Here is a 57,671-nt window from a genome sequence, read left to right as displayed (position 1 = left end):
CCAGCAGCAAGAGCCGGTTCTCGGCGATATCGGTGGTGAATTCGTCGTATTCGACCGCCAGCGGCAACGCCATTCCATGGTGGCGACCCATCTGAGTGCCTGCGAGGAGTCGGCCACGTAGTACCGGCAGGGTGTCGTTGACCGTTCGGTACCCCATGATCAGGCCCTGCTCGGCGGCGGCCAGCGTGATGCGCGAGAATGCTTCGGCGAGTGCGGGAAACAGTTCGTCGGCGGAACTGAGCGTCACCGGATCGTCACGCCAGATGTCGGGTTTCGCCGCATAGCCGATCAGGAAGACAAGCCGATCGATATCGTGCACCTTTGGCCGGACGAGAATTTGTCGATCGCCGAGGGAGACGGCGCCCACCTTTCTCCCCGCCGAGATCTCATACACACCCGGTGTGGTGGTGGGAACGGCATCGGCGATCGCGAGCCGCTGCAGCGCCGTGTACTCGGCGCTGCTGAGCGACACCCGCTGCGCGGCGCCGCCTTCAGTCAGCGTCAGCCGTTGCGTCATCGTCCAACTCCGCATGCTCGGCTGACGTGACCTCGTCGAGCGTGCTACGGATCGCGTCCAGGCCGTATGTTTCGGCCACGTCGACAATGCGATCGCCGTAATGGTGCTCCTCTAGCAGCGGGAGAATCGCTGTGCGCCAGACTCTTTCGATCCCGCCGGGGGCGAATACCGCATCCCGCATGAAGTACGACGGCCCGATCTTGAAATCAGGGTCCTCGATGCGACGGTTGAGTGCGTCGAGAAGATCGGCGACCTCTCCATCCCGGCCTTCAGCTGCCAGCCAGCCACGCAGCACCTCGTTGACCGGAGATTCTTCGGGATGCAGGGGCACGAAGGCAAAACGTCGGCGGATGGCGGCGTCCACGAGGGCGATCGAACGGTCGGCGGTGTTCATCGTGCCGAGCAACACCAGGTTCTTCGGCAGTGAGAACGGTGCGTCCTTCTCCGACCGGTACATCAGGTCTATTGCCGCGTTGCGGTATTCGAGCAGGAAGTACAGCTCACCGAAGATCTTTGCCAAGTTGCCGCGATTGATCTCATCGATGATGAGGACATAGACCGCGGTCGGGTTCTCCGCCGCCTTCTCCACGATCCGGCGCAGGGGGCCCGGCTTCAGATCGAAACCGATCTGCCCATTGCCGAGGGGGACAGGGCGGTAGCCCTCGAAGAAGTCCTCGTAGGAGTAGGCGGGATGGAACTGGACGACGGTCACGTTGCCGTCAGGGGCAATGTGCCGGGCGATCTTCTGTGCGAGATAAGTCTTTCCGGTGCCGGGCGGGCCGTAGAAGATCAACTGCGGGCGGTCGCGGAGCAGGTCGATGCATTCTTGCAGCCAGGCCTGCGGAACATGCAGATGGTCGGCCAGTTCCGGTGTGGCGTCCGGCAGGTTGGCGGCCTTCGTCGCCGGGGTCGGCGGATGCTGCCCCGCCAGGGTGCGCAGAGTTTCGATGTGCGCGCTCAGATCGGTGACGTCGCGCGGATTGTTGAGCAAGGGTGTCAGCTCATCGGGGACGGAGTCGAGCGGTATCGTCCGGGCTTCCCATTTGACGGTGCGGCGCAGATTGGACCGGCCGTCTTCCGTGGGGGTGTGCTCGGCGTCACCCGTGACGGTGCCGAAGTGCAAACGCTGGCGGCTGAATGTGACGACGAGATCGCCCGGATGGATGCGCTGCATGAAAGCATAGAATTCTTCGAACTTCTCTTGCCGCGCCGAATAGCCGGAGGTGCGATAGTCCTCCTCCACACAGCTTTTCAGGTCATCACGCGTCACATCGGGTTCGACCGGGCGCAGCAGCCGGGCGGACAGCGACACGATGCCTTTGGTGCGCCACACGGGCACCATGTCCAGGCCGAGCACATCGGAGCCGCGCACGCGCCAGGCATGCTGGACCGCGTCTGTTGGTGTGACCGGATCACGGCTGCCCCGCCACTGGTCCACCCAAGGAGGGCTGTAGAAATGGACAGGAGCTCCGGTGTTCTCGGACATTAGGACACTGAGCCGGTGCAGGTCCTGGTCAACGTCGCCAGTGCTCTCGTCTAGCCGATCAATAAACGTGTCACGGATGGCACGGCGGTCGCTCGCGCTGACGATCGGGAGGAAGAACTCCGGGAAAGCCAAATACTGCAACGAATTTTGTTGCGTCGCCTGCCCCGTTGGCACCGCCCGTACCGTCTCCCGAAACGCCAGCGGATCCGCCAGTGATTCGGATTGCTGCTGTGCGGGAAGAGATTTGAAGTGCAAAGCGAACCGCACCAGAAAGACGAGTTGTGCCCACCGGTGGTTGGTGAATGCCTGCCCGCCTCGGAAAACGCCGCCAAGACGAAGCGTGTCCTTGATGTTTGGCGGGATTGTCACGTCGGTCGCTCCGAGCGCCAGCACTCGCTTGAGGTGATCGATCTTCGTATCCCCGGTGAAGTTCAACACCGGCAGAAGATTCAACAGCAGTAGCTCGGCGAACAGCTGTATTGCGTCGGGCGATACGGTTGCCAGTTGATTAGCGAGCTTTTCGAAGAAGCCACCGGATCCAGCATCAGGTTGATTGACGTAGCTGTCGACGAGCTCCTGAAGGTTGGTCGTGGTCCAGATCTCTCGACCAGGGGTCAGAATAGATCCGTCCTTGCCGAGGCATGCATCTATTATTCGTCTGCCCACCGTTTCAACGGATTCTACTCCTTCGGTTTGGGATACTGAACCTGGTGAATCTGTCATGCCGCCTTGGTCTCCAATACGCGATCGAACGGCGAGGCGTATGATTGTCCGGTGCGTTCCGCATCTGCCATTGCGTCGTAGATTTCTAGAATTATTCTCTTCGTCTGATACTCGCCGTACGCGGCCTCGTCCTTGCGTTTGACGATCGGGAAAGTATCCATTATGTAGTCGACGTCGTCGCGATCGATTCCGTATACGTGAAAGAGGGCGGCGTCCAGTTCAGCGCGAATTGATGCTCTTAGCGACAGATCATGCCATTCGATTTTGAGGTACATGGTTCGCTTTAGGAACCAGTCGGTGCCCAGTTTCAAGCGGTCAATTGTATGGGGGGTAGGAGCTGGCAACTGAGTGAGATATCCGTAGGTCATATGGGTTCCGCCAACCTTTTGACGCGCGACATAGTCGAGGGCAAAGCATGTCCAGAGCGCCTGAAGTAGTTCGGGTTGGCCTGTGGTTGATGCAATCGGCATCGTGTGCCCCACAGCTGTTCTCGGCAACTCACTCGCGATCATGGTCCGCTCATCAGTGCTTCGGCAGATGTCACGCCAACCCAACAGCCACTGCCTGTCCCAGCGTCCCTTGAGTGTCGCGTCAACGGCCACCTCGTTGACCCAGTAGCGTGGCATCACGACAAAATCGGGCTCCTGTTTTTCCTTGAGAGTGACGTCGCGCACCGTGCCATCTGGCTCGTAACTTGCCCAGCGATGGTCGTAGTGGTGGATCATCTTCGCCTCGTACAGCGGCAGCATTCTCTCGATGTCGCGCTCGAAGACGTTGCCCCGCAGGGTCCAACCGTTCTTCTCGAGTTCCTCGCGGGTGTGGAACAGGTCCGAGTCGTTCGACATGTGGAACATTGTCATGAACTTGATACCCCAGGGGTTACCGTCCGGGTCACCTTGGCGGATGAGGACGGGAACTCGGCGGTAGATGCCGAGGGTGATCTCCGCGTCGCGCCGAGTCCGGAAGACCGGGCAGGTGCCGGTGTTGGGGTTGAGGAGGGAAATTTCCTCCGGGGTGAGAGTGAATCGAGCGTCGGCACGCTGCAGGTCGGTCGGGTCGTGGGCAAAGAATGCGAAGTCCGCTCGCGGTTCACGGATGTCACGCCCTACCAGCGTGAGCAGGCAGAACTTGAAGCTTCGATGCACCCCGTCGAATAGAGGCTTGCTGTTCTCGAGGTCATAGAGGCTCGAGATGGAACCCCGTTCGACAAGATCCTTGAAGAAATGCTGGGTAGTCGCGTCTGTGGCGATGCCGGTAGGGAGGATAACGCCTAGTCGTCCGCGCGCTGCGAGCAGGCTCCGGTCGGTCTCAGCGAATACGGCGTAGGTGTTGATATCACCGCGGCCGGTCAGCGGAAATCGTCCGGAGACACGCAGGACGTGCGATACGCCTTCCGCTCTACGCTTCTCGGCGATGAATTCCTGATACAGGACGGGTGGTTCGGCGTGTGCCAGTGCGGCAATGAGCTTTTTGCGTGCAGCTGCGTTGGGGGCTTGGGCGATCTCCGGGTCGCGGGCGGCGAAGAACTCCTGCTCCTGCAGCTTCACCCGCTCCCACGGCGGATTTCCCAACACCACCGAGAAACCGCCTGCCCACCCGGTCGCCGGGTTGACGTCGGCGCCGGTGGCGGTAGGGAAGATGTGCGGGAACTCCAGGTGCCAGTGGAAGAAGCGGTATTCGGCTGCGAGACGGTGGAGCTCGGCGCGCATCGCTTCATCGAGCACCGCTTTGCCCGCTGTGAGTGCGGTGACCACTCGGTGCGTAATCGCAGTGGGTGCGTCTTCGTACTTCGGCCACACGAACGCCGCACACCACGCATCCGCCGCCAGCCGCTGCTGCCGGTACTCGTCCGAGTCGATGTAGGACCGCAGTCGCTGTTGCTGAATATGCACGTCGCTCAGCGAATTCGGGCGTGCTGCGATCACGTCCTCGATACGCGAGCGCAGCGGGTCGTTCGACACTCGTTCGGGAGCATCGAAGAGACTGGCTTGATTGCCGTGTTCACGCTCGGACTTGTTCTGCCTCTTCAGGGATGCCGTGATCTTCTTGTCGTCACCTTCGATCGGTTTGAACGCGTCATCGGGCAGCCCCTGTGCCAGCAGGCGCGGAGTGACGCCGACGAGCGCATTGCCGACCTTGATCTGCGCATCCAGGAAGGCCAGTGGCCGTCCGGGTTCCAGGGCCTCCATCCACAACGACACTTTCGCCAGCTCGGCGGCAAGCGGGTTGACATCGACGCCGTAGATGCAGTGCGACACCACATCCCGCATCGCCCCGCGCACGGCCTGTGGTGCCGGTTCCGGATCGCCGGTACGCAGTGCGGCAACCCGTTTCGCGATCCGGCGTGCGGCGCCGACCAGAAAATGGCCGCTGCCACAGGCGGGGTCACACACGGTGACCTGTAGAAGCGCCGCTTCGGGATCGTCGGATTTCTGGGCCTCGTCGAGCACCGGGTCGAGCGCGGTGTCCAGCAACGATTCGACCAGGCTGGTCGGCGTGTAGTAGGAGCCGGTGTCTTTGCGGTCGTTTCCCGCGGCGATATCGAGAACGTAGGTGTGGCGCGCGATGTCGATCTGCGGCACGTATTCGAGCAGTGCTTCGTAGATGCTGCCGAGTTCCTCCGCGCCCAGACTGCGGTAGTCGACCACACGCAGCACACTCGAGCCGGGTTCGCGCACGGTCGACAAGGCGCGCACCGCGCCGAGCAGTGCCTCGTTGCTGAGCGAGCAGTCGAGCAGCAGATCGAGTTCGCCGCGCTCGAAGAGGCCGCCGAGACCCGGCAGTCCGAGCTCGGGCAGACCCTGCTCGTCACCGAGACCACGCCAGACCAGCGTAAGGGCCTGCCATTTGTCGCTGTGCCGGTCGCCGATTCGGCGCAGTGCGGTGCGGCGCAGGCGTGCTGTGGCGAAGTAGTCGGTGAAACGTTGCCGCACCGCGGGTGTCGCCGCCGGGGCCAGCAGCACTCCGCGATCCTCGGCGACGAAGGTGAACAGCATCCGATACACCACCCGCAGTAGCGCGTGATGCAGGTCGTCCTTGTCGACCTCGCCTGTGGCCAGCCGGTCGCGCAGATCCGTGTTGGCGGGATGGGCAACGAATCCTGAGCCAAGCGTCCGCAACGCCTGCACCACCCCGTCGCGCAGCAGATTCAATGCGCGCGAACCAGAGTCGATGGCGTCCCGACGCCATTGTTCCAACCAGCAGGACGCGGGCCCCACCTCGGGGTCGCGGACCTCTACCCGGGAGACATGGCACAGCGTATACAGCAGCAGAAAATCGGCGAAAAGGTCGCCGTCGAAGATCGCCTCGAGATCGAACTCCACATAGGACGATCCGACCAACGACGTCGAGTCGCGTAGCAGTCGCAGCACTACGCCATTCGAGAGAATCGCCCACAGGTGTGCCTCGGACCGATTCAACGTTTCTTGCACCATCGACTGTGGCGACGCGCCCGCTGCCCCGGCCACGCCGCGGGTGCGGGTGTCCAGTGGTACTCGGGCGCCGAGCAGGTGTATCGGCACGTTCTGCCACACATGCGAAATAGGGAACGAGGTGTCGTCCGCGGCCAACCCGCCGCGCGGTGTGGCCGGCACCCGGCCGTAACCGAGCTGGTCCAGGAGCACCAGCAGGAACCGCCCTCGGGTCAGCGAGGTGGCGGTGTCGAATTTCGGCAGCTTCGCCAGCGCGTCCCGGTACCCTGCCCACACCCCACGCAGATAGGCCCACACACGGTTCGCCGCGTCACGGACGGACTCACCGGTGGCGAGGTGATAGTCGCGGGAACTCAGCCCGTCGAGACCGCCATGTCCGGGCTGCAACAGCCGAGGCAGCAGGTCGACCGGCACGAGTCCACCCTGAATCCGGACACCAACGAACGAATCGGCACTCACTGCGCCCCTCCCACCGGCGGAATGAACACGAAGACGCCGAGCACGTCCGCCGACGGCTCGACCGTTACCTTCAAACCACGCACGATCTCGGCCGACGCCTGCCGGACCCGACGATGTGACTGCAACAGCTGCTCGGCGAGCCGGCGGCCGTGGTCATCCAAGTGGGGGCGGACCCTGTCCAGGCCGTCCAGACTGCGCGCCATGAACTGGCGGGCCTGCGGCTCGGGAACGTTACCTGTCGGCCGCGCGGCGAGCAGAGCCCGCACGTCGGGATCCGGTAGCCAACGCGACTGCGCCGGTGCGCCTTCGAACGCGAGCATCGCGACATCCTCGGCGACGAGTTCGCGGTTGCCGGTGCGCGACGGCAGCAGCAGATGGAAGCGGTAGCGCACGAGGAGCAAGGTTGTTCGGGTACTCACCGCGTCGGTACGCATCACCGAACACCGTCGGGCCGGTCGATCCTCGGCCGGCAGGTTCGCGTCGAGCGCCGATTCGAGGACATACTTCGCAACTGCTTCGACGGCATCATCGGTGCGCGCCAGCACTGCCGTGCCACGCGGAACGGGCAGGTCGACGGCGAACGGCAGCGGATCGCGATGATCGCGCAGGACATCGCGAACTCCGACGGGCAGCGTCGCCAATGTGGCGGTGAAACCGTCCGCTGTCGCGGTCACGGTGGAACGCAGTGCCCGCAGGGAATGCTCGACGAACTGCGCGATTTCCGATCGCGTCCCCAGCGATTCCCGCACGGCGGCCACTTCGGTGGCCACGTCCTCCGGTTTGATCGTGTACTGCGCGTACTTGGTCTTGGCCTCGCGTTCCCGTGCGGCCGCCGAATCCCAGTCGGCGTACAAACGGCGCTGCTTGGTCTGCACATCCAGGTCGAGGCTGAGCTGCTCCTCGTTGTCGCCGCGCAGCAACAGCCCCTCCATCAGGGCCTCGACCACCGCCTCGCTGTTATCGGGCACAGGCACCGACACGCCGGTCGCCTTCCGGATCGCCTCATGCTTGCGCAGCAGGACCTCGAGCACAATGGCGTCGATCTGGTTGTCCCTGCCGTACAGAGTGACGGCACGCACCTGCTGCGCGGTTTGCCCGAAACGATCGACGCGGCCCTCACGCTGCTCGTGGCGCGTCGGATTCCAAGCCAGGTCATAATGCACGACCGCCTGAAAGGCTTCTTGCAGATTGACACCCTCTGACAGACAATCGGTCGCCACCAGCACATGCCTGCCGGGCACCGCGGTGAGCTCATCGATGCGGGCTACGCGTTCATTGGGTGGAAGCGTGCCGGTCACCGACCGGACGGTGACGTCCTTGCCGAGCCGCTTGGCGAGTTCCTCGGCCACGTAGTCCGCGGTGTCGATGAAGCGGCAGAAGACGATCGGGTCGCAGTCGTCGTGCAACAGCTCCTTGACGACATCGACCAGTGCGGCAATTTTGTTGTCGGCCTGACCTTCCAGCTTGCGCGCATCGGTGAGGAAGCCGCGAAGGCGGCGTTCGGTGGCAGTAGCCGCGGCGTCATCGGTGTCCGCGCCGGGCGTCGAGTCGGTTTCCATGGCTTCGTCATTGGCCAGGTCCAGCACGACCAACCGGCCGATCGCGTCTGCCTCGGTGACCGAGTCCGCCGCCGCGGCAGCAGCTCTTGTGCGCAGTGTCTGCACGGTTGCGCGCGGCGACGACGCCATCGCCCGCAGCAACGCCAGCGCAGACCACCAAGTGACGCGTTTGGCGACATCACCGCCATCGGCGCGCACGGTCCCTCTCGCATAATCGAGAACCTTCTCGAACAGCGCCCGGTATTCGGGGCTCAAGGAATAGGAGACCTCTTTGGAGAGGCGATCCTTCGGGAAGGGCGTGTCCTCGTCGAGGTAGCGGCGGATATCGGCGCGACGGCGCTGGACGAAATGCCTGGCAAGCCGCTCCCTGTCCTTCTGCTTCTCGAGATCGATGGACGACAGCTCGGGATCGAGCAGCCCGAGCAGGTTTCGAAATGCCTGTTCCTTACCGCTGTGCGGTGTCGCGCTGGCCAGAATCATGTGCCGGTGAGGGTCTTTGGCGAGGTCACGCATGAGTTCGTAGCGCTGGGTACGGCCGACTCCCGCGTGGCCGCCATCGGCGACACAGGTGTGCACCTCATCCACGATCACCAGATCCGGGCACGTGCGCACGAATTCGTGGCGCCGTCGCGAACTCTTGATGAAATCAGTCGAGACGACGGTGATCGGAAACCGATCGAAGACCGATTCGGCGCCGATGCACTGCCGCTCCAACCGCCGAACTGTGCTGGGAAGCACCAATTCGGCGGCCAGCCCGAACTTTTCGCGCAACTCTCGCTGCCACTGTTCGGCCAAGGCCGGGCTGCACAGCACGCTCACACCTTGCGCCGCTCCCACTTCGAGCAGTTCGGCCGCTACGAGGCCGGCCTCGACGGTCTTTCCGATTCCGACGTCGTCGGCGATGAGCAGCCGGACCACATCCATCCGCAGCGCCATCATCAGCGGCACCAGCTGATAGGCGCGGGGCTGCACCGCAATCGAGGCCAAACACCGGAACGGCCCAGCGGTGGAACGGAAGCCGATCCGCAGCGCGCTACGCAAAAGGCTGGCGCTGAAGTGATCGCCGAGATCGGCGGGATCGGGTGCGGGGAAGGCGGCAGGTGCGACGCCTTCGCTGACGAGTACGCCCGCGATGTCGTCGTCGGCACCGCCCAGCGGCCGCAACACCAGGAACTCGTCGGTGCTGCCAGGTAGCACGACCCATTCGCGTCCGCGCGCCGACACCAAATTACCTGCGGCGAAAGCCATTCGGTTAATTCCTTCCCTCACCCAACACATACGCATGGTCGCGGAGTTTCGCCAGCCAGTCGTCCTCGGGATGCAGCCAGAGGGTCGACCACCCAAGGTCCGTCAGACGTTCCTCGGCGTCGTCATCGGAGATGACGTTCGGGCCGACGAATACCGCCAGTGCGGCGTCTCGGGCGGTGAACACGAAGTCCGGTTCGATATTCGCCCCGTCGATCGGCTCGTGGATCCGGCTCGGCAATGCGAGTTCGTGTTCGACGAGCAGGTTGATGAGCCTCAATTCGAGCGGCGTTCGGCAGCGTCGCCGCATCATGTCGATCTGCTCGGTGCGATCGGTAACCGGCTTGTCTGGCACGGTTTCCGAAGTGGCGAGCTCTCGCAACAGATTCAGCACGTCGTGCCGATTGATCAGTTCGTGTTCGCCTTGGTTGCCGTAGGAGAGCAGGCAGTCGTAACAGGCCTTCTCGCAGCGCTCCCGGGCTCCCTCGGCCTTACCCAGATCGTTTCCGTCGGCGTCGAAGTGAGCGATTTCCAGCGCTCGGCGCGCCGCCCGCGCCAGAGCGCCGGGCTCGGCGTGTAACCGCCGTAGCACGCCGGCCCCGCCTTCCGCGGACTCGGTGAACAGCATGCGGGCGTGACCGTTCGGATCGGGCAGTGCTTCGCTGGACAGTTCGGAATCCTCCAGCTGGAACTCCGCCTCGATACCACGTTCGAGCGCATACCGCAGCGTGGTGGCCTGTGCATCGGTGACGCTGTGGGCCAGGCGGAACACCACGATGTTGCGGGTGTCCTCCACGTAAGGGATGACCTTTTTCGGGCTGGTCGACGAGGACACCGGATCGAGACCGTCATCGGGCGCCGATGCGTCGGCTGCGTCCTTCTCCGACAACCAGTTGCCCTTCACGGTATCCAGCCAGAAGCCGACGTCGTCCGGCTTCTGGCGACGGCGCAACCCGAGATTGGTGACCCGCACCGTCGCGGTGTCGCCGTAATCGAGCGCCGCCAGCAGCACGGCGTCATGCCTGCTGAAAACCTTCGCGCCCAGGCGGCCGGGCCGCGAACCGTGATCATGGAAGCGATAGGACGTATGCAGTTCGAAGCCCGCTCGCCGACGCTCCTCCTCGTCGCTGGAGATCCGCTCCCTGCGCCGGGTGAAGACGGTCTGCATCCGCATCATGTCGTACTGCGGTGTGCCCAATATCGCCTGGCAGTACTGGCAGGTATCCAGCCCCGGCTTTGCGACGTGATGGTATCCGCACTGCTCGCATCGGCGGGTGATCTGGACGTCCACGATGCCCTCGCCATGCGTGGTGATCGGCACCTGGATTCGTTTGACCTGGTAGCGCGCGCCCTCGTGGTAAATGATGGCGCCGGGCCCGAATTCGCGGATGGCGAGGAACCTCGGGCGTTGCAGATACTCGCCGTCGGCGTGGGTGCCACCCGCCCTGATGGCAGGGATGTAAGCGGCCAGCGGCAGGCGAGGGAAGCTGTAGCCGGGCAGGAACCCTTCCGAGGCGAAGTACCGGTAGGTGTAGAAGTCCGAGTGGCCGTAGTCGGAGTCCTCGTTGCGCAACAGCACCATCTGGCGCTCGGCATCCATACGCCGGGATTCGGCGGCCTTACGTTCGCGATGTGATGCCGATATGTTGCGGACGATCCGGTTCTGCTCTTCCTGATCATCAAGGGCGGACTGATAGAGCTGACGCCAGCGGTCGCAAGAACGATCGAAAGTCTCCGCTGCGGAGCCGATCACATCCTCCGCCCATGCGGAATGCCACCACGATGTGGTCTGCAATTCCGATGTCAAGGGTGAAATAATTTGTGCGACATGCACTTTCGCACGCACGATGGCAGACTCGTCGGACAGGTCTCTACGCAGCGCTGGGAGTAGCGGCATTCCCGGTAGATCCAGGTCGAGTAGCTGTGGCATCCGGGAACGTAGATCGGCTCGCGTTTCCGACAGCCAGATCGCGTGCAGATGCGAGGCGAGCAGATCCTCGTTCGTCAGGTCCAGCCGCGGGGCCGCGACGGATCCGGCAACCATCTCCGCCGAGCGCCGGAAGTAGTACTGATCATGAGAATTGCCTGTCGCGCAGTACGTTACGACCAACGCTGGCTGGCCGGAACGCCCCGCTCGGCCACTACGCTGGGCGTAATTCGCGGGAGTTGGTGGCACATTGCGCATCCCGACCGCGTTCAGATCGGCGATATCGACGCCCAACTCCATGGTCGGAGAGCAGTACATCACCGGTAGGTCCCCGCGGCGGAAGTCCTCCTCTCGTTGCTCGCGCCTGAGCGAATCGACCTGTGCGGTGTGTTCCCGGGCGTGCAAACCGGCCAAGGTAGGGGCGGTGTCGCGGTAGAGGTCCCGGAAGAATGTGTTGACTCTGGCGCCCAAGTCTGGATCGACCGACTTGCGCAGCAGGTCGACCCCGGCGTACTTGCCATCGCCGGCCATCCAGATCACGGAGGACGCCTTCAACCGGTAGGCGGGGCCGGCAATGTTCGGAGCGTGCACGGTGATCAGCAGGCCGGTGGTGTCCAACATCTTCAGGATGTCGACGATGACTTGGTGTGCGTCGCTCACCTTCAGCTTGCTGCCGTCGGGTTGCCGCAATCCGCTGAGATCCCGGATGTAGCGGCCGAGCAAGGACCGGCCGGTGAGCCGGACATCCGCCCGCGGTTTCCCTGGGCTGCCCGGCTCGGTCGAGACAATTCCGGGGCGGGGTGCGGGCTCGTGCCGTGCTACCGACCACAGCCCTTGTAGGTGCTGGTCGGACTGACGCCGGATGCGGTCGAAGCCGTCCTCGCTGAGGCAGTCCACCTCGACAGCGAGTTCGCGTCGGAACTCGTCGAGTACGATCCGGCACAGCTCTTCCCGCTGGGCGGCATGCGCGTCGCGCAGCGGGGCGCAGGTATCGGACCAGATCGACTGATCAGCGGCGATCTCCGGCAGCGATTCGTATTCGATGCGCAGGAGTCCGGTCTGTTCGAGGTTCGGCATCGTCACACGCCAGCCACGTTGCAGGTCGGTGTACAAGCGGTACTCGACAAACGCCGTGAACGCGCGTTGCGCCGCTGTTCGCGGGCCATACACCGCCTCGGGATTCTTGGCGTAGTCGGCAAAGTCGATTCCGAGGGCCTGCACTACCCGTTGTGCGACGTCGTCGTGGTGTGCCGGGCCGGACTCGAGCGCGTGGAACAATGCGCCGCGGAGTTGAGTCACCTGCACGTAGTCGTTGAAGTGCCCGGCCTGCAGGCTCGCGTCTTGGCGGTTGTCCACGAAAGTCAACAGCTTGCGGGCCTCCGCGGAAAGTTGTTCTGGTGGAAGCTGTTTGAGTGAGGACACGATCGAGGAGCTGAGCACCGAAATTGCGGAACTGCGTCCTTCGGCATCGAGCGTTGCCAGTTTGGCAAAGTCGCTGCCACGGGTCTGCATGTAGGCGACACGGCAGCGCAGGCAAAAGCGGAACGGTGACGGCACGAAGGCAGCTTCCGTTTCCCCACCGGGCATCTCGATGCCGTCGGATGCGACATGCACCCGTGACGGAAGCGATGACCGCAATCGATCGATCACGTCGCCGTCTTCGACCCAGGAGTCGGGTAACCGGTTGTCTTGCAGTGGATCTGCTGGCCAGGGATGCTTCGACGAGATGTAGAGGTAACCGTCTGTGCCGCTGTCACCGCTGCGGTCACGCTCCCTGCGTGAGCGATAGCGAACCTGGCCATCGCCGTCGGTGCGGGTGACCACGAAATACTCCTGACCGCATTCTCGACAGAACGCCAGCGGCAGCAGTATGTGGTCGGGCTTTCCTGGCACCGCCACCTGGTATTCGGCGGTGAGGTAGCGCTCGTTCTCCTCCTCGTAGCCGATCGAGGAATAGACAGTGTCCCCTTTGGAGACGAACTGGTGTAGCCGGAACGCGAAGAGCGGACGGCCGGTCTCAGGGTGCTTGGCTGCAGAGCCCGTCAGCAGGGTCGAGCGAATGGCCGGCTCGCACTCGTCCACCGTGGTGGAGGTCAGACCTGCCAGGTGCGCAGCGGCCTCTCGCACCTTCGCGGGACGCTGGCGCACGACGCGACCGGTGTCACGCTCAGAGGTCAATCCGAACGTGGTTTCGATCCAGGCCGCCAGCGCCGAACCAGCCAGCTCCGCATAGGTTCCGGTGACGCCACCGGAGTGGATGTCACGAGCCAAAGCGGTGGCGTCGGCCGAATCTCCATGGGTGGCGCGGTCGAGCGTCTCACCGATGACGTGATCGGGAGTAACGCCGGTGCCGAACAGCTCGGTCGCGACGCGCGCGACCTCTTGCTGCTGATCGGCGGTGGAACTGGCGCTGGCCATAGTTGCCGAGGTACCGACACATTGCAGGTTCGGGGATTCACAGGCATCGCGTACCCGGCGGACCAACATGGCGACGTCTGCCCCTTGCCTGCCGCGATAGGTGTGCAACTCGTCCAGCACGAGGAACTGCAAGCCCTTTGCCGCGTCGACCAGCCGCGCGCGCTCCTCCGGGCGGGTCAGCACGAGGTCGAGCATTACGTAGTTGGTCAGCAGGATGTCCGGTGGATTGCGGAGGATCCGTTCCCGATCCTGCTCCTTCTCCTGGCCGGTGTAGCGGTCGAACGTCACCGGTGCGGCGCCGGGCGGATAACCCCACGTCAGAAACTTCTTCAACTCGCCGAGTTGACTGTTGGCGAGAGCGTTCATCGGATAGACGATGATCGCTTTGACGCCCGGTCGTGGCTCTTGCCGAAGGACGCGGTCGACGATCGGGATGATGTAGGCAAGCGACTTGCCCGAACCGGTGCCCGTGGTCAGTACATAGCTCGCGTCGGATTGCGCGACCTCGATGGCTTGACGCTGGTGCCGGTGCAAGGTGATCGGCCGATCCGACAGGACGGCGTGCTCGGACTTGGGTCGGAAGATCCTTTGGCATTCCGGGTGCAACAAGCCCTCGGCGATTAGCTCGGTGATCGAACCGCCGCTGGCGAACGCCGGGTTCAACGACACCCAGGGCTCGGGCCACTGCTCACCCCGAGCGATGCGGTCGGCAACGAACTGGGCGATCCGCGGATCCCGAGGGTCGACAGCTGAGGTGGTGAAGGATTTGTAGTCTTCGATAAGCCGCTCGTGGACTTCGAAAACGTCCATTGATCCCCCTCGTATTTCATGCTCACGACATCCAGTTCATGTCGCATGGCCGGGTCGAATCGGCCACTTGTTCGGTTGAGCCCTGTCTCCGCAACAGGTGGACTGGAGCAGTGGAGTGTTGTTAGTTGTGGTTTGTTCAGCGTCAGCTGAGATGTCGTGCCCGACAAAGATCTTCAGCCAAGAGCGTGCGACACTGCGCATTTGTGGTTTCTTGTGCGGTCGGAGCAGGTTCTCGGCGAGGTAGGGTGTCCGGTGGTATCTGGATCTCCTTGTGCCACTTGGTTCTTGCTATAGAAGATACGTTGTCTTCGCAGTGATCGTCTTCCTCGAACGGACTGTTACAGGTACTCATTGACGTGGGTACATGAGCTTCCGGTCTTCCGGACACCTACTGCTCAGGCGGATACCCGCCTCCGGAAGAAGCCGCATGCCGGCTGCGCATCACCCGGGGTTTCGTCAGCAATCGAGCTCGCCTGTACGGGGTGAGCTGTCGATCGGTGAGCATGTCACCAGCGACCGCGTCGAGCGGATTTTTCTCCGGGTCCCGCGGCACCGTCTCCGTCGCGATCAGCGTCGTAGAGACGCCATGCGGGCAGCCGAATCGAAGCGATGCGGTCTGCGCTGTCCTCTCGCAGTTCTCGGCGGGTGAGCATCAATCGCAGGTGGCGGGCGTGGTCGCGTCCGTCGGCGACTCCCGTATCCACCATGATCGCCGTCTTCGAGTCGTCGTCCCAGTGGATCACCGCGTCGGTGCGATGTCCGCAAACGATTTCCTGAAGTTCGACCTTCGACCCTGGCCGACGTCCGGCGAGGTCGAATAGGCGGTCGTAAAGGTCATCGAATATCGTGTCGCCGGTTGGTTCGGCCCCGTTGCCGGCGGAGTCCAACAGAGCGGCACCGATTCGACGTCTCGACCACAGGTCGCGGTTGCCGACCATAACGAGGTGTGAGCGTGCGCGAGTGATGGCTACATTCCACAGATTGAGTTGGTCGTCGATCCACTTGATCGAGCCGGAAGGCATCTCGGGCGCGGCAACTAGCGAATAGAACATGATGTCGCATTCGCCGCCCTGGAAGGTGTGTACGGTTCCGACTCTGACGTGCTCGAAGCCCTGGCCGAGTCGCTGTCGGATTATGTCGGCCTGCGCCTTGAACGGCGTTACCACTCCGACCGTGGTGCCCTCTGCCATCCTTCCCGGCTCGAGCAGAAACTCCACGGCGGTGACCACCATGTTCACTTCGGCCCGATTGATCCAGGACTTGCCGGACATTGGTTGCTCCGCAGCTCCAGCGACGTGGGCCCAGTGGATCGGGGCGCGGTCGGCGATGGTGGGACGCCCCCGGATATCTGTCATCACGGTGAGTTGGCCGTTGTAGAACAAGCCATTGACCAGTTCGGCGATGCTCGGGTGGCACCGGAAATGCTCGTCGAGCAGGAGATGGCCGCCCGCGGCCCGCTCACCGGCGCGGAAGGCGGAGTGTCTGCGGTAAGACATACGGTGGCTCTCCAGCCAGGCAAGACTCACATCGGAGCTTCGTGCAGCCCGGGCCTCCTCGTCGGCGTCGAGTTCGGCGATATGCGGCAACTGCATCGGGTCGCCGATGATCAGTGCCCGGCGAGCCCGGAAAAGCAGCGGCAAAATCTGCGGTATCGAGCACTGACTGGCCTCATCGATGACAACCAGGTCGAACAGGGCGGGTGCCGGCGTGAAATACCTCGCCGAGAGCGTGCTCACTGCCCATGCAGGGACTACCGGAAGCGCAGCCTTGATTGCTCGCCAGGCTCGCCCGTCCGCATTGGCATCGACGAGGTCGGCGATCGCGCGGTGTCCACGGCTGGCATTCGAGCGCACAGCGTGGTCGAGCGATGTCATCGATGCTTCGCGAACTGCGTACTCGGCAGCTCGAAACCCATTGAGGAGCTCGGCATCCTCAGGCACGTTGTCGATCCGGCCACGCAGGGCGCGCCAATGGTCTTCGGCGAGGGCGAATTCGGCGAGTGCCAGGCAGCGCTCCGCTGCGGGCAGGTCCGACTCGGGTATTCCCCAGCGGCGAAGCAACCGGCCCTGCCGTGTCGCAGGAAACAATCGCGCCCTGCTTACCCGCTTCGCTTTTCGGGCGACCGAGCCCGGGTGAGTTCGCGCGAGCCGCGAAGTCAAGTCGGCAACCGGCAGCCGCAATCGCGCGGCGTGTAATTCCCGCGCCCGGCCGGCATTGAGTAATGCAAGTTCCAGTTCGGCAATGTCGTGTAGGAGTACGCGCTGAGTGCTGAGCAACTGCCCGGCATGGCGCAGGGCCATGGCCGTTGTCGCCGGAGTTCCTTCGGGCACCGGAGCCTTGAGCAGAGAGCGCAGCGATTCGTCGGTGGCCTTCCGATACTCGACATTGCCGGTGCGGATAATGCTCCCCGGTGACAACTTCCTACACCGGTCCCAGACCTCATCGACGGCTTGGTTGTTGGTGGACGCGACAAGAATGGTCTGGTTGTTGGTAACGGCTGTCGCGACAAGGTTTGTGACCAGCTGGCTCTTGCCTGTGCCGGGTGGCCCGGTAGCGATGGTCAAGCGTTGCGACATCGCCGATCGTAGTACCGCTTCTTGAGCTTCATTGCACGGCAACGGGGTAGCCAGTTGGAAGGGTCTGGTCTCGGCCTGGTGTGCGGCGCGTTCCATGGGCTTGGGCGACAGAGCTGCGAGAGCGGTGCCTTGGATCTTGTCGACCTGCTGCTCAATGCTGTCGAAGTCGTCCAGGAGCTTGGTTGTGGGGCTGCCGCTGCGGGGCACGCGGAACAGCACCGCGGCATTCCTGGCTCCGTCTTGTGGGATATCGGCATCGATGTGATCAGCCAGTTGATCGGGCCGGAGTTTCTGTACGCACTCGATCTCGAGCTCCTGGGTCAGCACCTTTCCGATGTCGTTCGCCATCAGGGCGTGCTGACCGGCATGCCAGGTCGGGCGATACTGTTCGTTGAAGGCGTTGGCCGTGCCCTCGCCCAGCCGTTCCTCTATGAGGCCAGGATGAACGACCACCGGTCCGGTCGGCTCGAGCCGCACACCGTGCTCAGCGGGAACGACCTCGACCCGCCGGACGAGCAGCGGGGCGAACCTGCGCCGAGTGCGTTTGCGGGACCTCGTCTGATTTTGCAGGACCACGGCTGGATAGCCCGCCCACAGTTCGTCATCCGCCGCGGTTGCCTGGTCGACCAGATGTACTGCCTCGGCAGGCACCGCGACACGATGGTCGGCATCGAGGGACCCAGACAGGAACTTCTCGGACCCGACCAAGCACACGTGGGACACACCATGGTCGTCGACCGACAACGTCGGCATCGTGCTGTGACCGGTACTCAAACACCTCCGGTAGTACGCGAATAGTTGGTGCCACGTCGGCTGCGGCGGTGTTTTGACTTCCCCCGGTTCGGGAGCCGAATCGCCAGCGGTGTGCCGGGGAACCGATGTCAAGGTAGGTGGGCCTTGTGGGCGCGACGCAATGACGATGCGATCGTCGACAAGCACAGCGGACTTGACCGGAACCTGCGCGGCCCGCGCCCGCATACGCTGGTTGACGTAGTCGAACAGGTCGTCGACCGTCACTTCGCCGGTTTCCGGCTTGGCCGCATCCCCTTTGCGAAGCGCCTCGACGATTTCGCCGGTGAAAACCGAGGGCGAAATCACTGCGGCGTCGGGAGAACCAGCGAAGGAGTCTTCATCGGCGCGCGAGGACGACAACACGAAGACGCCGCGCCCTTCAACCGGCGCCCTTTCGCGAGATTCAATGCCGCCCTTTGCCGTTCGGTCGTCTGTCCGGAGTCCGAGTGCGAAACCGCCGCTACGGCAGCAGTCGATCATCAGGAGCTTCTGCGGGGCCACACACTGCTCGAGCTGGGTGTTGACGAAGCCGGCACCGACAGCGGTCGTGGCGACGTTATCGAAATCACTGTCTGTGGCAATGAACTGGAATTCTCCGTTCGACTGCACCAGCCGGGTGCCATGGCCCGAGATGTACACCAGCGCCAGCTCGTCCTCATCGCAACTTTCGAGGAACTCCCCGATCTCGTTGCACATCCGTTCGGCGGTGCAATCGGCAACCGGACGCACCTCGGTGAAGGCACCGATCTGCCGGTTCGACAGCACCTGTCCCAACAGCGAGACGTCGGCCCGTACGGACGGCAACGGCGCGAAGCGATGATCGAGGTAGTGCTCATTGCCGATCAGTAGGGCTCTGCGTCGAAGGACGCCGGTCACGGTGTTTCGACTTCCTGGCCGCCCGTCGGACCGTCGGAATCGTTCGCATTTCCCGGGGCGTCGGTCGCGAACAGGTCGATGATCTGCTGGAGCTGATCACCGGACTGGCCGACGATGATTGCCGAGTTTCCTTTGTAAGTGAGTTCGACTCTTCGATGCCGATCGCGCGCGCACCACTCTCTGATCAACGTGACCAGGATTCGCGCCCCGGCGGCCGCGGCAGGAGTGGCGACGGAGGCCCACAGGACCAGATCACTGCCGACACCGCCCTTGCGGTTCCCTGTGGCTGGCGCTGTGGTGCCTTCCATGAATCCAGCGGCGATACCCTCGGCCGTATCGAGTTCGTCGCGCAGCGTGCGCGTCAGTCGCTCCGCTCGTAGCGTGTCGCCGCCACTCTGAACCCGTATCAGCCAGCGGTCGTCGGCGAATGCCATGCTCCCCCCGATCCTCGTCTGTGCGCGCTCCATGCCCAGAGTGGGCTGCGTCCAGACTGGACTCTACAACCATGTAGATCTGTGCATCCAGTCGAAACGTGATGTGACACTGTAAGATTCGTGATGGGCTGCCAAGGATTCCCGAGTATCGCTGGTCATTATCGACGACAACATTCACTCGAATCTGCGGCCGCTGCCGTGCGGTCGGCTGTGGAAGTGACGCAGATGTTGCGCCAGCCGTCTCATTCGGTCGCGCGCAGTGATCAGCGCAGCAGATCACTGCCATGCCCGGACGAGTTCTTCTGGCCCCCAGTACATTGCCAGCGGCAAGTTCTCTGCGATACCGGATCGGGAGACAGCAACGAGTCGGGTTTCGTGATCGGTTCCGGGCACCGCAAGCAGCGAGCGGGCAAGGTTGTCATAGTCATGACGGTCGAAGGGCCGGTCTTCGAGCCACTTGATGGAGCCGACGAAATGTATTGCCCTGGCAACGGGTTCGCGATCGGCGCCGACAAGGTCGATTTCGGGATTGTTCTGTCGGTTCCACCAGCCGCCGACCGCCTCGGTTTCCGGCCACCGTTCATCAGGCAGCAGACGCATCAGGGATTCGCGGACCAACGGTTCGATAGCACGTCCGCGCCATGTGGTCCATGAGCGTTCGATGCGGGTCAGCGCGACATCGCCACGGCCGCGTTCGATGAGTGGGATGCCGCGTTGCAGGAAGGCCAGCCAGAACCGGAGATAGGAGTCGGCGATTCGATAGCGCTTGTTCTTCGTGTCCGGCTTGGTGGACAGCGGAAGATCGCTCGCAACGATTCGCTTGGCCTGCAACATGTTCAGTAGTGGATTGAGGGTGCCTGCTGGCAGTGCGTTCGCGCCACCGGCTTGTGCGGCGATGGTGCTGAAGGTTCGTTCGCCGCTGCCGATGGCTTCGAGGACCGCGCGCGAGCGCATTCCCTCCGGGAACTCGCCGAGCAGCGACAGCTCGCCCGCCACAAGCAAGGGAGCCAGCGGGTTCGCAGCTGCGTCGCGCAGAAAGTCGGTTCGGCTCATTCCTGGGCGCCACGAGCTGACGATCTCAGGGAACCCGCCGGTGATCAACAGCGCGTCGACGCTTTCGGCGGCATTGAGGCCGGTCATGGCCTGCACATCGGCTAGGTGCAGTGGTTCGACGGTCATTTTCGTCGCGCGTCCGAAGAACGGACGGTCGCGGGATCCGAGCGCCTCCATGACCGAGATGTCGCTGCCGACCAGGACGAGAAGTACCGGCTTGGCCGACAGGTGGCGATCCCATACGGTCTGCAACGCGCCTTCGAACTCCGGATCCTGTTCGACCAGCCACGGCACCTCATCGATAACCGCGATACAGGGCGCGTCATCTGGCAAGGCGATCGCAAGGGACCGAAGAGCTTGATTCCAGTCGCCGGCCTGCAACCCGCTGACCAGTTCTGCGCTCCCAAACGCGGACTGAGCGACCGTGGCGGTGAACTCCTCCCGCTCGGAGACTGGGTTGCGGCCGCGCGTTGCCTGGAAGACCAGGTAGGCGCGGTTCGACCGATCACAGAATTCCTGGACGAGCCGTGATTTTCCGACCCGTCGGCGACCGGTCACTATGACCGCACGGCCCCGGGTGGTGCCGGTGCCGTCGATCACCGAGTCCAGCTGACGAATGAGCAGGTTGAGGTCGGCGGATCTTCCTGTGAACTCCATCCGGCTCCTAAACTAAGGCTGTATCTTACTAAGATCCAATCTTAGTTTATCCGCGCGGCCGCCCAGTCCTCCGGTGTTTCTCGGTTCAGCCGAGGAAATTCTCGAGCAGCGGAATGGTCTCGGTCGGGCAATCCTCGTGCACGGTGTGACCGCAACCGGGCAGTACCGTGGCGGTGGCGTTCGGGATTCGTGCGGCCAGGCGTTCGGCCTGGGTGGCAGGCAGCCATTCGTCGGCGCCGCCCCACAGGACCAGGGTCGGGGCGGTCACCCTGGCCAGGTCGGCGTCGGTGCGGCGGTAGTCGAGGTTGCGCCAGAGTGCGAGGAAGCCGTCGCGGTTGTCGGGGCGCGAGAACGGCGGCCACAATTCGTCGATCATTTCGTCGGTGACGAGGTCCTTGTGGTGGAACGTGCCGCGGATGCTGTCGGCATAGAAGTCGCGGGTGGTGAGTTTCGTGGCGAGCTCGCCGAGTATCGGCGTCTGGAACAGAGGTGTGACGGGGGCCTTTTCGGCGTTGAGGCCCGGCGAATCGAGCAGGGCCAACCGGTCGACTCGCTCGGGGTGCTGCTCGGCGAAGTACAGGCTCCACGCGCCGCCCCACGAGTGACCCACCAGGGCAGCGTGATTCAGGCCGACGGCGTCGAAGAAGGTGCCGATGGCCTCGGCCATGGACGGCAGATCGAACGCGAAGCCGGGACGGCGCAGTTCGGTAAAGCCCTGGCTGGGCAGATCGACCGCATAGACGGTGTGCTGCCGCGCCAGCGCGGGAATCACGTCGCGCCACGAGTACTGCCACAGCCCACCACCCGCGATGAGCACGACCGGCGATCCCTGACCGGTCACCGTGTAATGGAATCGGGCCAGATCGGTCTCGGCATAACGGGAATCGATGCGGTCGAGGTAGGCCGGACGGTCGGGCGAGCCCGGCGGGTTCCAGGCGTAGGCCGCCGGCAGCGCGATCGCGAATAGCGCGGCGACGACGGCGGCGAGTCCGAGGGCGAGTCGGCGGGCCCAGATACTGATCCTCATGGTGCACTCCATGGTTGGCTGAGTTGGTCTCGATTAATGGACGAACTACTGCCCGGCGACGTGATGCGCTGTGGTCGGACTCACAGCGCCGACCCCGGCAGCTGATCGAGAAAATCAGCGATGAGCGGGCCGAGCTCGGCCAGAGGGTTTTCCAAGGCGGAGTGGCCGGTGTCGAGCGACCCGCCCATCCCCGTCGCCGCTGGTGCTCACCACAACACCGCGGCACGCGCCACGTCCTGAGAACCGACCACCCCAACCGCGAAGCCGTGCTGCGCTATACGAAATGCATCCGAGCGAGCAGTACGGTGCACGACCTCGATGGCGGACCCGGATCGCGCCGCGTCACAGTGACGCTGTTCTTCGCGGTCGCAGTGTCACCGAGAAAACTCGCGGCAGCGAATGGTTGTGCGGCAGTGCCGCGGATCCACGCGCCGCGCGTAGTCAGCCGGACATGCGTCGGCCCTCGCGCATGAAGAGTGCGCGCGAGGGCCGAAACTGTTCAGTAAGCGGTCAGGAGCCGAAACGGGCCAACACGGAGCTGGCCTCTTGCGAGGCGGTGCCTTCCTCGGCGAGGTGAGCCATTTCCGGCGCGATTTCCCGGCCGTGGTGCGCCATCGCCTGGGCGTACAACCGGCCTGCTCGATAGGACGAGCGGACCAGGGGGCCCGCCATGACACCTGCGAAGCCGATTTCCTCGGCCACCTTGGAGTGCTCGACGAACTCTTCCGGCTTCACCCAGCGGTCGACCGGGTGGTGACGGGGAGAGGGGCGCAGGTATTGGGTGATGGTGAGGATGTCGCAGCCTGCCTCGTGGAGGTCACGCATGGCCTGGGTGACTTCCTCGGGGGTTTCGCCCATGCCGAGAATGAGGTTGGACTTGGTGACCAATCCGGCTTCGCGGGCGGCGGTCAGGACCGCGAGGGAGCGCTCGTAGCGGAAGGCGGGGCGGATGCGCTTGAAGATGCGCGGGACCGTTTCGAGGTTGTGCGCCAGTACTTCCGGGCGGGCGGAGAAGACCTCGGCGAGTTGGCCGGGGTCGGCGTTGAAGTCGGGGATCAGCAGTTCGACGCCGGTGTGGGGGTTCAAACGCTTGATGGCGCGGACGGTTTCGGCGTAGAGCCAGGCGCCGCCGTCTTCCAGATCGTCGCGGGCGACGCCGGTGATGGTGGAGTAGCGCAGGCCCATGGCCTGGACGCTTTCGGCGACGCGGCGGGGTTCGTCGCGGTCGAGAGCGGCGGGCTTGCCGGTGTCGATCTGGCAGAAGTCGCAGCGGCGGGTGCACTGTTCACCGCCGATGAGGAAGGTGGCCTCGCGGTCTTCCCAGCATTCGAAGATGTTGGGGCAGCCTGCTTCTTCGCACACCGTGTGCAAGCCCTCACGTTTCACCAAGCCCTTGAGTTCGGAGTACTCGGGGCCCATGGTGGCGCGGGTGCGGATCCACTTGGGTTTGCGCTCGATCGGGGTTTCCGCGTTGCGGGCTTCGATGCGCAGGAGCTTGCGGCCGTTGGGTGCGGCCGCGTTGTGGGGTGTCGGGGTGTCGACTGAGGTCACTTGATCGACCTTACGCCGTCGCGGTGGGGGGCTGCGGGGTGGTGTCCGCCGGGGTGACGCGGGAAATATTGTGCTCCGTGACCGGCAGTTCGCCGTCGAGGGCGCGGATGATGGCGTCGGTCACCAACGGCTTGATCTCGGCCACGGTCACCTCGCGGCCGAGCTCGCGGGTCAGGGTGGTGACGCCCGCGTCGCGGATACCGCACGGGACGATGGCCTGGAAGCCGTCCATGGCGGAGTTGCAGTTGAACGAGAGGCCGTGCAGGGCGACACCGCGCTGCACGCGCACACCGATCGCGGCGATCTTGCGTTCGGCGTACAGCTCGGTCGCGGGCAGCCAGACGCCGGAGCGGCCCTCGACCCGGCCGCAGACGACACCGAGGCCGGTGCAGACGGTGATCAGGGCCTCCTCGAGGCGGCGCACGTAGTTGACCACGTCGACCGGCTCGGCCAGCCGCACGATCGGGTAGCCGACGAGTTGACCGGGGCCATGCCAGGTGATCTTGCCGCCGCGGTCCACCTGGACGACCGGGCTGCCGTCGATCGGCAGATCCTCGGCCTCGGTGCGGCGGCCCGCGGTGTAGACCGATGGGTGCTCGAGCAGCAGCAGATGATCGGCGCCGTTGCCCTCGGCGCGCTGGTCGGCGATGGTGCGCTGCAGCTCCCAGGCGGCGTGGTAGTCGATGAGTCCGAGATCCTCGACCACGATCGGGGTCGTATCGAATCGGGCGGACAGGGTCGTGCGCGTGTGGTTCACGACCATGACGGTACGCCCACGAGGATGTCCGATTCCAGCACCTCGATGTGGGAACCACCACAGGCCTGCCAGGTTTGCCGGACGACAGCTGGATGGATGGGCGGCAGCAATGGCGCCCGAGTTTGGGTGCCGAGTGTGCGGGGTAAAAAGCCGAACGCTGGATGTCACACGAAAGAGGAAAGGGTTCTACGTTGATCAACGCCAGAAAGCCGATCGCCGTGTGTGCGGCGGCTATCGGGATCACTGCCGGAGCGGCGGTATTCCTCCCGGCCACCGCGTCCGCAGCAACATATGGCGGTCAGTGCGGTGAAGGCTTCACGGTGATCGACTCACACGAGTTGAAGGGCGGCACGGTCTTTCTCACCTACAACGGTAGGACCAACTGCGTGGTCACCGTGCGGGACAAGCCGGGCGAGCCGATATCGATGGGCGCCGCTGTGCGGCAGTCGAAGGACCACTCCCAGGTGGTCGTGAACGACGACCGCGTCTTCACCGAATTCGCTTATGCGAAGGTCGAGGCGGAAGGCAAGTGCATCGACTGGGGCGGCCGCATCAAGGATGACATCTTCGAGGAATTCGGAGTGCACTGCGGCGACTGAGCCCTCGTTCATGGCCTACCGACGGAGCAGCCGTCGGTAGGCCATGAACGGGACAGACGAAGAGGCCGACGTCCGTGCAAGGAATAGACGACGAGTTCGACCGTCTCAGTCGACGCTGACCGGCAGGGTCAATTGCATCAGCGTCAAATCCATCCAGCGCCCGAACTTGTGGCCTACCTCGGGTAACACGCCGACCGTGCGGAACCCGAATCGTTCGTGGAGCTGGATCGACCCGGTATTGCTTGATTCGATGGCGGCGACCATGGCGTGTACCGTGCCCGCGCGGCGCGCCCGTTCGATGAGTTCGGTGAGCAGCGCGGTGGCGATGCCGCGGCGGTGGAAGCGGTCGTCGACGTAGACCGAGTTCTCCACGGTGAAGCGGTAACCCGACTTGGTGCGCCACGGGCCGTAGCTCGCATAACCGGCCACTTCGCCGTCGATGTCGGCGACCAGGACCGGCAGACCGGCGCCGGTGCGGTCGCGGTACCAGGTGGCGCGGTTGTCGAGACCGACCTGCTCGGTGTCCCAGATCGCGGTGGAAGCGGCGATGTTCGCGTTGTGGATGACGAGGATCGCGGGCAGGTCGCCGGGATTCGCGTCGCGAATGACGGTGGCGGGCCTGGTGTCGAGTTGGTCGGTCATCGATCGTCTCCGGATCGTCCCACCGCGGCCGCCAGCGCGGCGCCGATGGTGGGATGCTGGAACTGGTAGCCTGCTTCCTCGAGAGCTGTGGGGATCGCCCTGGGGCCGTGCAGGATCGCCTCCTGCGCCAGTTCGCCGACCAGCGCGCGCAACATGAACGAAGGAACCACCAGGGGAGTGGGCCGGTGCAGCGTGCGCCCCAGCGCCCGGCTGAACTCGGCATTGGTGACCGGTGCCGGACCCACCACGTTGATCGGGCCGGACACCGTGTCGTGAGTGAGGGCGAACAGGATCGCGCCGATCTCGTCGGCCATCGAAATCCACGGTGTGTATTGCCGGCCGTTGCCCAGCCGACCGCCCAACCCGAGCGAGTACAGCGGTTGCAGCATGCCGAGCATGCCCCCGGTGCGGGACAGGACGACCGCGCTGCGCAGCAGCACCGTGCGCACACCGGCCGCGGCGGCGGGCTCGGTGGCGTTCTCCCAGTCCCGGCACAGGGTGGCCAGGAAACCGGAACCAGGGGAGGAGGTTTCGGTGACCACCCGGTCGCCGGTGGCGCCGCCGTAATAGTGCACGCCGCTGGCATTGAGCAGCACCGGCACGTTCGCGGCGACGACCGCGTCGGCGAGCACGTCGGTGGGCGTGATCCGGCTGTCGCGCAACTCCTGTTTGAAGCTGCCGGTCCAGCGGCGTCCGCCGACGCTCGCGCCGCACAGGTTGACCACGGCGTCGGCGCCGCGAAGCGCTCGCTCGTCCAGGTCGGCGCGGGTGGGGTGCCAGGCGAATTCGTCCGGTCCCGCCACCTTTCTGCGCACCAGCCGGGCGACGTCGTGCCCGTCGCGGCGCAGGGCCGCGACGAGCGCCGTCCCGATCAACCCGGACGAGCCGGCGATCACGACCTTCATACGTGCCGTGGAACCTTCCTACAGACCGAGATCGGCCTCGAACGCCGCTTCCTCGAGCCGGTGCCGGATCGTGGTCAGGAAGCGACCGGCGTCGGCGCCGTCGATCAGGCGGTGGTCGTAGGTGAGCGGCAGGTAGCACATCGAGCGGACGCCGATGGACTCGTTGCCGGTCTCGTCGGTCACCACCACCGGGCGCTTGACGATCGCGCCCGTGCCCAGCATGGCCGCCTGCGGCGGAACCAGGATCGGGGTGTCGAACAGCGCGCCCTGGCTGCCGATGTTGGTGATCGTGAAAGTGCCACCGGCCAGCTCGTCGGGCTTGAGGCCGCCGTTGCGGGCGCGATCGGCGATGTCGGCGATGGCGCGTGCCAGACCGGCCAGGGACAGGTCGCTGGCGTTGTGGATGACCGGGGACAGCAGGCCCTGCTCGGTGTCGACGGCGATGCCGAGATGCACCGACGCGTGGTAGGTGATCTCCTTGGTGGACTCGTCGTAGCTGGCGTTGACGTTCGGGTGCACGCCGAGCGCCTCGACGACCGCCTTCGCGAAGAACGGCAGGAACGTCAGGTTGACGCCCTCGCGCTCGGTGAACGTCGCCTTGGCCTGCTTGCGCAGCGCGGCGATCTTGGTGACGTCGGCCTCGTGCACCTGGGTGAGCTGCGCGGTGGTCTGCAGCGACTCGCGGGTCTTGGTCGCGGTGATCTGGCGGATGCGGTTGGCCTTCTGCACGGTGCCGCGCAGGTGGGCCAGCTGCGGGCGCGCCACGGCCGGGGCGGAGGGCGCCTTCGCGGCGGCCGGAGCTGCCGCGGCGGGAGCGGCGGCCGGAGCCGGGGCCTTCTTCGCCTCGGCGGCGGCGAGCACGTCCTGCTTGCGAATGCGGCCGCCGACACCGGAACCGGTGAGGGTTGCGAGATCGACGTTGTGCTCTTCGGCCAGCTTGCGAACCAGGGGGGTGACGTAGGGGGTTGCGCCGTTGGCGGATTCGGCGGCCGGAGCGGCGGCGGCCGGTGCAGGCGCGGGGGCCGGAGCGGGCGCCGGAGCCGGAGCGGGCGCCGGAGCGGGCGCGGGCACCGGAGCGGGCGCCGGGGCCGGAGCAGCAGCAGCCGGGGCCGGAGCGGGTTCGGGCTTCGGAGCGGGAGCCGGGGCCGGGGCAGGAGCCGGGGCGGCAGCCGCCGGAGCGCCGCTGCCGATCACGCCGAGCTGTCCACCGACCGGCACGACGTCGTCTTCCTGCGCGGAGATCTCCAGCAGGGTGCCCGCGACGGGCGACGGGATCTCGGTGTCGACCTTGTCCGTGGAGACCTCGAGCAGCGGCTCGTCGACGGCGACCTCGTCACCGACCGACTTCAGCCAGCGGGTCACGGTGCCCTCGGTGACCGACTCGCCGAGCTCGGGCATCTTCACCGGAGTGCCCTCGGCGGTGCGCGCAGCGGCGGGCGCGGCGGGGCAGCCTGAGGTTCGGGGCGGGCGCTTCCTGCGCGGGGCGGGCGCCTCCTGCGGGCAGCGGGAGCCGCGGCCTCCGGAGCGGGCGCGGGCGCGGCCGACGCGGCCTCACCGGGCCCGCTGATGACACCGAGTTCGCCGCCGACCTCGACCACGTCATCTTCCTGCGCGACGATCTTCGACAGGCACCCCCGCCGTGGGGGACGGGATTTCGGTGTCGACCTTGTCGGTGGAGACTTCGAGCAGCGGCTCGTCGACCTCGACCGTGTCTCCTTCCTGCTTCAGCCACCTGGTCACCGTTCCCTCGGTGACGCTCTCACCAAGAGCGGGCATCTGGACGGAGAAGGCCATGTCCGTTGACTCCTCTGACTGCTCGACGGGGTTCTACAACAGTTGATCTCGCTGCGGACTCCCGGTGCGGGTCGCGCCGGAGGTCCGGAAGCCACCGATCATTGTGCGTGGCACCGGAGATCCGTGTGGTTCTTGTACCGCGGTCCATCCTTGCACTCGCTCGCAAGCCATGTAGCACAGGGCGGCGAACTGCGCGGAGCTGGCAGTATGGGAAGACCGGCGGTGAACATTCTCCGGTGCAGGAAAGGAGGTCGGCGTCGTTGAGTTTGCTGGATCGTTTCCGCGGCGGCGCGGCCCGGGGTGGTGGCCCTTTACGTGGGCGTTCGGTGCGCGGGGAGGACGCCCGCTACCTGGCCGACTGGGTGCGCGCGCACGAGGGCGTCGAAGGCTACGTCGAACCGAAGACCACGGTGACCGATGTCACAGTAGTGCTTATTGCCGCTGATGGTGAATGGACACGCCGGATCGTCGGCGAGCGTGGTGCGCAACGGCTTGCCAAAGATTTGCACATCCCCGTCTACGACGTGCGCAAGACCGGATATCCGCAGCGGATGCGCGACTACGACGCCCGCAAGCGGGTGGAGCGGAAGCGTGCGCTGGAGCGGGATCTGCTCGGTGACGGCTGACGGGTGCGGTGCGTCGTCCGGAGTTGCCCCGGACGACGCACCGCGACGTCACTCGGCGGCGATGGACTCGAGCACCGCGATCAGCGTGCGGACCGGGACACCGGTGCCGCCCTTGCCGATGTAGCCGAACGGGCCGCCGGTGTTGTACGCCGGACCGGCGACATCGAGATGGGCCCACTGCACGTTCTCGGGGACGAACTCCTTCAGGAACAGCGCGGCCGAGAGCATGCCGCCCCAGCGGTGCGGCGCCACATTGGCCAGGTCGGCGATCTTGGAGTTCAGATCGGCGCGCAGCTCGCTGGGAAGCGGCATGGCCCACCCGTTCTCGCCGACCTCGCGGGAGATGCGGGCGACCCGGTCGCGGAAGTCGTCGGTGCCCATCACGCCGGGTGTGCGGGTGCCGAGTGCGACCATCTGCGCGCCGGTCAGCGTGGCCACGTCGATCAGGTAATCGGGCTCGTCCTCGCTGGCACGAACGATCGCGTCGGCCAGGATCAGGCGGCCCTCGGCGTCGGTGTTGAGCACCTCGACGGTGGTGCCGCCGTACTGGGTGAGCACGTCGCCGGGGCGCTGCGCGGTGGCCGACGGCATGTTCTCGGCCATCGGCACCGTGGCGGTGACGGTGATCGGCAGGCTGAGCCGGGCGGCGAGCAGCGTCGTGGCGATCACGGCCGCGGCGCCGGCCATGTCGGAGGTCATGTTCTCCATGTTCTGCGCGGGCTTGATGGAGATGCCGCCGGTGTCGAAGGTGATGCCCTTGCCGACCAGCGCGACCTTCTTCGGCCCGCCCGCGTAGGTGATCCGGATCAGGCGCGGCGGGCGTGAGGAGCCCTTGCCGACCCCGAGTACGCCGCCGTAACCGCCTGCTTCCAGGGCTTTCTCATCGAGCACCTCGACGGTGAGCCCGGCGGCCTCGGCGAGTTCCTTGGCGCGGGAGGCGAACTCGGCGGGGAACAGGTGACTGGGCGGGGTGTTCACGAAATCCCGTGCGGTGGCGACGGCTTCGGCGGTGACCTGCGCATGGAACAGCGTCTCCTCCCCGAATCCGGGCTCCGGCACCAAGAGCTCGACGCGGGCCACCGGCCGTTCGTCCGGCTTGGGCGCGGACTTGTCCGACCGGAACGGCGTGAACGAGTAGGCGCCCAGGTAGAAGCCCTCCGCCGCGGCGCCGACATCGAGGCCGGACAGCGTGGTCACGACCAGTTCGGTGCCGGACAGCGCGCGGGCCGCGACGCCGGCCGAGCGGCGGATCTGCTCGGCGTCGAGTTTGTCGGCGGCGCCGAGGCCGACGGCGAGCACGCTGGACACCCCGTCCAGCCCGGCGGGGGCCGGAATGCGCGTCAGCTCCTCGGCCTTGCCCTTCGCCCCCACGGTGCCGAGCTGGTCGAGCAGTTCCGCGCGCACGTCGGCGGTGAGCACGTCGCCGAACAGGTCCTCGGGCACGATGGCGGGGCCGTTCTCCGAGGAGGTCAACCCGATGACGAGCACATCGGTGTCCGCGCCGATGGTCTCGGTGCGTGCCAGTTCCGGTCCGAGCGAGCGATCTGCAACAGCGGTCATTGGCACAGGTTATTCGGTCGATTCCAGATGGCGCACCGCGACGCCGTCGAGCAGCAGTTCCACCGCGGTGGCGAGCAGGTCGTCGAAGTCCATGGCGAAGCCGGAGCCCTCGTCGCCGAAGAAACGGTGCAGGACCGGGCGCACCGCGGGGTCGAGCAGCTCGGCCAGATCGTCGCGCAGCGCGGGCGCGTCTCGGGGATCACCGAGACGGTCGACGCGCTCCGAACTCCACAGCAGCGCGAGTCCCTGGACCACGCCCGACAACGCGAGATAGATCGCGATGACGGTCCGCCGGTCCAGGTCGGCACGGTCGAGTGCGGCGAAGTTTCGTTCCAAGATGTCCAGCATCGCGGGACTCACCGGCGGACGGGTCCGCGCCAGGAGCGGAAGCATCCACGGGTGCTCGCGGTAGAGGCGCCATTCTTCCTGCGCTTCGTGCCGCAGCCGACCACGCCAGCCGCGGCAATGCGGCCCCGGTGGTGGGATCTCGTTCAGCATCAGCTCGGCCATGCTCGCCAGCAGCGCTTCCCGGTCGGGGAAGTGGCGGTAGAGGCTGGCGGTCGCGACACCGAGCGCACTGGCCAGGCGGCGCATGGTGAGGCCATCGATGCCGTCCTGGTCGGCCAGTTCGACAGCGGTGCGGGCGATGCCGACCTTGGTGAGCCGGGTCGGGCGGGTCGCGCGGCGGACCGGGACGGACGCGCGGCGGGCGCGGTAGGCACGGGCCTGGCAGGACCGGGAGCAATACCTGCGCCGACGGCCGCGGGCGGGCTGGGCGAGTTCGTCGCGGCAGATGGCGCACGTCATGAGGACTCTCATTTCGACACACGAACAAGTGTGACGAAATGCTAGCAAAGTGGCTCTGGCCTGCATAGTTTTGCGAGCAAGCACAATGTTCACATCGAAAGGATCGGTCATGGAGATCACCACTCGGCAGGCGAGTGTCACCGACCGCGACGCGCTCATCGAGGCGTTCGGCGCGGCCAGCGCGGACGAGGTGGTGACGGCCTGGGTGCTGGAGGGGCAACAGGATGCGGGCGTGCGGACCGCCTTCGTGCCGGGATTGATCGACCGCGCGTTGCGGGACGACGAGATCTGGGTGGCGGGGGCGGGCGAGGAGATCTGGTCGATCTCGATCTGGCAGCACGTCACGTCGGTCCAGCGGTTCGCCGACGAGGCCGCCGAAATGCGGACGATGGCCGATCAGGCGCCGGGCTCGCGGGTGCTGGAGCGCGTCGCGCTGGTGACCGATCTGCTCGCCAGGGAACACCCGCGCGAATTCCCGCACCGGTACCTGCAAGTGATCGTCACGGTGCCGGAACATCGTGGCAAAGGGGCAGGTGCGGCGATCCTCGCCGATCGGTTGAAGGCGGCGTCCGAAGCATCCGTCCCGGCATTTCTGGAAGCGAGCACGGAACGATCCGCCCGCCTGTACAGCCGGTCCGGATTCGCCCGAACCGGAACGACTCACACGCTCCCGGAGAACGGTCCGACCCTCATCCCGATGTGGTTTCGCCCTTGACACGAGTCGCGTCCGGCAGATCGCGACTCGAGGGGCCGTCGGCGCTTCCGCGACGACTCGGCGTCTCTGCTCCGGATAAGCTCGGCTGGTGACCGAGACGAGCCTGCTGCGAGGACCCATTCATACCGTGCACGTCGAATTGGGTGCCACCTTCGCGCCGTTCGGCGGCTGGGAGATGCCGGTTTCCTATGCGGGGACGGTGACCGAGCATCAGGCGGTCCGCACGACGGTCGGGCTGTTCGACGTCAGCCATCTGGGCAAGGCGACCGTGCGCGGGTCCGGCGCCGCGGCGTTGGTGAACTCGGCCCTCACCAACGATCTCGGGCGGATCCGGCCGGGCAAGGCGCAGTACACGCTGTGCTGCGCACCGGACGGAGGCGTGATCGACGACCTGATCGCCTACTACGTGAGCGACGACGAGATCTTCCTCGTGCCGAACGCGGCCAACACCGCGGCGGTCGTCGCGGAACTGCACAAGGCCGCGCCCGAAGGCGTCACTGTGACAGACGAGCACCGCGACTACGCCGTGTTCGCCGTGCAGGGCCCGCGCTGCACGGAGGTGCTGACCGCGCTCGGCCTGCCCACGGACCTGGAGTACATGGCCTACGCCGACGCCGAATGGGACGGTCGCCCCATCCGGGTGTGCCGCACCGGCTACACCGGCGAACACGGCTACGAGCTGCTGCCGCGCTGGGACGACGCCGAACCGCTGTTCCGCGCCCTGGTCGATCAGGTGCGCGCCGCCGAGGGACAGGTCGCCGGGCTCGGCGCCCGCGACACGCTGCGCACCGAGATGGGCTACCCGCTACACGGGCACGAACTCTCCCTGGAGATTTCGCCGGTGCAGGCTCGCTGCGGCTGGGCGGTCGGCTGGAAGAAGCCGGAGTTCTGGGGCAAAGCCGCGCTGGAGCAGGAGAAGTCGGTCGGGCCGCGCCGGATCCTGCTGGGACTGAAAGCACTCGACCGCGGCGTACTGCGGCAGGGACAGACCGTGCTGCGCGAGGGTGAGCCGGTCGGCGAAACCACCTCGGGCACCTTCTCGCCCACCCTCAAGGCTGGCATCGCCTTGGCCCTGCTCGACACCTCGGCGGCGATCGAGCCCGGCGCCCAGGTCGACGTCGACGTCCGCGGCCGCCGCCTGCGCTGCGAAGTCGTCCGCCCACCGTTCGTGGACATCAAAACCAAGTAGTCGGCGTCCGGGCAGCAGGTTGGTGCCGCGCGGACACGGCAGGCCGTGCGGATCGTCAACGAGTCGGCTTGACCGCTGCCGCGCTGGCGCTGCCAGAGAGGCTGGGTTGGCAATTGAGCGCGGGGCGACCGAACACCGACCGAGCGAGTCGGCGTGGACCGCGGTGATCGCCGCTTCCGCCGCGCGGGTGCGGCGGGCTGTGGGGACCCTCAGCGAATTCGGCTGAAACCCTGCCCCGCTGGGGCGACCAGTTGTCAATCGAGCGCCGGGGTACGACCCACCACGTGCGGACAAATACGGCGTGGATGGCGAGCGACGGCCGGTTCGTGCCCGCGGGCGCGGCGGGCCGTGCGGAGTGAGGAACCGGCTGAAACCCTGCCCCCGCTGGGGCAACCAGTTGTCAATCGAGCGCCGGGTGCGATCACCACGTGCGGACAGGTACGGCGTGGATAGCGAGCGACGGCCGGTTCGTGCCCGCGGGCACGGCGGGCGGTGCGGAGTGAGGAACCGGCTGGAACCCTGCCACGCTCGGACCGACCAGCAGGCGGCCGTTGGGCAATCGAGCGTGGCGTGCGACCGGGCAGTTACCTGGCAAGCAGGGCGTGGACCGTGAGTAGATGACCGAATCGGTCCGGATAGTATCGTCGCCATGACCGCTGCCGCACAGTTCACCCGTGTTCCGCATCCCGCGCCCGTTCCGGCGCAGCGGCGACAAGAGGTACTGGCGGCGCCCGGGTTCGGGCGGTACTTCACCGACCACATGGTCTCCATCGATTACGTCGACGGGGCGTGGGCGAACGCGCGGGTCGAGCCGTACGGCCCGCTGTCGTTGGATCCGGCGACGATGGTGTTCCATTACGGCCAGGCCATCTTCGAGGGACTCAAGGCCTACCGCCAGAGCGACGGCAGCGTCTCGTGCTTCCGCATCGACGCCAACGCGGCGCGTTTCCGCAGGTCGGCTCGTCGCATGGCGATGGCCGAGCTGCCCGACGAGCTGTTCGTCGAGTCGGTGCGGCAACTGCTCGAGGTCGACCGGGACTGGGTGCCCGCGGCGGGTGGCGAGGAGTCGCTGTACCTGCGGCCGTTCATGTTCGCGACCGAAGCGGGCCTGGGCGTGAAACCAGCCGCCTCGTACAAGTACCTGCTGCTGGGTTCCCCGGCGGGCGCGTACTTCCCGCGCGGCGTGAAGCCGGTGCGTGTGTGGCTGTCGACCGAATACGTGCGCGCCGCGCCGGGCGGCACGGGTGAGGCCAAGGTCGCGGGCAACTACGCCGCCTCGCTGCTCGCCCAGGCCGAAGCATCGGCCAAGGGATGCGATCAGGTGGTGTGGCTGGACGCCTGCGAGCGCCGCTATGTCGAGGAGATGGGCACCAACAACCTGTTCTTCGTCTTCGGATCCGGTTCCGAGGCGCGCTTGGTCACCCCGGAGCTGTCCGGCTCACTGCTGCCGGGCATCACCCGTGACTCGCTGCTGACCCTGGCCGCCGACTCCGGCTACCCGGTCGAGGAGCGCAAGATCTCCGTCGAGGAGTGGCGCAAGGGCGCCGAATCCGGTGAGATCACCGAGGTTTTCGCCTGCGGCACCGCCGCGGTGATCACCCCGGTCGGCTGGGTCCGCTCCGGCGAAGGCGAGTTCACCATCGGCGGCGGCGAGCCCGGCGAGGTCACCATGGCCCTGCGCGACACCCTTACCGGCATCCAGCGCGGCACCTTCGCCGATATCCACGGGTGGATGCGCCGGATGTGACTCAGCCCGGCATGAGCATGTGCCACTGCTCCAGGGTCTGCGGACGCATGACGTAGTTTTTGTCCCGGACAGTGGACAGTGCCGCGCTGGGTTCCTGCGAATACCAGTGGCCCGGGTAGACCACCGGGTCGCCGGCGAGTCCGGCGAGGTAGCGCAGACTGCGGAACATTTCGTCCGAGTCGCCGCCGGGGAAATCGGTGCGGCCACAGCCGTCGACGAACAGGGTGTCGCCGGCGATCAGCCGGTTGTCGAACAGAAAGCATTGGCTGCCCGGCGTGTGCCCGGGCGTGTGTAGTAATTCGATGTCGAAAGCGCCGACGGTGACCTTGTCACCGTGCTCGTGACCGGTCAGCTCGCTCTCGGCTATCTCCGTGACGCTGGCCACCCACGGCAGCTCTTTGGCGTTGACATGCACTGGGACGCTTGTCTTTTCGAGCAGTTCGCGCACGCCGCGCAGGGTGAAGCCGAGCATCGTGCCGCCCACGTGGTCGGGGTGGTGATGGGTCGCCAGCACGCCGCTCAGCCGCAGTCCGTCTCCTTCGGCGATGTCCACCAGGTCGCCCGCGGCGTAGGCCGGATCGACCACCACGCATTCGCCCGTCGCACGGTCGCCGATCAGATACGCGAAGTTGCGCATCTGCGTCGCGATCGGATCGCCCACGGCGTAGTCGCGTCCCGACAACAGCTGGCGAAAGTACAGGCGCTCAGAAGACATACGGTTACCTTATTGCCCGACCCAGACGCTTCGCGCGCCGCGGCCGGAAAAATTTCAGTGGCCCAGACTCTCGCCCGGTCTGAACTGGACCGATGTTCAAGTGCGGGTCCGGTTAGACGGAGAGGGACCGGTTAGACGGAGAGGGACAGTACCGCCGCGGTGAGCGCCACCGTGGTTTCGATGGCGGCACCGAGGACGTCACCGGAGAGCCCGCCCAGGCGTCGGGCGCAGTGGCGGACGAGGACGGTCGAGGCGACCAGTGCGACGACCACGGCGACGGGACCGAGCCACGGGCGGTCCGGGACAGCCAGGACCGCCGCCGCGACGGCGGCCACGGACCAGCACGCTGGAGGAAGTGCCGATTGAGTATTCGCGACCAGGACGCCGAATGCGGTGCCGGGAGCGGCGGCGATACCCCGGCAGGCGAGCACTACGGCGACGCGACCCGTCGCCACGGCGATGATCACCGCGAACCAGCGGCCCGCGTCGGCCAATGCCGCGAACGAAAACGCTTGCACCCCAATGGTGAACACGATTCCCGCGACCCCGAACGGTCCGGCCCCGCCGCTCTTCATGATCTGCCTGGCCCGTTCGGGCGGCCCGTAGCTGCCGAGCCCGTCCATCGTGTCCGCGAGCCCGTCGAGATGCATGCCCCTCGTGACCAACGCCAGCGCACCGACTACCAGCAACCCGGCCAGCGAAGCGCTCGCACCAGCCCGGGTCAGCACCCAGAGCAGCGCCGCTGCCCCCGCCCCGAGCAGCACACCGACCATCGGCGCCAACAGAATCGCGCGTCCTGCCGCCCGATCGATATCATCCGGCCCACGCACCGGCAGTACCGTGAGCCACGAGACCGCCAGCCGAATCCCATTCACGCCAAACCCCATCCAGGACGGGACGCCCCCAGTTCCCGCCCGACGAGTGGCACACGGCTGTGGCAAAACGCGAGAAGGCCCCTCCATGGTGTGCCACTCAGAGCCCCCGCACTCGGCGAGCGGGGTGGGGAGTCGCTGGCGGGCGAAGGGTTCACTTGCGGAGGTTTGGTGTGGGGGTGGCCGGTTCGGGGTCGGCGGTGCTGACGCCCGCTTCGGCGAAGGTGGACATGTCGGCGAGTGCCGCGACGGCCGAGCGCAGGATGGGCAGGGCGGTGAGGGCGCCGGAGCCTTCGCCGAGGCGCATGTCCAGGTCGATCAGGGGCTCCAGGCGCAGGTGCCGGAGCGCGAGGGCGTGCGCTGGTTCGGTGGAGCGGTGGCCCGCCAGCCACCAAGCGCTGGCGCCCGCGGCGAGATCTTCGGCGACCAAAGCCGCTGCCGTGACGACGACGCCGTCGAGAATGACCGGTGTGCGCCGGGTGGCCGCCTGAGCAAGGAAAGCGGCCATCGCCGCGAAGTCGGCGCCCGCCGCGACGCGGAGGAGTTCGACCGGCTCCTTCAGTACCGGGCGGGCGCGGCGCATCGCGTCGCGAATGGCGGCGACCTTGCGGATCCATCCCGCGTCGTCGATTCCGGTGCCGCGGCCCACCGCGGCCACCGGTTCGGTGTTGGTGAGGGTGGCGATGAGCACGGTGGCCGGGGTGGTGTTGCCGATGCCCATGTCGCCCGCGATCAGCAGGTCGGCGCCCGCGTCGATCTCCTCGTCGGCGATGGCCCGGCCCGCGGCGATGGCCGACTGGACCTCCTCATCGGTGAGCGCGTCCTCGCGATCGATCGCCCCGCTGGAGCGGCGCACCTTGTGCTTGGACACCTGCGGGTCGGTGTCGGCGTCGACGGAGATGTCCGCGACCCGCACCGTCGCACCCGCCACGGCCGCGAGCACGTTGACCGCGGCACCGCCACCCAGGAAGTTCGCCACCATCTGCGCGGTGACCTCGCTCGGATACGCCGACACCCCGTGCCTCGCGACGCCGTGATCCCCGGCGAACACCACGACACGGGCGCGCTCGAACTGCCTCGGCGGACACGCGCCCTGGCATGCCGCCACCCAGTTGCCGAGCTGCTCCAATCGGCCCAGCGCCCCACCGGGTTTGGTCAGCTGCGCCTGCCGCTGCTCGGCGGCCGCACGAAACTGTGCGTCCGGAGGCGCTACCGGTCCGAATCCGTGCGTCACTATCGAGCCTTTCCGGTCATGGCGGGTCCCGCCGACTACGCCGCCCAATCTTGCCATTGCCGGGTCATGCCGCCAGCCCTCCACTCACCCGCCGCCTGCAACGCACATCGGACGTTCCTCGCACGTGCGATAGCGGCTGCGAAGCGCCGAACCACCGCGCCGGGCGTGGCGGTCACATTCGTGCGGCGGGCTATTTGAGGCGGAGGGGGAGACCGGCGACAACGAAATAGGCTTCGTCGCAGGCTTGTGCCAGGCGCTGATTGAGGATGCCTATCTCGTCTCGGAACAGGCGGCCGGAGCGAGTGGCGGGGATGATGCCCATGCCGACCTCGGGCGTCACGATCACGAGGTCGCCCGGGTAGGCGGCGACGGCCGCGACGAGGGCGTCGGTGTCGGGGGAGATCGTGCCGCGCGGCGCGTCCCACGCGTCACGCGCATCGATGCGGGCGGTCAGCCAGGTGCCGACGTCATCGATGAGCGTGACCGGCAGTGGGTTCGACGGCATCGTGGATTCGACGAGAACCGTTGCTGGATCGGCACTTTCGACGGTCGACCAGCTCCCCGGCCGTCGGCTGCGGTGCTGGGCGATGCGTTCGGCGAAATCTTTGTCGTCCGGGTCGGGTACCGCGGTGGCGAGATAGCGCACGGCCTCGCCGGCCTCGCCCGCGAGTTTCTCCGCGAATGCCGACTTCCCGGACCGCGCACCACCGAGGACGAGGATGCGGCGCGGCGCGGCGGGCGAGGAGTTGTGCGACACGGGTGGCACCGTATCAATCGGATGGCAGTCGGACAGGTGCGGTCTCAGTCGACCCCGAGGGTGACTTCGGTGGATTTGATGAGGACCGTGACCGGGGAACCGTCGGCGAGTTGGAGGTCGTCGGCGGCGTCGCGGGTAATCGAGGAGGTGATTTCATCGCCGCCGGTCAGGCGAACGCGGACGACGGCCATCGCTTCGCCGCGGGTGACCGAGACGACTCTTCCATGGAGTTGGTTACGTGTGGATAGTCGCATGCCCCGCGATCCTACGCAGCGGGTGCTGGTTCATCGGTGGTTTGACACTGGGTGTCGGTGGGCGTCGCGAAGCGGGCGCCGTCCTCGATGGTCGCGGCAGCGTGCCGGGCCGGAGCGGGGTTGCCGCGCCGTTGTGGAAGGCGGCTGCGGTCCTCTGCGGCGCTCAGGCTGATGTCTCCGCCGCGATATCCGTGCTCCGGCCGAAGCGGCGGCGGTACTCGGTGGGGGCGATGCCGACCAGGCGTTGGAAATGGTGGCGCAGGAGGGCGCCGGAGCCGAAGCCGGAGCGGGTGGCGATGTGTTCCAGGCCGAGCCCGGTTTCCTCGAGCAGTTGCTTGGCCAGCAGGACGCGCTGGTTGGTGAGCCATTTCACCGGGGTGGTTCCGGTCTCGGCGGCGAAGCGGCGGGCGAAGGTACGGGTGGACATGTTGGCGCGGGCGGCGAGTTCCTCGACGGTGTGCGGCAGGTCGAGGTGTTCGTTCATCCACTCCAGGATCGGGATGAGGCTGTCGGAGGTGCACGCCGCGACGGGGCGTTCGATGAATTGGCGCTGCCCGCCGTCGCGCTGCGGCGGCACCACCATGCGCCGCGCGATCGCGTTGGCCACGCCGCTGCCCAGTTCCCGTCGCACCAGGTGCAGGCAGGCGTCGATGCCCGCGGCGGTGCCCGCGCTGGTGATCAGATCGCCCTCGTCGACGAACAGCACGTCCGGGTCGACGGTGGCGTCCGGGTACTCGGCGGCGAGTTTCTCCACGTAACGCCAGTGCGTGGTGCACTTGCGTCCGTCGAGCAGCCCGGCCGCCCCGGCGAGGAAGGCTCCCGAGCAGACCGTGAGCACGGTGGCGCCAGCCGCCGCCGCGTCTCGGACGGCCGCGACGACGCGCGGATCGAATTCGCCGCTGACCGAGGCGGCCGAGATGGCGACCAGATCGGCCTTCGCCAGCTCCGCGAGCCCGTAATCCGGTGTGACGGTGATGCCCGGACTGGTGGAGCGCAGCGGGACCCCGGGCTCGGCGCCGCACACCCGGAAGTCGAAGGCGGGCAGTCCGTCGGCGGTGCGGTCGAGGCCGAAAACCTCACAGATGACCCCGAACTCGAACATGGCCATTCGCTCGGACAGCACTACGGCGACCTTTGACAGCATGCCGTCAGTCTACTGGCCGTATTTTTGCGAACATTGTCTGCACGGCCACTTTCGGCGGTAAATCACTGACCGCAAAATTACTGCCATGGTTACTTTTCTCGTTGCCCTGGCGGTCATCGTGGCCGTCGCCGCGCTGATCGCCCACAGCACGGGCCGCGCGGGCTCGTCCGATGTCATCGACCGCGACGCCGAGCGGGTCCGGTCCGAACTGGTGGCGATGCTCGGCCGCACCGCCCACCACCGCTGAACTCCCGCCCGGCGGCGGCCCGCCGCGAAACTACACAGCGTCGCCCGGGCCGACCCGCGGCTTCGGCGCACGCATCTTGCGGATCTGGGATGCGCGCACGAAGGCGTACCAGCCCAGCCGGTATCCGGTGTCGGTGGTCTCCGGGAACCGCTCCCTGACCCGGTTGTTCACCACCCGGCCGAGCAGGATGCCCTCGATGATCATGAACGCCATCATCACCAGCATGGCCAGCGTCACGATGGTTTGCAGCGCGGGCGCGACGAACATCGACAGGATCAGCACCAGCGCCATCGGCATGAACAAGCCGACCAGGTTGCGCCGCGCGTCGACGATGTCGCGGACGAATGCCCGCACCGGCCCTCGGTCGCGCGGCAACAGATACTTGTCCTCGCCCGCGAGCATGCGGGCGCGCCGGTCCTGGGCGGCGGCACGCCGTTCGGCCGAGGCCGCCTTGCGCTCCTCCTTGCTGCCGCGCACGGCCTTGCGCCGGGCGCGGGCCTCCTTCGCGGTGAGCGGAGCGGGTGCTATCGGGCCGCGGCGCTTGCCTTGCGCGTCACGGCGTTTCGGGGTGGGACGGCCTTTGCCCGCGGTAGCCGTTGGTGCGGTGCGGGTGGTACCTGCGGCCGAGCCGCCGTCCGTGACCACCGTCGATTCGGCGGTCGCGTCGGTGGTGCTGGACTCGCCGCGACGGAACAATTTCACAGCGACCAGGCTATTCGATGGGCTGCGTGGCGGGAAACGCGGTCCGATTCGCGGGGAGTGTGCGGGGTCACGGAGGTTGCGTGCCGCAGCGGATCGGGTGGTGGCAAGATGGGGGAATAGCAGCCAGCCGAGTGGTGTTGACCAACACGACCCGTGCGCTGTTCACGGGTTGACCACAGGTTCCTCGAGGAGAGTTCATGACTGTGCAGAACGAGACCGCCACCCACGGTGTGACTCTGACCGACGCCGCCGCGGCGAAGGCGAAGGCACTGCTGGACCAGGAGGGTCGCGACGACCTGGCGCTGCGCATCGCGGTGCAGCCCGGTGGTTGCGCCGGCCTGCGCTACCAGCTGTTCTTCGACGACCGCTCGCTCGACGGCGACCTGACCGTCGACTTCGGTGGCGTCAGGCTGGCCGTCGACCGGATGAGCGCTCCGTACGTGCAGGGCGCCTCGATCGACTTCGTCGACACCATCGAGAAGCAGGGCTTCACCATCGACAACCCGAACGCCACCGGCTCCTGCGCCTGCGGCGACTCCTTCAACTGAGGTAACCCCCGCGCGGTCGCACGCGAGGGCAGGTCCGAACGGGATCTGAACGCGTGAGGACATGGCTCACTCGCCGGGTACGCCCAAAACTGAAGCGACGGCATCGAACGCAGGACTGAACGTGAGTCCTGCGTTACCCGACTGGCACCGCCGGAAGCCGCGGAGGGGCGGGGAAGATCAGCTACGGTAAAACTGGACTCGCTTCACGGTAAGAGCGGGACGCGAGTCCGGTCTTGACCGCCTGCCGCCTACCGTTGAAGGGCTCAGCCACGTGTCCATCGCTGTTTCCGCGTCCATTGCGACCGACCATCTCATGCGTTTCCCCGGACGGTTCGCCGACGTACTGCTGGCCGATCAGCTCGACCATGTGTCGCTGAGCTTCCTCGTCGACGATCTGCAGATCCGTCGCGGAGGCGTCGGCGGCAACATCGCCTACGCGATGGGCCTGCTCAACCGCACGCCCCTGCTGGTCGGCGCCGTGGGCGCGGATTTCGGCGAGTACCAGGCATGGCTGGAATCGCGCGGGGTGGACTGCTCCGCCGTGCTGGTCTCCGATCGCGCGCACACCGCCCGCTTCGTGTGCACCACCGACGACGACATGGCTCAGATCGCGTCGTTCTACCCGGGCGCGATGAGCGAGGCCCGCGACATCTCCATCGCCGAGCTCGCCGAGACGCGGGAACTCGACCTGGTCTTGGTCGGCGCCAACGACCCCGAGGCGATGCTGCGCCACACCGCGGAGTGCAGGGAGCTCGGCATCCCGTTCGCCGCCGATCCCTCCCAGCAGCTGGCCCGCCTCGACGGCGACCAGTCCGTGCAGCTGATCGACGGCGCCGCATACCTTTTCACCAATAAATACGAGTGGGCGCTTCTGCTGCAGAAGACCGGCCTGAGCGAGGAAGAGGTCGCGCAGAAGGTCGGTATCCGCGTCACCACGCTGGGTCCGGACGGGGTGCGGATCGTCGACGCCGACGGCACCGAGGTGACCGTCGGCGTGGTGCCCGAGCTGGAGAAGGTCGAGCCGACCGGTGTCGGCGACGCCTTCCGCGCGGGCTTCCTCACCGGCCACACCGCCGGGCTGAGCCTGGAGCGCTCCGCGCAACTCGGCTCGCTGATCGCCGTGCTGGTCCTGGAGACCATGGGCACCCAGGAGTGGACCCTGAACAAGGACGACGCCCTGGAGCGCCTCACCAAGGCGTACGGCGCCGAGGCCGCCGCCGAGATCAAGCCCGTGCTCTAGCTGCTGCCCGCCTCTCCGCGCCTTCAGGCCGTACTGGTCGGGTGGCGGGGGATTCGCGTTCAGGTCCTGCGTTGGGTGCCGCTCGAGTTCTGGGCGTACCCGGTGAGTTACCCATGTGCTCACGAAATCACTTGTCGCGTTCAACCAGGGGTGACTTGCCGTCGATGACGGCGGCGGGTCACCCCTCGTTGTCGCGTTATGGGGTTGGCGGCGGTGTCCGGCGCAGTCGCCGGGCCGCTTACAGCGAGACCGGGTACACCGGCTCCTGGATCTCCGGCTTGATTCGTTCCTCGACGAAGATGCCGTGCCACACCATGAACACCAGCAGCGTCCACAGCCTGCGGCTGTGATCGGCGTTCCCGGCGCGGTGGGCGACCAGCATCTCGCTGATCGCGGGCTTGTTCAGCAGGTGGTCGGTCTGCGACTCGGCGATCTGCTGCTGGGCCCAGTCGTAGAGTTCCGTGCCACGCAGCCAGTGCCGCAGTGGAACCGGGAAGCCCAGCTTGGCGCGGTGCAGCACGTGCGGCGGGACGATGCCCTCCAGTGCCTGGCGCAGCGCGTACTTGGTGGTCTCCTTGGTGATCTTCTGGTCGAACGGCAGCCCCTCGGCCACCTTCAGCACCTCGGCGTCCAGGAACGGAACGCGCAGCTCCAGCGAGTTGGCCATGGTCATCTTGTCGGCCTTGACCAGGATGTCGCCGCGCAACCAGGTGAACAGGTCCAGGTGCTGCATGCGGGCGACCGGATCCCAGCCGCGCGACTGGGCGTACAGCGGCGCGGTGACGTCCTGGTGGGTCCATTCGGGCCGGAACTCGCGCAGCACGGCGCGCAGCTGGGCGTCGCTGAAGCTGCGCGCGTTGCCGTAGTAGCGCTCCTCCAGGGTGAGCGAGCCGCGGTGCAGCAGGCTCTTGCCCCTGGTGCCTTCCGGGATCCGCTCCGACAGTGTGCCCGCCAGCCTGCGCAGCCCGCGGGGCAGTTTCTCGAAGGGCTTCAGTGACAGGGGCTCGCGGTAGATGGTGTAGCCGCCGAACAGCTCGTCGGCGCCCTCGCCGGAGAGCACCACCTTGACGTGCTTGCGGGCCTCCTTGGCGACGAAGTACAGCGGGACCAGCGCCGGGTCGGCGACCGGGTCGTCCAGGTACCAGACGATCTCGGGAATCGCCTGGGCGAACTCGGCGGGGGAGACCACCTTGACGACGTGCCGCGCGCCGATCGCCTCGGCGCTCTCGGCGGCCACGTCGACCTCGGAGTAGCCCTCGCGCTCGAACCCGGTGGTGAAGGTGATCAGCTTCGGGTTGTGCCGCATGGCCAGCGCGGCGACCGCGGTGGAGTCGATGCCGCCGGACAGGAACGAGCCGACGGTCACATCGGCGCGCATGTGCTTGGCGACGGAGTCCTCGAGCGCCTCGGCGATCTCCCGGTAGCGCGCCGCCGCGGAACCGGGGGCGAACGGACGCACCGGGAACTTCGGCGTGAAGTAGCGCGTGATCGTCGGCGCGGCACCCGGCCGAACGGTGGCGTAGCTGCCCGATTCCAGCCTGCGCACGTCCTTGTGCAGGGTCTCCGGCTCCGGCACGTATTGCAGCACCGTGTAGTGCTCCAGCGCGCGCGGGTCCAGCGCGGCGCTGAGCCCCAGCGCGGGCAGCAGTTCCAGCAGGCTCTTCTTCTCGCTGCCGAACGCCGTGCCGCCCGGCCCGGTGGCCAGGAACAGCGGCTTGATGCCGAACGGGTCGCGGGCGAGGAACAGCTCTCGGGTCTCGGTGTCCCAGATCGCGAAGGCGAACATGCCGCGCAGCCGCCGCACCGCCTCCGGTCCCCAGTAGTGGAAGGCCGCGACGATCGCCTCGCTGTCGCCCTCGGTCTGGAAGATCTTGCCGTCCGGGAACTCGGCGGCGTGCGCCTCGGCGAGTTCCGCGCGCAGCTCCAGGTAGTTGTAGATCTCGCCGTTGAAGGTGAGCGCGTAGCGTTCGGGGTGCTCGGGCGGGCCCCAGCGCAGCGGCTGGTGGGAGTGCTCGATGTCGATGATCGACAGGCGGTTGAACCCGAAGATCAGGCGCTCGTCGTGCCAGGTGCCGCGCTCGTCCGGGCCGCGGTGGCGCACGCAATGCAAGGCTTCGTAGACCTGCTCCACCGTGCCAGGTGCTGCCTCGTCAGATGCCAGGAATCCGAGCAGTCCACACACGGCGTCGGCAACCTCGTTTCTCGCAGTCGGAATACGCGCTCACCGGACGGAGCGCAAGGGGACGAAATCCAGTGTCCGAGTATGCCCCAGATAGCGCATTCGCGCGTCGTGCGCACCGCATCCCGGCCGGAAGCGCTGGTGACGGTGATCCGGCCGCTCTCGGTGAGGTGCCGAAGCCGACCCGACGACAAACGGGGCGTCCGTTTGGTCTACGCTGCGTAGTACTCAGGTCTCTCTCAGGCGACCCGCGCGTGCATGCGCAGGCCCGGAGGGTGTCCTGAAACAAGCTTAGGACGTATCGTCGGGGCCGATCGCAGCCTCGAACGATGCACTGTCGGAATGTGTGGCGACCAGGAAGGCGTGAGCGTGGCGCACAAGGCGAGCGAAGAGATCGGGGCACGACCCGTGAAGGGTCGGCTGTACTCACCCGCCCCGCCGGCTTCGCCGGCCAACCGTCCCCCCAGCCGCATCCTTCGGCGGGCCGGGCTGGCGGTGTCCTTGGGGATCACCGCGCTGCTCGTCTCGGGCTGCTCGATCGACAATGTTTGGCTGCGGTTCGGCTGGCCCTCGGGTGTCACGCCGCAGGCCACCCGGATGCGGGAACTGTGGACCTGGTCGGTCATCGCCGCGCTGGCGATGGGCGTGCTGGTCTGGGGCCTGACCTTCTGGACCGTCGCCTTCCACCGCAAGAAGGCGGACTCGCCGGAGTTCCCGCGCCAGACCGGCTACAACGTGCCGCTGGAGCTGACCTACACGGCGATCCCGTTCGTCATCATCGCCGTGCTGTTCTACTTCACCGTGGTCGTGCAGAACTACGTGCACGAGAAGGTGAGCAACCCCGACGTCACAGTCGACGTGACCGCCTTCCAGTGGAACTGGAAGTTCGGCTACCGCAACGTCGACTTCAAGGACGGGTACAAGTACGACGGCATCGACACCACGCGTGAGGCGCTGAGCCAGGAACAGCTCGAGGCGTACCAGGAGCGGACCGAGAACGGTCACCCGCGGCCGGGCCCGGTGCACGGCAAGCCGGAGAACGACATCCTGTCCTACCTGCACTACGACAAGGTCGAGACGATCGGCTCCAGCAGCGAGATCCCGGTCCTGGTGCTGCCCACCGGCAAGGTGATCGAGTTCCAGCTCGCCGCCGCGGACGTGATCCACGCCTTCTGGGTGCCGGAGTTCCTGTTCAAGCGCGACGTGATGCCGAACCCGAAGGAGAACCAGTCCGACAACGTCTTCCAGATCACCAAGATCGAGAAGGAAGGCGCGTTCGTCGGCCGCTGCGCCGAGATGTGCGGCACCTTCCACTCGATGATGAACTTCGAGGTCCGGGCGGTGACGCCGGAGAAGTTCACCAAGTACCTGGACGCGCGCCAGGCGGGCAAGACCAACGCCGAGGCGCTCGAGTCCATCGGTGAGTCCCCCGTCGCCACCTCCACCGAGCCGTTCAACACCAAGCGCGACGTCAAGAGCGCGGCCCCGGCCGAGAGCAAGTGAGGAATTGATCTGACATGAAGATCGAAGCGCGGATTTTCGAACTGCTCACGGTGTTCTTCATCATCGTGGCGGTGGTCTACGGCTTCTTCACCGGCCAGTCGCGCACCGGCGTCGAGTGGGCGGGCACCACGGCCACGGTGCTGACCGCGGGCCTCTCGCTGATCATCGGTACCTACTTCCGGTTCGTCGCCCGTCGCCTCGACCTGCGTCCGGAGGACTACGAGGACGCCGAGATCGTGGACGGCGCGGGCGACCTCGGCTTCTTCTCGCCCGGCAGCTTCTGGCCCATCACCCTGGCCGCCGCCGGTTCGGTGACCGCCATCGGCCTGGCGTTCTTCCAGTTCTGGCTGATCGGCATCGGCGTGGTGTGCGTCCTGGCCGCCGCGGCCGGGCTGGTGTTCGAGTACTACCTCGGGCCCGAGAAGCACTGAGCTGAAACCCTGCCGAAGCGGCCTCACCGGAAACCCCGGTGGGGCCGTTTCGCGTATGGCTAGCGCTCCGACTGTCCATCTCGGTCTCGTCACCCTCCGCCGGACGAGGCGGACGGTTGCGATCGCCATGTCGGGTGACAACTGTTCCGGCTGCGGGAGCGGGTAGTCGATTGCCCACGGTTATCGATTCACTCACCTCGAGCGACTCCAACTTCGACTACCGCGAGAACGCTGTCCTGGGGCACTGCTCGCCCCTGCCGAGCGTCAACTGGGCGGCTACAGCCTGATCCGTGTCGAATAGGTAGATGCGGGCCCTGCCCTTCATGATGGTGGCCATGTCCGGTGAACCCCTGAGTGTGTCTCTTGATGAGCTGCGCAGAGCATTCGATGTACTGCTGCGCCATGTCGAGGAGGCAACGGCGGGCGAGGCCATTGCTGTGGACGAGGACTACTTTTGGTCCATCCCTCCAGATGAGCTGTACGACGTCTATAACAAGCCGGCCAATCTGACGATCGGTCAGCTCTCCGAGTCCTGGCAGCATCTGAAAGATCTGCTCGCCGATCAGGATGGAGCGTTGGGGTACCACCTGGTGTGGCTGGCCGATGTCCTGCGAGCTATCGGCCAGCGCATCCACTGAAACGCCTATCCGGGTCGAGGCGCCAAGGCCTGATCCGGCGCGCAACTCTGCCGGATCGGGCTTCGGTTCCGGCGCCCCTGGCCTCGGTGCCTACACCTTTTCGAACGTCCACTTGGTCCGCTCGTTTTCTTGGTGGACCGCCAGCTGCGGCTTATCCCCCCACACGCCGATGACCCATTCGTCGTCGTTTGTGGCGATCAGTGACGTCGAAGAGAAATCGATGATGTCCCACCCGAAACTCTCGGCGCCGCACAGAAGTTGCCCATTCGCCCGGATCGCTGCGAGATGGCCGCCTGTTTTCTTGTTGACGATGTCGTAGTCACCCTGTTCTGGATTGGCCACACGCATCCAGAGTTGTGCATCATCGTTCGCGGCACGCTGCTGCATGCTCACGTCGTCTGCTCCGCTGTTGACCGCGAGTGCTTCGCCGGTCGCATAGTTGATGATCTGGTACATGGTAGCCATGGTCTCGTCCTCACTGTTTGAGCGCACCGCTACCGAGCTCGACACCGCCGGTGACGCTGCGCTGATCTCGTAGTCGTCGTCCAGGGCGAATCTCCGAGATCAAGTACAGCAGAAGCGCACCTACACCGAAGTGGATTTCACACATCGGCTGGGTGCGGGGGAACGGTGTCGACGATGACGAGTTCGGCGCCCCGGAATTCGCCCGAAATGGGTGAACAAAGTCTCGCGGACTCGTGGGCTCGAACGGCTTATATCGGTGCGCGGCTGGTAGATCGATCCGGGGCGGATTGTTGTCGGTACCGTCTGCGAGCCTGGCAGGGTGGCAACGACAGCATCGCCGAGGTGTCGCGGCGAATTCGAGGGGCATATCACAGTGGGCGCCGCGGCGGCCCAGGTGCGACTGGCCGCACTGGTATCGGCCTTGACCGCAGCACGCTACGAAACACTTTCGCTGAAACGGGAATTCGTCGTCCACGACACAGACGAATCGATCGATGCCGGATGGATCGCCGAGGAAGGCGTGGCATGACAGGCCCGCTCGAAAGCCGGGGCGAAGCAAGCCTTCTGTGCGACTGGACCACTGAGGAGACATGGCTGGCGAGCCGTCGCGAGGCGATCGACCACGTACTTGCCGCTGTCGCGGAGTCCGAATGGTCGCACTGTTTCGCGCTGCGCGGCAGCGTGCTGATGAAGGTGTGGTTCGGCGATCGGGCCCGGGAACCGGGCGATCTGGATTTTGTGGTGCTGCGCGAGCGGCTACCCATCGGTGAGGTGCACCTCGACGAACTACCCCTGGATGTGGCTCGGCGCGCGGCGGCCCGCTCACGCGAACCCGGCAGCACGGTGTGGATCGATATCAAGATCGTCGACTTGGAGCTGCCGGGGTACTGGGCATATGACGCCATCGGCGCCGGCTGGACGGTCTTGCCGGGATGGGGATTGCTGCTCTCATGGCAGGGAAACGGGCACGTGGGCACCATTCAGGTGGACTTCGCAGTGGAGGCGCCGATAGGCGAGGCGCCGCTGCGCGTCGAGATCCCCCGACTCGGGCGACCCGGCGCACCCGTCTCCCTTCATGCGTTCGGACAGCCGACGTCTCTGGCCTGGAAGGTCCTGTGGATCGCCGTCGACGCGCAAAGTGCCGGCAGTGCTCGAGCCAAGCATCTCTATGACGCGGTTCTGCTGGCAGAGCAGTGCGCGTTACCGCGCGACCTACTGGAACGGGCCGTGGCCACAGTGCAGGGAGATCCAGACGACGACGAATACGACGGGGACCCGGACGAACTGACCTACCCGACCCTGGATTCCATGATCCGGGCCGCCAACGATGTCGACTGGAATGCGTTTGCCAGATCCCACCCCCACCTGATCAACGCCCACGACGAGTACGTGTGGCGTTTCGCGATCGCCCTCGCATCAGTTGTCGACGACAGTGACACGCTCTATCCCAGACTTCTCGAACACTGTGTCCACGAACTGGCGGCAGCGCGCGCCGCGCGAGCGGCGGGTGGCATGCCAGCTGTCGAACGCGCGCTGGCCGAATCCCATTGTTCCGCGGTCGTCAACTTGTCGTCGTCCGGGAGCTACTCGGTCGCGCCGATTGCTCATTACTGGACGCGGCCGCGCACGTTGCTGCCGTGAACTCCACGACGGATTCGGACGAATTGCATCGCATTGCCGCCGGACTGGCCCCGTACGCGCCATGATCGAGCGTTTCGGCGTATCAGACCGACACGATGAGATTCGGTAGACGGCGGGTGCCTGCGGCCAGTTCGAAGGACAGATCGCCGTAGCCGAGTGAGAGTTCGGCTAGTTGTTGCCATACGTAATGGATGTGCGGCTGCTGTGTGTCACGGTGCAGTGCGGTGTGGGCGAATACGGAGTATTTGGCGAGGCGGTCGATCACCGCGCCGATCGTTTCGGTGTGCATATACGCCGCGCCCATTGCCTGCGGCAATGCGGACGCGACCCAGCGGTCGATGTGTCGAGTGAGCCTTGTGCGATGGTGGTCGATTTCCTGGCGTCCTGCGTACGGGGTGTCCAAGCGTGCTTCGTGGAGTGCGGCGAGTTCGTACGCTGCCTCCAGGATCGGGTGCGGCTGACGAATGCTGCCCGTGCATGCCTCGAGCACAAGGTGTTTCGAAGGCAGGAGCTGCCCGCTGCCGGTCACCGCTCGCTCCCTTCGTCCGACGCGATGTCACGGGCCAGAGCGCTGAGCCCGTCGAGGACCTGTTGGAACGTCTGCGCTTTCGGCATGCCGTCAGGACGTGCGCCGTGGTCGCTGTTATCGGCAGGAAAGGAGATCCCGCGCAAGTAGGCCCGTTCGCGTGGGCTCAATTCCGGCGGCTTGACGCGGCCGTAGTGGACGAGGGTGCAGTACGCGACCCACTTCCATGCGCAGCGATCGATCCGGCAAGTGCGGTGCCGCTGCATTTGCCGGTGCGCCAACTCGATCTCGGCGAGTTCACAGATGCTCGGCGGGGTAACGAGGGCGATGTCGTTCATCAGGCAGCCCCCATCCCGAGGCCCGAAGCCGAACGCGCCCAAGTGCCTTGCGGGGAAACGGTTTCCAAGTCATAGCCTTCGTCGCAGATCAGCGCGGGCTGGTTGTTCACGTGTTCCAGATCGAACACGACGATGATCTCGACGCCGAGCCCGGCGGCCATGCCGAGGGCGTATCGGACCGGATCACGATCGTCGGCTGGCGGACGGACCGTGTACACGTACTGGTATCCCAGCGTGCGGGCATGCCGCTGCACCTCGTTGGCGTGACGCGGTGCGTGCAGTCCGGACACGTCACCGCGCACGAGCCCAATGGCCTTCGGCTGGAGGGTCATTGGTGGCGCAATGGTGTCGGTGGGCGGTGGTTTGATGATGTGGGTGTAGGTCATGGTTCCCCCGGAACTCGGTCGATGGGTTGGTTCGTTAGGCGTCCGGGCAACCGGCACGAACTCGCTACACCTGTGGCTTGGTTTCCTGGGACGCCAGCCTGGGGATAGCTGAAGCTGTTGTGGCTCCCGCAAGGTGGGAGTTGGGCTACGAACTTGCGTTGTCACTCGAACGCCGGGACGAAGCACACCACCAGTGACCGATCGGTTTCAGGGAAATCGGATGTCCGACAGCAATTCATCCGAAACTGCACGTAGTCATCCGACAGTGCAGTAGAACTGACCCGATTTTGTGTGTGATCCGATCCGATTCCGCGACGAAGGGGAGGCCATGACCAGCGGCATGGACGACGACACCATCGAAACCGGACCAAGTTCGACACTACCGAGGCGCCAGCTCGGGCGTTTTCTGCGCGAGGGCCGGGAAGCAAGCGGGTTCACCCTCGCCGCTGCGGCCAAGCTGGTCGACCTATCCCCACCCGCCCTGCAACGCATCGAGACCGGCCAAACTCAGAAGGTCCGCAAGCAAGACGTCCGCGCTCTGTGCGAGCTCTATGGCGTCAGTTCGGAAGATACTCAGAGGGCGATGGACCTTGCGGCTCTTGCCAAGACACAGAGTTGGTATCACGCCTATGGAGGCCTGTACTCCACCGCCTTCAACATGTATGTCGGGCTCGAAGCGGCTGCGCGACACATGGTCATTTACCATGAGCACGTCCCGGGGCTGTTGCAGACAGCCGACTATGCGCGCGCGATCATCAGCGCGTACCCGAGATTCGTCAGCGGTGACGATGTTGATCGACGAGTAGAGCACAGGCTCAAGCGGCAAGCGATCGTTACCCGCAAGACAAATCCCGTAGAGTTGGAAGTCCTGCTACACGAGTCAGCGCTGCACAAGGTGGTCGGTAGCCGGAGGATTATGGCAGCACAGCATCGGCACCTCGCGGAGATTTCGAAGTTGGACAACGTCACGTTGCGGATCCACCCGTATGACGCTGGCTTGACCTGGGGTATGCCGCACGGCCCGTTTCACATCCTGGATTTCCCCAAGAATGCCAACGGACTGCCAGTTGAGCCGCCGATCGTCTGGATGGAGGGAGCTCCAGCGCCGGATGTATACCTCGAGAAGCCTGGTGAGATAGAACTCTATCGCGATCTTGCTTCGGCCATTCGAAGCACGTGCCTGGACGACAGAAGAACCCGGGAGCTGATTCGCCGGGTGACGAAGGAGTATGAGCGTGACCAGCGTTGACCTATCCGAAGCCAACTGGTTCAAGAGCAGGCGCAGCGAAAGTGGATCGACATGTGTCGAGGTCGCATGGCTGTCAGGGGGCAAGGTCGGGGTCCGCGACTCCAAGAACCCGGGTCCGGCGCTGATCTTCACGCCCGGCGAGTGGGATGCCTTCACAGCGGGCGTCATCGACGGCGAATTCCATCGTCCAGCCTGACAAAGGAGTACGAGCATGAGCGTCGACGTTGCCGGAGCCCCATGGTTCAAGAGCAGTTACAGCGGTAGCCAGAGCGATTGCGTCGAGGTAGCGTGGCTGTCTGCCAGCAAGGTCGGTGTCCGTGACTCCAAGTACCCGACCGGTCCGGCGCTGGTCTTCACGCCCGGCGAGTGGGATGCCTTCATGGCGGGCGTCATCGGTGGCGAGTTCCACCGCCCCGCTTAACGGCCCGCTGGTAACCTGAGACGGCAGAGACCCCAGTCCGTGCGGACCGGGGTCTCCTTCTGTTTGTCCGATCGAACCGGCTCATCACGATGGTGCCGTGCCTGATATGAAGGTCCGAGTGGAACGCAAGAAGTTGCTGGAGCCGACCCTGACGGAGTTGCCGCACGGGCCACATGGCCTTGCTCGTGATCTGGTGACCGGCTCGCAGCGGCAGCGGCTTCTGTACGGGGTGACGGTCGTCGTCGCGGATCGCGGCTATCCAAACGTGACGGTCGCGGATATCGCTGCGGCGGCGAAGGTTTCGCGTCGGACGTTCTACCAGCACTTCCCGGACAAGGAAGCGTGCTTTCTCGCCGCGGCCGAGGCGGGCCGGGATCTGATGATCGAGCATCTCGAGCATGTGATGAGGCAGGTGTGGTCCGAACCGGTGGAGCCGTTCGAGGCTCTTCGGCACGGTATTCGCGAATATCTCACTCTGTTGCGTGACGAACCGTCGTTCGCCCGCTCGTTCTATCTGGAGACCGCCGTGGCCGGTTCGCGCGCGATCGAGTCGTTCGAACGATGCCAGCGCTGGTTTGCCGGATTCATCCGATCGTGGCGTGCAGCGGCAGGACTCGTCGATCCATCGGTCCCGGACTACGCGTATCTGGCGGTGACCGATGCGACCAACGAGGCCGTCCGCCGAACCCTCCGTGCCGGGGGAGACTTGCTCGAACTCGAGGACACCGTGCTGTACATCCACCGCGCGCTGCTCGGTTTGGCAACGTCTGCCGCCTAAGGCCTGTTCCGATCATGACTTGAACCCCGATCTCGGCCGACGACTGCGTTGGGTTCGAGGCCGAACCGGCGGGCGGCCAGCGCGATCGCTCGACCCCGTCGAGCCGATCCCTAGCGGTGAGCGCCGGGATTGGCGACCTCGTCCGGGATCGACGGGTTCGGGGTGATCTTGCGGCCGTCCGAGCCGAGGGTGTAGGTGATGACCACCGGACCGCCCGAGGGGCAGCAGTTGGCATCGTTGCCGGTCAGCCAGCGATAGCGCACCTCGACACCGCGGTCGGAGGAGCCGGCCACGCTCGTGTACGACGTCGCCTTCAGCGTCGCGGTGCCGAGATACCCGTCGTGGTTGAAGAACAGCACATGGTAGGGCGAGCTGGCCGTGCCGCGCGGCGTCGCGGCGAGCACCCAGAGCAGCTGCGGGCAGGAGCCGACCGGCGCGTCGGTGGCGCTGTCGATGATGTACGGGTCACCGCCCACCGAGGGGCCGATCGATGTGATCGCGCTGTTGACCACGCCCGAGTTCAGGTCGACGCACCTGCCTTTACCTGCGGTGGCAGGGGCGTCATCGGCCTGCGTGCGCGTCGTCACCGGCGGCCGCTGCGCCGGTGTGTCCTGCGTCGAGTCCGAACCAGTCGGTGCGGCGGTGGCGGACGCGGTGGCTGGACCCGATGTGCCGGGCGTCGGCTGTCCGGTCGCCGATGGCGTCGCGGTGCTCTGGCATCCCGCGACCGCGCCGGTCACCAAGATCGCCGCGAAAACCGTGCCGATGATACTTCTCATTCGAATTTCCTCCCGAATCGGCTCTGCTGGGAAGGTCGGATTCGGGAGGGTTGCTGTTACGCCCCGAATTCTAGGAGCGTTGCTCCGGCATCGCGCGAAAGGCCGCCGCTGCCAAGGAAATTGCCGAGACCGATCCATTCGCTGCTCGAGTGCCCGCGCCACGATGTCGTGCCGGGCCGAGTCCCGGGCCCAGTTCTCCAGCACCGGTGGCAGTTCCGCCACCACTTTTGCAACACGGCCCGGTGCTCTCGGTGAACGTTCGTGGTCAACGCACTAGGGTCCGACTTCATCGCCTGGCCCGGTGAGGTCGCAGGAAGCATCGTCGCCGGTGTTGCCGCCTTCGGAGACGATCCTCGCGAAGACCTTCGCGCAGTTGGCCACGGCGGCACCGGATGTGTTCCCCGTGATGGTGGAGTTTCGCAATATCACGGTGCCCACCGGAACGTCGACCACGTCTGTCACCTGACGCGGCAGGGTGTCGAGGTAAGCGGGCGCCACGTTGATGCCGCCGCCCGCGTCCGAGGCACTGTTCCCGGTGATGGTCGCACGATCGAAGGTCACCACGCCCCGGCCCCGGACGTCTACGCCGCCGCCGCGTCCGGCGAATCCGCCAGGGCGGTACCACGCTCCGGGATTGACCACGTGGTTGTCGGAGATCGTGGAGTCGGTGAAGGAGCAGGTGTTGTCGCACCGCACGCCGCCCGCCTCGCCGGATGTATTGCCGGTGATGGTCGTATTCCTCGTCTGTAGGTCCGACCCCGGCACGTTGAATATCCCGCCGCCGTACCCGGCGCTGTTACCCCGGACCACGACATCATCGAGTACGAGGTTCGAGGAATTGGATATGCCGCCTCCACCGGTGTCGTAGAACGGGATCTCGTGTTGGGCGGTGACTCCGCCGGTCACGGTCAATCCCTCGACGGTTACGGGCGCGGAGATGCTGAGCACCCTGTCGATCCCGTTGGCGTCCAGCACTGTCCGGTCACGGCCCGCGCCACGCAGCACCGTCGGCGCGGTGAGGTTCAGGTCTCCCGTGGTCGGATCTGGGTTGCGGCCCTGAACTTTCCGTGGATCGGGAGGGATCGTCAAGATGTACCGTCCCTCGGGCACCACGACTGTGCTCCCTGGCCGGGCATTGGCAGTCTGAACTGCCGCGCGCAGTGTGCAGGTGCCAGCGACCGTACGGCACAGCCCGCTTTGCGGATCATCCGCGACCCCGTCTACCGTGGTGTCCACAGTGATCACCACTGGAGAATCCCGACGGGGTGCGTTGTCGGCGTGGGCCGTTCCGGCGAATGCGCTTGTTGTTCCAACGATCAGGGCTGTGATGGCGACGGTGCGCGCCGCCGTGGCAGATGTGCTCGTCCTCATGAAGTCTCTGATCCAATTCACGAACATGGAGTCGGGTACGATCGCGTATAAGTGGGGTACGCGAGCGTCTACAACTATGCCGCAGAGTGGCGCCCTTGGGGGCGTTTCCGGGAATCCGCTTGGCAGTTGGCGATTCGCCGCAATCCGTGAGGCGCGGCCGAGATCGGATCGGTCCCGCGACGCGTGCGACTCGAGGACGTGAAAGACAGGCTCGAGCCGCTGCACGAGTCGTGTCGATCTTGCGCCGTGATGCCGAGGACGGCCGGGCAGTCCAGAGTGGACAGCCAGGTTCGAACATTCGCTCATGACGCTGGGCGGGGGCCGCGGTAGAAGCCCGTCGCCGGGCATTCGAGAGGCCGGTGGCTGCACTGCATTCTCGGGATGTCGTCGTCAGGCCAACTGGCGGATCAGCCTTTCGATGCCGTCTCCGGTCACCTGGTCGAGCGTGGCGGTGCGGCCGGTGATCAGTAGCAGGATGGCTGTGATGGGTCCGCGGATTTCGCTGCCGTTGCCGTATTCCCAGTCGACGTCGTTTGCGATCAGGTGGATTCCGTCCAGGCGGTGGCGGTCCCACACCGGCCACCCGACCTGTACGGCCCGGTCGGCCGCCGCGGCCGCCGCGGCGGGCGGGATGGTGATGCTGCGACCGAGCGGGATAGCGATGTCCTGGCCGTGGACCATGGTGTCGAACAGGATGTTGCGGTAGTTGGTCAGTTTCGGCAACCGTCGCGAGGCCGCGTTCACGCGGATTTGCGTAACCAGCTCGGACGCTGGGCGATTCGCGTGCCGGATGGTCAGGTCATGGATGAACCGGTTGTAGTCGCCGCGGGCTCGCAGCCCGATGCCGAGCAGCACGGCCGGTGATGGCGGATCCGGTGTCACTGCGATATGGGCGGCCACTTCACGGATGCGCCAGCCCGCGCACAGCGATGGCGTCTCCCATTGCTGTGGTGTCAGATCGGCGAGCAGATCGGCGATCGCACGGCGCTGCTGCTCGATGATCTGCCAACAGGTTTCGCGATCCACGGCAACCACTCCCTATCGACGGTGGCGGCCGATGTCGGTACCAGAACGGGCGTGCGGGCCACCCTGTGTGAGTTTAGTAAGATGCGCTGACTAGTGTGGTCAGTTTCTCTTACTAAGTCAAGGGGTGAGATGTCCGAGGACGAGATGAACGCAGGCCTGCTGATGTTCGTCGCCTATCGATCCATGGAGGAGCGAGTCTTCGCCGCGCTCGCCGAGGCCGGCTACGGCGATATCAGTGTGGCTCAAGGCCGTTTGGCGGCCAGGATCGCGCCGCAGGGTAGCCGGATTACCGAGTTGGCCGAGCAGGCGCAGGTCACCAAGCAGACCGCCGGTTTCCTGGTCGATCAGCTCGAACGTGCGGGCTATGTCGAACGAATGCCGGACCCGCGCGACGGTCGCGCCCGCCTGGTGCGTCTGTCGGAACGGGGACGCGGGATGGCCGACTACGCCAACGAGATCGCCGACAACATCCAGGGCGAGTGGGCCGCGCATCTCGGTGCACGACGCATGCGGAACCTGCGCGAGGCTCTGACCCGGCTGAGAGAGATCACCGACCCCTACGCCTGATCGATGTGCCGATCGGGAGCGCGTTCTGCGGATGCCCTGCCGAATTCATGTGTCACGCAGAGCTTGTCGGCGTGAAGTTGGTCGAATCGGGTTGGTCGCCGATCGTCTCACCCCTTGACATTTAGTCAGATAGGCTGACAATAATAGTCAGAGACACTGACTTCTATTGGTTGGGGGAATCCACTGTTTGCCCGGTCCCGGCGGCACCGGACCGACTGACCATCCCTTGATTTCACCTGGGTCCCGGCCCGCTTGGCCGGCCGGATGCCCACAGTCCACTGACGCCGACCAACGGTCCCGATTACCGGGTATGACCTGCCCGATTTGTCGGCGGTGGTCGGTCGCTGGTGAGTCTGCACAGCGTTGGTGTCGAGCCGTCGGAAAGGTCGACATTGATTCGCAGGAAGGGAACACCATGAAAATCACCTACCGGGCCAATGCCATTCGTCGTCTGGCCCCGATCGCCGCGGCCGTGCTGACGGTCGGCACGCTCACCGGTGGCGCGATGATCTCGGCCGCTCCGGCAGCCTCAGCACTGGCCTACGCCTGCCCGGGTGGACAGTTCTGCGGCTGGGACGGTCGCGGCGGTACGGGCAGCATGATCGTGCAGGTCGATGCGAACTGCGTGCTCCACGACATCGGAAACGGCGGCGTCGGTGACCGTTTGACGTCGTACTGGAACCGCAGCGGCCGGACCGTGGGGTTGTACGACTGGATGGGCGATCACTGGCAGCTACTCGCATCCGTTGCCGACGGCACCCGGGGTACCCTGCCGCGC

49 protein-coding genes and 2 pseudogenes (2 of these 51 running past the window's edge) are annotated in these 57,671 nt (G+C 65.9%); 19 read left to right on the top strand and 32 right to left on the bottom strand.

Annotated features, from left to right (window positions below):
• The 11 genes from ACWPXK_RS22160 to lipB all read right to left on the bottom strand — a co-directional run.
• Positions 1-517, bottom strand: partial view of an McrC family protein gene (locus ACWPXK_RS22160; protein ID WP_454198095.1) — the 5' portion only. The gene continues 680 nt to the left of window position 1, outside the view; 517 of the gene's 1,197 nt are visible here — the first part of the coding sequence; its start codon is at positions 515-517; its stop codon lies beyond the left edge, outside the window.
• Entirely contained in the window at positions 492-2,726 is a 2,235-nt protein-coding gene (locus ACWPXK_RS22155; RefSeq protein ID WP_454198094.1) for an McrB family protein, read from the bottom strand. Before ACWPXK_RS22155 ends, ACWPXK_RS22160 begins: the two co-directional genes overlap by 26 nt.
• Positions 2,723-6,349, bottom strand: coding sequence for an Eco57I restriction-modification methylase domain-containing protein (locus ACWPXK_RS22150; protein WP_454198093.1), 3,627 nt, complete (start codon positions 6,347-6,349; stop codon positions 2,723-2,725). The genes ACWPXK_RS22155 and ACWPXK_RS22150 overlap by 4 nt, the downstream gene beginning before the upstream one ends.
• Positions 6,350-6,612: 263 nt before the next feature.
• Complete coding sequence (locus tag ACWPXK_RS22145) at positions 6,613-9,423, bottom strand: helicase-related protein (protein WP_454198092.1); 2,811 nt, start codon at positions 9,421-9,423, stop codon at positions 6,613-6,615.
• A gap of 4 nt (positions 9,424-9,427) precedes the next feature.
• On the bottom strand, positions 9,428-14,575 hold the full coding sequence (locus tag ACWPXK_RS22140; RefSeq protein WP_454198091.1) for a DEAD/DEAH box helicase: 5,148 nt from the start codon (positions 14,573-14,575) through the stop codon (positions 9,428-9,430).
• A 506-nt stretch (positions 14,576-15,081) separates the two neighbouring features.
• On the bottom strand, positions 15,082-18,819 hold the full coding sequence (locus ACWPXK_RS22135; RefSeq protein ID WP_454198090.1) for a caspase, EACC1-associated type: 3,738 nt from the start codon (positions 18,817-18,819) through the stop codon (positions 15,082-15,084).
• Positions 18,816-19,253, bottom strand: coding sequence for a hypothetical protein (locus tag ACWPXK_RS22130; protein WP_454198089.1), 438 nt, complete (start codon positions 19,251-19,253; stop codon positions 18,816-18,818). Before ACWPXK_RS22130 ends, ACWPXK_RS22135 begins: the two co-directional genes overlap by 4 nt.
• A 276-nt stretch (positions 19,254-19,529) precedes the next feature.
• Positions 19,530-20,963 (bottom strand): ATP-binding protein, encoded by a 1,434-nt coding sequence (locus tag ACWPXK_RS22125; protein WP_454198088.1) that lies wholly within the window; start codon positions 20,961-20,963, stop codon positions 19,530-19,532.
• Between the two features lie 85 nt (positions 20,964-21,048).
• Positions 21,049-21,990, bottom strand: coding sequence for an alpha/beta fold hydrolase (locus tag ACWPXK_RS22120; RefSeq protein ID WP_454198087.1), 942 nt, complete (start codon positions 21,988-21,990; stop codon positions 21,049-21,051).
• Positions 21,991-22,500: 510 nt separating this feature from the next.
• Entirely contained in the window at positions 22,501-23,541 is a 1,041-nt protein-coding gene (gene lipA / locus ACWPXK_RS22115; protein ID WP_454198086.1) for a lipoyl synthase, read from the bottom strand.
• Positions 23,542-23,551: 10 nt separating this feature from the next.
• Positions 23,552-24,304 carry a lipoyl(octanoyl) transferase LipB gene (gene lipB / locus ACWPXK_RS22110; RefSeq protein WP_454198085.1) on the bottom strand — a complete coding sequence of 251 codons (753 nt, stop codon included), beginning with the start codon at positions 24,302-24,304 and terminating at the stop codon, positions 23,552-23,554.
• Between the two features lie 314 nt (positions 24,305-24,618).
• Between lipB and ACWPXK_RS22105 the strand changes: the two genes are divergently transcribed.
• Positions 24,619-24,897: a hypothetical protein gene (locus ACWPXK_RS22105; protein ID WP_454198084.1), complete on the top strand. Its 279-nt coding sequence runs from the start codon at positions 24,619-24,621 to the stop codon at positions 24,895-24,897.
• Between the two features lie 105 nt (positions 24,898-25,002).
• Here ACWPXK_RS22105 and ACWPXK_RS22100 read toward each other — a convergent pair whose 3' ends face one another.
• The 3 genes and pseudogenes from ACWPXK_RS22100 to sucB form a co-directional block, all read right to left on the bottom strand.
• Positions 25,003-25,539 carry an N-acetyltransferase family protein gene (locus ACWPXK_RS22100; RefSeq protein ID WP_454198083.1) on the bottom strand — a complete coding sequence of 179 codons (537 nt, stop codon included), beginning with the start codon at positions 25,537-25,539 and terminating at the stop codon, positions 25,003-25,005.
• Positions 25,536-26,444 (bottom strand): TIGR01777 family oxidoreductase, encoded by a 909-nt coding sequence (locus ACWPXK_RS22095; RefSeq protein ID WP_454198082.1) that lies wholly within the window; start codon positions 26,442-26,444, stop codon positions 25,536-25,538. The genes ACWPXK_RS22100 and ACWPXK_RS22095 overlap by 4 nt, the downstream gene beginning before the upstream one ends.
• An 18-nt stretch (positions 26,445-26,462) precedes the next feature.
• Positions 26,463-28,238, bottom strand: a pseudogene (sucB, locus tag ACWPXK_RS22090) (2-oxoglutarate dehydrogenase, E2 component, dihydrolipoamide succinyltransferase).
• Between the two features lie 260 nt (positions 28,239-28,498).
• Here sucB and ACWPXK_RS22085 point away from each other — a divergent pair.
• Entirely contained in the window at positions 28,499-28,864 is a 366-nt protein-coding gene (locus ACWPXK_RS22085) for an oxidoreductase (protein WP_454198081.1), read from the top strand.
• 48 nt (positions 28,865-28,912) lie between these two features.
• Here the strand turns inward: ACWPXK_RS22085 and ACWPXK_RS22080 are convergent, their stop codons facing one another.
• Together ACWPXK_RS22080 and ACWPXK_RS22075 are read right to left on the bottom strand one after the other, a co-directional pair.
• Positions 28,913-30,424 carry a leucyl aminopeptidase gene (locus ACWPXK_RS22080; protein ID WP_454198080.1) on the bottom strand — a complete coding sequence of 504 codons (1,512 nt, stop codon included), beginning with the start codon at positions 30,422-30,424 and terminating at the stop codon, positions 28,913-28,915.
• A 9-nt stretch (positions 30,425-30,433) separates the two neighbouring features.
• A complete protein-coding gene (locus ACWPXK_RS22075; protein ID WP_454198079.1) occupies positions 30,434-31,231 on the bottom strand; it encodes a TetR/AcrR family transcriptional regulator in 798 nt (265 codons plus the stop codon).
• Positions 31,232-31,340: 109 nt separating this feature from the next.
• Between ACWPXK_RS22075 and ACWPXK_RS22070 the strand changes: the two genes are divergently transcribed.
• The 3 genes from ACWPXK_RS22070 to ACWPXK_RS22060 all read left to right on the top strand — a co-directional run bounded on the left by ACWPXK_RS22070 (position 31,341) and on the right by ACWPXK_RS22060 (position 34,882).
• Entirely contained in the window at positions 31,341-31,946 is a 606-nt protein-coding gene (locus ACWPXK_RS22070) for a GNAT family N-acetyltransferase (RefSeq protein ID WP_454198078.1), read from the top strand.
• An 88-nt stretch (positions 31,947-32,034) separates the two neighbouring features.
• Entirely contained in the window at positions 32,035-33,135 is a 1,101-nt protein-coding gene (gene gcvT / locus ACWPXK_RS22065) for a glycine cleavage system aminomethyltransferase GcvT (protein WP_454198077.1), read from the top strand.
• Positions 33,136-33,784: 649 nt separating this feature from the next.
• Positions 33,785-34,882: a branched-chain amino acid aminotransferase gene (locus tag ACWPXK_RS22060; RefSeq protein WP_454198076.1), complete on the top strand. Its 1,098-nt coding sequence runs from the start codon at positions 33,785-33,787 to the stop codon at positions 34,880-34,882.
• A 1-nt stretch (position 34,883) separates the two neighbouring features.
• On the opposite strand, the gene ACWPXK_RS22055 is transcribed toward ACWPXK_RS22060, so the two are convergent.
• The 6 genes from ACWPXK_RS22055 to ACWPXK_RS22030 form a co-directional block, all read right to left on the bottom strand.
• The gene (locus tag ACWPXK_RS22055) at positions 34,884-35,597 is read right to left on the bottom strand and encodes an MBL fold metallo-hydrolase (RefSeq protein ID WP_454198075.1); all 714 of its coding nucleotides are present in this window, start codon (positions 35,595-35,597) and stop codon (positions 34,884-34,886) included.
• 131 nt (positions 35,598-35,728) lie between these two features.
• On the bottom strand, positions 35,729-36,472 hold the full coding sequence (locus ACWPXK_RS22050) for an adenosylcobinamide-GDP ribazoletransferase (RefSeq protein WP_454198074.1): 744 nt from the start codon (positions 36,470-36,472) through the stop codon (positions 35,729-35,731).
• Positions 36,473-36,623: 151 nt separating this feature from the next.
• Positions 36,624-37,703 (bottom strand): nicotinate-nucleotide--dimethylbenzimidazole phosphoribosyltransferase, encoded by a 1,080-nt coding sequence (cobT, locus tag ACWPXK_RS22045; RefSeq protein ID WP_454198073.1) that lies wholly within the window; start codon positions 37,701-37,703, stop codon positions 36,624-36,626.
• A 190-nt stretch (positions 37,704-37,893) separates the two neighbouring features.
• Complete coding sequence (cobU, locus tag ACWPXK_RS22040; RefSeq protein WP_454198072.1) at positions 37,894-38,460, bottom strand: bifunctional adenosylcobinamide kinase/adenosylcobinamide-phosphate guanylyltransferase; 567 nt, start codon at positions 38,458-38,460, stop codon at positions 37,894-37,896.
• Positions 38,461-38,504: 44 nt separating this feature from the next.
• Positions 38,505-38,714 carry a TOBE domain-containing protein gene (locus tag ACWPXK_RS22035; protein ID WP_454198071.1) on the bottom strand — a complete coding sequence of 70 codons (210 nt, stop codon included), beginning with the start codon at positions 38,712-38,714 and terminating at the stop codon, positions 38,505-38,507.
• 163 nt (positions 38,715-38,877) lie between these two features.
• A complete protein-coding gene (locus tag ACWPXK_RS22030) occupies positions 38,878-39,858 on the bottom strand; it encodes a helix-turn-helix domain-containing protein (protein ID WP_454198070.1) in 981 nt (326 codons plus the stop codon).
• A gap of 85 nt (positions 39,859-39,943) precedes the next feature.
• Between ACWPXK_RS22030 and ACWPXK_RS22025 the strand changes: the two genes are divergently transcribed.
• The gene (locus tag ACWPXK_RS22025; protein WP_454198069.1) at positions 39,944-40,105 is read left to right on the top strand and encodes a hypothetical protein; all 162 of its coding nucleotides are present in this window, start codon (positions 39,944-39,946) and stop codon (positions 40,103-40,105) included.
• Between the two features lie 30 nt (positions 40,106-40,135).
• Here ACWPXK_RS22025 and ACWPXK_RS22020 read toward each other — a convergent pair whose 3' ends face one another.
• Entirely contained in the window at positions 40,136-40,807 is a 672-nt protein-coding gene (locus tag ACWPXK_RS22020; protein ID WP_454198068.1) for a DUF3043 domain-containing protein, read from the bottom strand.
• Between the two features lie 197 nt (positions 40,808-41,004).
• On the opposite strand from ACWPXK_RS22020, the gene ACWPXK_RS22015 reads away from it, so the two are divergent.
• The gene (locus ACWPXK_RS22015; RefSeq protein ID WP_357734790.1) at positions 41,005-41,355 is read left to right on the top strand and encodes a HesB/IscA family protein; all 351 of its coding nucleotides are present in this window, start codon (positions 41,005-41,007) and stop codon (positions 41,353-41,355) included.
• Between the two features lie 271 nt (positions 41,356-41,626).
• Positions 41,627-42,595: a carbohydrate kinase family protein gene (locus ACWPXK_RS22010; protein ID WP_454198067.1), complete on the top strand. Its 969-nt coding sequence runs from the start codon at positions 41,627-41,629 to the stop codon at positions 42,593-42,595.
• Between the two features lie 238 nt (positions 42,596-42,833).
• Here the strand turns inward: ACWPXK_RS22010 and asnB are convergent, their stop codons facing one another.
• Positions 42,834-44,777, bottom strand: a complete 1,944-nt coding sequence (gene asnB / locus ACWPXK_RS22005; RefSeq protein ID WP_454198066.1) for an asparagine synthase (glutamine-hydrolyzing) — start codon at positions 44,775-44,777, stop codon at positions 42,834-42,836.
• A gap of 417 nt (positions 44,778-45,194) precedes the next feature.
• Between asnB and ctaC the strand changes: the two genes are divergently transcribed.
• The 3 genes from ctaC (at position 45,195) to ACWPXK_RS21990 (ending at position 47,346) form a co-directional block, all read left to right on the top strand.
• Positions 45,195-46,277, top strand: coding sequence for an aa3-type cytochrome oxidase subunit II (gene ctaC, locus ACWPXK_RS22000; RefSeq protein ID WP_454198350.1), 1,083 nt, complete (start codon positions 45,195-45,197; stop codon positions 46,275-46,277).
• A gap of 14 nt (positions 46,278-46,291) precedes the next feature.
• Entirely contained in the window at positions 46,292-46,708 is a 417-nt protein-coding gene (locus ACWPXK_RS21995) for a cytochrome c oxidase subunit 4 (protein WP_454198065.1), read from the top strand.
• Positions 46,709-47,013: 305 nt separating this feature from the next.
• A complete protein-coding gene (locus ACWPXK_RS21990) occupies positions 47,014-47,346 on the top strand; it encodes a hypothetical protein (protein ID WP_454198064.1) in 333 nt (110 codons plus the stop codon).
• A 90-nt stretch (positions 47,347-47,436) separates the two neighbouring features.
• Here ACWPXK_RS21990 and ACWPXK_RS21985 read toward each other — a convergent pair whose 3' ends face one another.
• A complete protein-coding gene (locus ACWPXK_RS21985; protein WP_454198063.1) occupies positions 47,437-47,802 on the bottom strand; it encodes an RICIN domain-containing protein in 366 nt (121 codons plus the stop codon).
• Positions 47,803-48,184: 382 nt separating this feature from the next.
• Here ACWPXK_RS21985 and ACWPXK_RS21980 point away from each other — a divergent pair, with 382 nt between their 5' ends.
• Together ACWPXK_RS21980 and ACWPXK_RS21975 are read left to right on the top strand one after the other, a co-directional pair.
• A complete protein-coding gene (locus ACWPXK_RS21980) occupies positions 48,185-48,340 on the top strand; it encodes a hypothetical protein (RefSeq protein ID WP_454198062.1) in 156 nt (51 codons plus the stop codon).
• Positions 48,337-49,452, top strand: a complete 1,116-nt coding sequence (locus ACWPXK_RS21975; RefSeq protein ID WP_454198061.1) for a nucleotidyl transferase AbiEii/AbiGii toxin family protein — start codon at positions 48,337-48,339, stop codon at positions 49,450-49,452. The genes ACWPXK_RS21980 and ACWPXK_RS21975 overlap by 4 nt, the downstream gene beginning before the upstream one ends.
• Before the next feature lie 82 nt (positions 49,453-49,534).
• On the opposite strand, the gene ACWPXK_RS21970 is transcribed toward ACWPXK_RS21975, so the two are convergent.
• The 3 genes from ACWPXK_RS21970 to ACWPXK_RS21960 are packed head-to-tail and all read right to left on the bottom strand — an operon-like array spanning position 49,535 to position 50,702.
• The gene (locus tag ACWPXK_RS21970; protein ID WP_454198060.1) at positions 49,535-49,981 is read right to left on the bottom strand and encodes a DUF4254 domain-containing protein; all 447 of its coding nucleotides are present in this window, start codon (positions 49,979-49,981) and stop codon (positions 49,535-49,537) included.
• Positions 49,978-50,316 (bottom strand): hypothetical protein, encoded by a 339-nt coding sequence (locus tag ACWPXK_RS21965; RefSeq protein WP_454198059.1) that lies wholly within the window; start codon positions 50,314-50,316, stop codon positions 49,978-49,980. Before ACWPXK_RS21965 ends, ACWPXK_RS21970 begins: the two co-directional genes overlap by 4 nt.
• Entirely contained in the window at positions 50,316-50,702 is a 387-nt protein-coding gene (locus ACWPXK_RS21960) for a hypothetical protein (protein ID WP_454198058.1), read from the bottom strand. Before ACWPXK_RS21960 ends, ACWPXK_RS21965 begins: the two co-directional genes overlap by 1 nt.
• A 328-nt stretch (positions 50,703-51,030) precedes the next feature.
• Between ACWPXK_RS21960 and ACWPXK_RS21955 the strand changes: the two genes are divergently transcribed.
• From ACWPXK_RS21955 to ACWPXK_RS21940, 4 genes are all read left to right on the top strand, one after another.
• On the top strand, positions 51,031-51,951 hold the full coding sequence (locus ACWPXK_RS21955) for a helix-turn-helix domain-containing protein (protein ID WP_454198057.1): 921 nt from the start codon (positions 51,031-51,033) through the stop codon (positions 51,949-51,951).
• Positions 51,938-52,147 (top strand): DUF397 domain-containing protein, encoded by a 210-nt coding sequence (locus tag ACWPXK_RS21950; RefSeq protein WP_454198056.1) that lies wholly within the window; start codon positions 51,938-51,940, stop codon positions 52,145-52,147. Before ACWPXK_RS21955 ends, ACWPXK_RS21950 begins: the two co-directional genes overlap by 14 nt.
• 15 nt (positions 52,148-52,162) lie before the next feature.
• Entirely contained in the window at positions 52,163-52,372 is a 210-nt protein-coding gene (locus ACWPXK_RS21945; RefSeq protein WP_454198055.1) for a DUF397 domain-containing protein, read from the top strand.
• Between the two features lie 106 nt (positions 52,373-52,478).
• Entirely contained in the window at positions 52,479-53,150 is a 672-nt protein-coding gene (locus ACWPXK_RS21940; RefSeq protein ID WP_454198349.1) for a TetR/AcrR family transcriptional regulator, read from the top strand.
• Between the two features lie 110 nt (positions 53,151-53,260).
• Here the strand turns inward: ACWPXK_RS21940 and ACWPXK_RS21935 are convergent, their stop codons facing one another.
• From ACWPXK_RS21935 to ACWPXK_RS21920, 4 genes and pseudogenes are all read right to left on the bottom strand, one after another.
• Entirely contained in the window at positions 53,261-53,929 is a 669-nt protein-coding gene (locus tag ACWPXK_RS21935; RefSeq protein WP_454198054.1) for an LppP/LprE family lipoprotein, read from the bottom strand.
• 273 nt (positions 53,930-54,202) lie between these two features.
• Positions 54,203-55,018, bottom strand: a complete 816-nt coding sequence (locus tag ACWPXK_RS21930) for a hypothetical protein (protein ID WP_454198360.1) — start codon at positions 55,016-55,018, stop codon at positions 54,203-54,205.
• Between the two features lie 57 nt (positions 55,019-55,075).
• Positions 55,076-55,300: pseudogene (locus tag ACWPXK_RS21925) on the bottom strand (hypothetical protein); the annotation flags it as partial.
• 390 nt (positions 55,301-55,690) lie between these two features.
• The gene (locus ACWPXK_RS21920; RefSeq protein ID WP_454198053.1) at positions 55,691-56,326 is read right to left on the bottom strand and encodes a maleylpyruvate isomerase family mycothiol-dependent enzyme; all 636 of its coding nucleotides are present in this window, start codon (positions 56,324-56,326) and stop codon (positions 55,691-55,693) included.
• Positions 56,327-56,455: 129 nt separating this feature from the next.
• On the opposite strand from ACWPXK_RS21920, the gene ACWPXK_RS21915 reads away from it, so the two are divergent.
• Together ACWPXK_RS21915 and ACWPXK_RS21910 are read left to right on the top strand one after the other, a co-directional pair.
• Positions 56,456-56,893, top strand: coding sequence for a MarR family winged helix-turn-helix transcriptional regulator (locus ACWPXK_RS21915; RefSeq protein ID WP_454198052.1), 438 nt, complete (start codon positions 56,456-56,458; stop codon positions 56,891-56,893).
• A 415-nt stretch (positions 56,894-57,308) separates the two neighbouring features.
• A protein-coding gene (locus ACWPXK_RS21910) for a peptidase inhibitor family I36 protein (RefSeq protein WP_454198051.1) crosses the window boundary here: on the top strand, positions 57,309-57,671 show its 5' portion. Its footprint extends 42 nt past the window's final position; only the first 363 of its 405 coding nucleotides appear in the window; it begins with the start codon at positions 57,309-57,311; its stop codon lies beyond the right edge, outside the window.

It is taken from the genome of Nocardia sp. Marseille-Q1738 (assembly GCF_965283145.1).
This window is presented reverse-complemented; position numbering and strand designations above follow the sequence as displayed.

Excerpts from the sequence above, each read along its gene's own strand:
- ACWPXK_RS22155 (WP_454198094.1), bottom strand. The coding sequence starts at position 2,726 with ATGACAGATTCACCAGGTTCAGTATCCCAAACCGAAGGAGTAGAATCC.
- ACWPXK_RS22145 (WP_454198092.1), bottom strand. The coding sequence starts at position 9,423 with ATGGCTTTCGCCGCAGGTAATTTGGTGTCGGCGCGCGGACGCGAATGG.
- ACWPXK_RS22140 (WP_454198091.1), bottom strand. The coding sequence starts at position 14,575 with ATGGACGTTTTCGAAGTCCACGAGCGGCTTATCGAAGACTACAAATCC.
- ACWPXK_RS22130 (WP_454198089.1), bottom strand. The coding sequence starts at position 19,253 with ATGGCATTCGCCGACGACCGCTGGCTGATACGGGTTCAGAGTGGCGGC.
- ACWPXK_RS22125 (WP_454198088.1), bottom strand. The coding sequence starts at position 20,963 with ATGGAGTTCACAGGAAGATCCGCCGACCTCAACCTGCTCATTCGTCAG.
- ACWPXK_RS22120 (WP_454198087.1), bottom strand. The coding sequence starts at position 21,990 with ATGAGGATCAGTATCTGGGCCCGCCGACTCGCCCTCGGACTCGCCGCC.
- lipB (WP_454198085.1), bottom strand. The coding sequence starts at position 24,304 with ATGGTCGTGAACCACACGCGCACGACCCTGTCCGCCCGATTCGATACG.
- ACWPXK_RS22100 (WP_454198083.1), bottom strand. The coding sequence starts at position 25,539 with ATGACCGACCAACTCGACACCAGGCCCGCCACCGTCATTCGCGACGCG.
- ACWPXK_RS22095 (WP_454198082.1), bottom strand. The coding sequence starts at position 26,444 with ATGAAGGTCGTGATCGCCGGCTCGTCCGGGTTGATCGGGACGGCGCTC.
- ACWPXK_RS22080 (WP_454198080.1), bottom strand. The coding sequence starts at position 30,424 with ATGACCGCTGTTGCAGATCGCTCGCTCGGACCGGAACTGGCACGCACC.
- ACWPXK_RS22075 (WP_454198079.1), bottom strand. The coding sequence starts at position 31,231 with ATGACGTGCGCCATCTGCCGCGACGAACTCGCCCAGCCCGCCCGCGGC.
- ACWPXK_RS22070 (WP_454198078.1), top strand. The coding sequence starts at position 31,341 with ATGGAGATCACCACTCGGCAGGCGAGTGTCACCGACCGCGACGCGCTC.
- ACWPXK_RS22060 (WP_454198076.1), top strand. The coding sequence starts at position 33,785 with ATGACCGCTGCCGCACAGTTCACCCGTGTTCCGCATCCCGCGCCCGTT.
- ACWPXK_RS22055 (WP_454198075.1), bottom strand. The coding sequence starts at position 35,597 with ATGTCTTCTGAGCGCCTGTACTTTCGCCAGCTGTTGTCGGGACGCGAC.
- ACWPXK_RS22035 (WP_454198071.1), bottom strand. The coding sequence starts at position 38,714 with ATGCGACTATCCACACGTAACCAACTCCATGGAAGAGTCGTCTCGGTC.
- ACWPXK_RS22030 (WP_454198070.1), bottom strand. The coding sequence starts at position 39,858 with ATGCTGTCAAAGGTCGCCGTAGTGCTGTCCGAGCGAATGGCCATGTTC.
- ACWPXK_RS22025 (WP_454198069.1), top strand. The coding sequence starts at position 39,944 with ATGGTTACTTTTCTCGTTGCCCTGGCGGTCATCGTGGCCGTCGCCGCG.
- ACWPXK_RS22015 (WP_357734790.1), top strand. The coding sequence starts at position 41,005 with ATGACTGTGCAGAACGAGACCGCCACCCACGGTGTGACTCTGACCGAC.
- ACWPXK_RS21995 (WP_454198065.1), top strand. The coding sequence starts at position 46,292 with ATGAAGATCGAAGCGCGGATTTTCGAACTGCTCACGGTGTTCTTCATC.
- ACWPXK_RS21990 (WP_454198064.1), top strand. The coding sequence starts at position 47,014 with ATGCGGGCCCTGCCCTTCATGATGGTGGCCATGTCCGGTGAACCCCTG.
- ACWPXK_RS21985 (WP_454198063.1), bottom strand. The coding sequence starts at position 47,802 with ATGTACCAGATCATCAACTATGCGACCGGCGAAGCACTCGCGGTCAAC.
- ACWPXK_RS21975 (WP_454198061.1), top strand. The coding sequence starts at position 48,337 with ATGACAGGCCCGCTCGAAAGCCGGGGCGAAGCAAGCCTTCTGTGCGAC.
- ACWPXK_RS21965 (WP_454198059.1), bottom strand. The coding sequence starts at position 50,316 with ATGAACGACATCGCCCTCGTTACCCCGCCGAGCATCTGTGAACTCGCC.
- ACWPXK_RS21960 (WP_454198058.1), bottom strand. The coding sequence starts at position 50,702 with ATGACCTACACCCACATCATCAAACCACCGCCCACCGACACCATTGCG.
- ACWPXK_RS21955 (WP_454198057.1), top strand. The coding sequence starts at position 51,031 with ATGACCAGCGGCATGGACGACGACACCATCGAAACCGGACCAAGTTCG.
- ACWPXK_RS21945 (WP_454198055.1), top strand. The coding sequence starts at position 52,163 with ATGAGCGTCGACGTTGCCGGAGCCCCATGGTTCAAGAGCAGTTACAGC.
- ACWPXK_RS21940 (WP_454198349.1), top strand. The coding sequence starts at position 52,479 with ATGAAGGTCCGAGTGGAACGCAAGAAGTTGCTGGAGCCGACCCTGACG.
- ACWPXK_RS21935 (WP_454198054.1), bottom strand. The coding sequence starts at position 53,929 with ATGAGAAGTATCATCGGCACGGTTTTCGCGGCGATCTTGGTGACCGGC.
- ACWPXK_RS21915 (WP_454198052.1), top strand. The coding sequence starts at position 56,456 with ATGTCCGAGGACGAGATGAACGCAGGCCTGCTGATGTTCGTCGCCTAT.